The organism is Candidatus Cloacimonadota bacterium, assembly GCA_021734245.1.
Taxonomy (GTDB): domain Bacteria; phylum Cloacimonadota; class Cloacimonadia; order Cloacimonadales; family TCS61; genus B137-G9.
The window spans coordinates 1-40,851 of record JAIPJH010000016.1 but is presented as its reverse complement, the minus strand read 5'-3'; the positions used below and the strand labels follow the sequence as shown (position 1 = coordinate 40,851).

General features: G+C 37.8%; 20 protein-coding genes, 7 tRNA genes and 1 pseudogene. 12 read left to right on the top strand and 16 right to left on the bottom strand.

Features of this window, described 5'->3' with window-relative positions; all coding sequences use genetic code 11:
- The 15 genes from K9N40_04265 to K9N40_04195 form a co-directional block, all read right to left on the bottom strand.
- Positions 1-431, bottom strand: a 431-nt coding sequence (locus K9N40_04265) for a hypothetical protein (protein ID MCF7813675.1), incomplete at its 3' end; no start/stop codon positions are given.
- Positions 421-1,293, bottom strand: a complete 873-nt coding sequence (locus K9N40_04260; protein MCF7813674.1) for a hypothetical protein — start codon at positions 1,291-1,293, stop codon at positions 421-423. The genes K9N40_04265 and K9N40_04260, both read right to left, overlap by 11 nt.
- Positions 1,294-1,400: 107 nt before the next feature.
- Positions 1,401-2,507: a poly-gamma-glutamate system protein gene (gene pgsW / locus K9N40_04255; GenBank protein ID MCF7813673.1), complete on the bottom strand. Its 1,107-nt coding sequence runs from the start codon at positions 2,505-2,507 to the stop codon at positions 1,401-1,403.
- Positions 2,508-2,523: 16 nt separating this feature from the next.
- On the bottom strand, positions 2,524-2,973 hold the full coding sequence (pgsC, locus tag K9N40_04250) for a poly-gamma-glutamate biosynthesis protein PgsC (protein ID MCF7813672.1): 450 nt from the start codon (positions 2,971-2,973) through the stop codon (positions 2,524-2,526).
- A 2-nt stretch (positions 2,974-2,975) separates the two neighbouring features.
- Positions 2,976-4,136: a poly-gamma-glutamate synthase PgsB gene (gene pgsB / locus K9N40_04245; GenBank protein ID MCF7813671.1), complete on the bottom strand. Its 1,161-nt coding sequence runs from the start codon at positions 4,134-4,136 to the stop codon at positions 2,976-2,978.
- A 16-nt stretch (positions 4,137-4,152) separates the two neighbouring features.
- The gene (locus K9N40_04240; GenBank protein MCF7813670.1) at positions 4,153-4,665 is read right to left on the bottom strand and encodes a hypothetical protein; all 513 of its coding nucleotides are present in this window, start codon (positions 4,663-4,665) and stop codon (positions 4,153-4,155) included.
- Between the two features lie 23 nt (positions 4,666-4,688).
- On the bottom strand, positions 4,689-9,065 hold the full coding sequence (locus K9N40_04235; protein MCF7813669.1) for a PKD domain-containing protein: 4,377 nt from the start codon (positions 9,063-9,065) through the stop codon (positions 4,689-4,691).
- A 13-nt stretch (positions 9,066-9,078) separates the two neighbouring features.
- Positions 9,079-11,385 carry a T9SS type A sorting domain-containing protein gene (locus K9N40_04230; GenBank protein ID MCF7813668.1) on the bottom strand — a complete coding sequence of 769 codons (2,307 nt, stop codon included), beginning with the start codon at positions 11,383-11,385 and terminating at the stop codon, positions 9,079-9,081.
- Positions 11,386-11,394: 9 nt separating this feature from the next.
- Positions 11,395-14,391 (bottom strand): T9SS type A sorting domain-containing protein, encoded by a 2,997-nt coding sequence (locus K9N40_04225; GenBank protein MCF7813667.1) that lies wholly within the window; start codon positions 14,389-14,391, stop codon positions 11,395-11,397.
- Positions 14,392-14,413: 22 nt separating this feature from the next.
- The gene (locus tag K9N40_04220) at positions 14,414-19,396 is read right to left on the bottom strand and encodes a choice-of-anchor D domain-containing protein (GenBank protein MCF7813666.1); all 4,983 of its coding nucleotides are present in this window, start codon (positions 19,394-19,396) and stop codon (positions 14,414-14,416) included.
- Positions 19,397-19,424: 28 nt separating this feature from the next.
- A complete protein-coding gene (locus K9N40_04215) occupies positions 19,425-24,692 on the bottom strand; it encodes a choice-of-anchor D domain-containing protein (GenBank protein MCF7813665.1) in 5,268 nt (1,755 codons plus the stop codon).
- Positions 24,693-24,700: 8 nt separating this feature from the next.
- On the bottom strand, positions 24,701-25,711 hold the full coding sequence (locus K9N40_04210; GenBank protein ID MCF7813664.1) for a hypothetical protein: 1,011 nt from the start codon (positions 25,709-25,711) through the stop codon (positions 24,701-24,703).
- An 832-nt stretch (positions 25,712-26,543) separates the two neighbouring features.
- On the bottom strand, positions 26,544-27,884 hold the full coding sequence (locus K9N40_04205; GenBank protein ID MCF7813663.1) for a T9SS type A sorting domain-containing protein: 1,341 nt from the start codon (positions 27,882-27,884) through the stop codon (positions 26,544-26,546).
- 131 nt (positions 27,885-28,015) lie between these two features.
- Entirely contained in the window at positions 28,016-28,162 is a 147-nt protein-coding gene (locus tag K9N40_04200; protein MCF7813662.1) for a hypothetical protein, read from the bottom strand.
- 103 nt (positions 28,163-28,265) lie between these two features.
- A tRNA-Ala gene (locus K9N40_04195) sits at positions 28,266-28,341 on the bottom strand.
- A 305-nt stretch (positions 28,342-28,646) separates the two neighbouring features.
- Between K9N40_04195 and bamA the strand changes: the two genes are divergently transcribed.
- Positions 28,647-30,869, top strand: a complete 2,223-nt coding sequence (gene bamA, locus K9N40_04190; protein ID MCF7813661.1) for an outer membrane protein assembly factor BamA — start codon at positions 28,647-28,649, stop codon at positions 30,867-30,869.
- A 190-nt stretch (positions 30,870-31,059) separates the two neighbouring features.
- Here the strand turns inward: bamA and K9N40_04185 are convergent, their stop codons facing one another.
- Entirely contained in the window at positions 31,060-33,273 is a 2,214-nt protein-coding gene (locus tag K9N40_04185) for a T9SS type A sorting domain-containing protein (protein MCF7813660.1), read from the bottom strand.
- Between the two features lie 287 nt (positions 33,274-33,560).
- Between K9N40_04185 and K9N40_04180 the strand changes: the two genes are divergently transcribed.
- The 11 genes and pseudogenes from K9N40_04180 (at position 33,561) to K9N40_04130 (ending at position 40,611) form a co-directional block, all read left to right on the top strand.
- A tRNA-Pro gene (locus K9N40_04180) sits at positions 33,561-33,638 on the top strand.
- A 25-nt stretch (positions 33,639-33,663) separates the two neighbouring features.
- A tRNA-Val gene (locus K9N40_04175) sits at positions 33,664-33,739 on the top strand.
- A gap of 34 nt (positions 33,740-33,773) precedes the next feature.
- Positions 33,774-33,849 (top strand) — tRNA-Val (locus tag K9N40_04170).
- 111 nt (positions 33,850-33,960) lie between these two features.
- Positions 33,961-34,200 (top strand): annotated as a pseudogene (locus K9N40_04165) (GIY-YIG nuclease family protein).
- Positions 34,201-34,451: 251 nt separating this feature from the next.
- Positions 34,452-35,636, top strand: coding sequence for a divergent polysaccharide deacetylase family protein (locus K9N40_04160; GenBank protein MCF7813659.1), 1,185 nt, complete (start codon positions 34,452-34,454; stop codon positions 35,634-35,636).
- Positions 35,637-35,646: 10 nt separating this feature from the next.
- Entirely contained in the window at positions 35,647-38,118 is a 2,472-nt protein-coding gene (locus K9N40_04155) for a hypothetical protein (protein MCF7813658.1), read from the top strand.
- The gene (holA, locus tag K9N40_04150; GenBank protein MCF7813657.1) at positions 38,118-39,140 is read left to right on the top strand and encodes a DNA polymerase III subunit delta; all 1,023 of its coding nucleotides are present in this window, start codon (positions 38,118-38,120) and stop codon (positions 39,138-39,140) included. The genes K9N40_04155 and holA overlap by 1 nt, the downstream gene beginning before the upstream one ends.
- Entirely contained in the window at positions 39,137-40,021 is an 885-nt protein-coding gene (gene era, locus K9N40_04145; protein ID MCF7813656.1) for a GTPase Era, read from the top strand. The genes holA and era overlap by 4 nt, the downstream gene beginning before the upstream one ends.
- A 119-nt stretch (positions 40,022-40,140) precedes the next feature.
- Positions 40,141-40,215 (top strand) — tRNA-Gln (locus tag K9N40_04140).
- A gap of 204 nt (positions 40,216-40,419) precedes the next feature.
- Positions 40,420-40,505: transfer RNA gene (locus K9N40_04135), tRNA-Ser, on the top strand.
- A gap of 15 nt (positions 40,506-40,520) precedes the next feature.
- A tRNA-Ser gene (locus K9N40_04130) sits at positions 40,521-40,611 on the top strand.
- Positions 40,612-40,851 lie beyond the last annotated feature (240 nt).

Genomic DNA, 40,851 nt, shown 5'->3' with positions numbered 1-40,851 from the left:
TCAAGTTCGCTGCTGTAGCGGTTCACATAAATTTCGGGATAGTAAAAATAGCTGAGTTCAAAGTTGATTTTCCGATTCAGATATTGGGTAAATTTATAACCCAGATAACCATCATCCAGAAAGCTGTTTTTCAGGTGACTATTATATTTGAAATAAAGTTCGTTGCGCTGAGTGTGTCCGTCGATAAAATAGTTTTTAAATCCAACCTTAATAAGAGCAGAAAAGATAAGATCGTCGGTGGTTTCCAGTTCAAATTTATCGAGCTCTTCCCCACTTTCAAATCTGTTCAAATCATGATCGGAAAGTTTCAGCACATTGTTAGTGTAAGTTGTTTCCAAATCTGTATCTACATAAATATCGATTGCTGCAACAAAAAATGCAGCAACAAGACAAATCAATATCAGAAAGTTTTTCATAATTTTATTCTTCATCTACTTCTATGGATGATTTGCTGATATAAAGTCGAAAGATCATATCACGATTCACAGAACCGTTCTTGATAACAATATCATGCATTCCTGCACCAAATTTGAGAATATTAACATCGCCGGTAGAAGGAATTTTTGTCTTATCATTTTTCAGCAGCGATTTTGCTGATTTATGAGCTTCTTCGGTATATTTGGAAATCATATCGCCGTTATCGAAAACGCTAAAACGATAGTTATTGGAATTGATGAAATTGCTGTCGAAGATGTAACGACTGATCACTTTCAGCACCACAGGACCTTCCAAACTGAGTTGAATTCCTTCTTCGTCTAAAGTGTAGTAAGTGTATTCATTTTTACCAACCAGCAGCACTTCTTCATCGCCGTAAATCTGGGGAGAAAAATGTACATATTCAATTTCATGATTGGATTGATTGGCAATATCGGCATTGAACTTGAAAAGTAGTTTATATTTGGAAATATTAGTGATCTTGATCTGTTTCGTCAGGTTTTTGAGAGAAAGAGAAACTTTGTTGTAAGTGGACACCTGCTCTCCACTGATGCCTTTGGTTACAGAGCTGCTTTTGGCATTTTTACGAATGCGTTCCCGGCTGTCTCCAATTTCCAGATTATAGTCGTATTCTACTTTTTTATCAGGAAGCATCACGCGGGAAATTATATCCATCGACTCCACACCACTGGCTTTAAGGCCGATAGATTTGCCGGGTTCCACCACAAAATAAGTGTATATTTTATGATTGTTTTTATTGTAAAGAGCCAGCTCCGTGTATTCCTTATCGAATTCCAGGTTTGCTGCCTGCAGGGCGATACAAATCACTAAAAAACTGAATAATAATATTTTCTTCATGTAAACAATATATCCTCTTTCCTTATTTTCCCCATTTTAAGGGGGACGCCGGGAGTTTACTAAAATTTATTGATCTTATTTGATTTTTGAAAGAAAAACGTTTCATTTTAAATCTCAATCTCATCATGTCGTAATTTAAGTTGTTTATGATCAAAGAAAATAACCAAAAGTACTAAAATAACCAGAATTGCCAGCGCAATCGAGGCGATCGTTACATTATAAATCTCGTCTTTGAACATATTTCCGGTTCCAGGTTCCGGCAAAGGATCGGGTGCGTCGGGAAGATCATAAGTACGAGCAAAACGGGAAATATCTAATAAATGCAAAACGGGAATCTTTTTATCTGCCATCAAAAACATAGTGCCTTTCAATGGAATATTTTTCAGGTTTACATATTTGTGAAATCCTGGTTTTAGCAGTCTTCCATTGATTGAATTTCCCAAACTGGAAAGTCCGCCACCCACGTTGATATAAAGATCATAAGGTTTTCCCTGAGCAGCATCTTCAAAAAATTCCATTTTTTTGCTGATATTCTGTTCCAATGTTTCTTCATGCACCAGAGTTATATTGTTTCTTTCAATTGCTTCGATGATCTTTTCGCGACCCAGCACATTCAAACCACGCCCCAGATCGCGTCCGCCGCCCAGAGAAGCTGCATAACTTCTATATTCAAAAATATTTTTATCGTTCAGAAGTGATTCCATATCGAGCCAGGTAAAATCGGGATCGGTAGCGCCAAACATGGAAGCTCCAACCGAAGATATGATGACCAGATCCAGTTCCATTATTTTGGCAGCACTCATCACAGCAATATTCATGGCAGGAAACGAACCTGTACAACTCATGGCTACTTTATCACCTTTCTGCAGTTTTGCCTTCTTAAAAATATCGACCAGAGCAGCCGCCAGATTGGGATTCAAACTGGTCAATTTCGCTGTCAGATTTCCTCTATCCGTAACGATCAGCGATTGTTTCTCTCCGATCAATCCGGTCAGGTTGGGATCGTTCACTTCATCGATGAACACATCCTGGCTGAGGCGATGTTCTTTGATCGTGTTCATGGCTTTCTGCATCAAATTGGCAGCAGCCATTTTTTCTTCAAAATATTTTTCGCTAACGTAAACGCGGGAATTTTCTACCCAAATAAATAATAATATCGAAACTATCAGCAGAACTAATAAACTCAAACTCGATTTTGCACTGGGAACAAACATAATTCTCCTCTAATCTCTATTCTATCAGCTGTCCGCCGAAGATAAGAACCAATAATAATCTAACAATCACAGCTGCCAGGGTCATAATGGAAATCGTGCGCAGAATTCCCTGCTTTTCCATAGCATTTGCAATAAGACCGGGAATAATAAAACCGATCACATTCACCGAATAATTTGCCGAGATATTGGCAAAAACACCATAATATCGAGCAGCCCAACCAATAATAAATCCCAGAAGAACTGTCACCACCATTCTACGTCGGCCGTATATGAACATGAACTTACCAAGAATTTTTACAATAAGATAAACGAGCACACTTATGGAAAGTGTAGCCAGAATAGTGATGGGTTGATGCAGATACATCGCCACATAACCAGCCACCACGATTCCTCCTGCTGCAGCGCCAAAAGTTTCCAGGAAGAACAAACTCATTAATACGCCTAATCCAATCGCAATTTCGAACATATCTATTTTTTCCTTTCTTTGAAATAATCTACAATTATACCACCATTTCCATGGATATTTCCGATCCCTATCAAGAGTATTTCTTTATCGGGAAGCTTCTTTACGTGTTTCATCAGATCATCACCACTCACCCAGCCGCAATCTTCCATCTTTTTAGCAGGAATATTATTTTTCTGTCCATAAGCAAAAACGCTGGCAGTTTGCTGTCCGATCAAAAACAGCTTGGAATAATCTATTTTATCCAGCATTTCGATCAGCTGTTTGGAACGGAACATTCTATCCTGCCGCGTACTGAGAACGATTCCCACAGATTTGATGTTGGAATAAAGTTCGATAATGTGTTTTACCAGCACTTCCGTAGATTCAGGATCGTTCGCAGCAAACGAGTGAGAAAAATATACTGTTTTTCCGTCCACTTTTCTGTGGAAAACTTCAGTTGCTCCCACATCGGGAATGGCTTCATACATTTTTTTTAGTGCTTTTTTCCGCTCCACACCCAGATCTTCACAAACCTTGAGTGCTAAAGCCACATTTTCTTTATGTTCCACATGATTGAAATCGCGCATCTCATCATCAGAAACAGTTGAATCGTCTGTTTGAAGCAATGTTGTTTTGGTTTTATCCGCCTGTTTTTTCATAAGTGGAAACATTTTACGTTCAGCTGTGTAACCTTTTCCGTTTGGCGGTAATGTGTTGCAAAGTGATAAAGTTACATTCCTGATTCCCGGTCCCATCACATCCAGATGATCCGGTCGGGAATTGGTGATCACGCAGATGTCGCTATTGATGATCTTGTGTTCTGTAACCCATTGATATTCGGGTGTTACAGCCATGCATTCCATCACCAGGATCTCAGCTTTTCTACGAGCAGCAAAACGAATGATCTTGGGTTGTTCGGCAATATTCGCCCCGAAATGCCGAGTGATCGGCGTTTCAGAACCATTTTCAAAAATAAAAACCGGAGCTGATCCTGTGGTTTTTGCCATCACATGTTTTTCGCCCGCTCTAAGTCCAGCTGCTATCAGACGCGTTACACTGGATTTTCCGCGAGTTCCGTTCACATGAATAATCGTCGGGATCATTTTACGGTAATATTTATTTCGATAATATTCAAAAGATCCAAATGCTATCAGCAATAGCAATCCAATAATTAATCCAAGCATAAATTTCTATTCCAATCTACTCAACTATCACCACAGCATTTTCGATCTCGATCTCATCAAAATCTTCCACAAGATCACCATCTTCATCATACAAATTCAAGTTGTGAATATTCACCATCGTCTGGCCTTCGGCAACACCGACAAGTTTGAATTGGAAAAGCTCAACTTCGCCTTCTAGCTCATCCTCATCACCATTATTTATCAGCCCGATAGCTACATTAATTCTATCTATTTCACTCACGTAAGTGCTGATGTAATCGTTTCCCCAATCTTCGCCGATGATCAGCGGATTATCTGGCAATGTCAGTACCGCAGCATCGAAAACGATCTCCACCGACATGGCAAAAAGATCATCTGCGTCTTCCAGTTCCACTTCCAAAATCAGTTCTTCACCTACTGCAATCGTGGATTCTTCCGGAGAAATCTCGATGCTGAGCTCTTCATTTTCGTTATCTTCATTTTCAAAAAGGTCGCAGGAAATGATGAACATTCCCAACACTAAAAGCACTATCAGAAAAAACCTTTTCATTATTACTCCCAATTATTTGAATGCTATTTCAGTAATAACATTTTTTTCGTATCAATTATTTTATTTTCTTTGCTCAGGCGATAGAAATACAATCCACTGGAAACATTTCTTCCCGCATTGTCTTTACCATGCCAATCAACTGAATGTGTGCCGGCAGGTTTTGTATCGTTAACCAAAGTTCTCACAAGTTGTCCTTTAATGTTGAAAATAGAAATTTTCACCTTACCTGATTCTTGAATATCGTAAGCAATATTTGTGGTCGGATTGAAAGGATTAGGATAATTCTGTTTCAGCAGATTAGAAATTTCCGGTTGTACGATCGGGAAATCAAATTGTTGCGCCAGGAAGTTTTTAAGTTCCAGTTCCCGTCCTGAATTTCCTAATCCAGAATAAATCTGTGTAAAATTATCTCGATATAATTCCAGATTTCCCGGATCAGGAGGATTCATCATAGCTCCATCATGAGTCATTTCCCAATTCAGGCAAATTCCCAGAACATCAGCAATATCCACTTCTCCATCACCGTTGCAATCAGCAAAAGGAGCTAATTCAATATCCCAGTCTTCAGGATAAGCCTGAGCAGCCCAGCTGAAATTGATGTTCTGTCTTTCATCACCGTGTTCACGCCAGTAAATTCCGATCGGCAGGATATCGCTCATTTCCACGATTCCATTATTATCTGTATCTCCGGGCCAGATTGAAACTGTTTCATCCATCACGGTAATGAAATTTTCCACAAAGACTGAATCTGTTCCCACATCGTTTGTTGCAACCAGAGATACGCTGTAAAATCCTGCTGTTTCGTAGGTGTGAACTGGCTCGATATCAGTTGATGTTTCTCCATCACCAAAATACCACAGATATTCATTCACAGCACCTTCCGGTGTCGTTGTATTATCGAAGTTCACAGTAACCGGCACGATTCCGCCAAAGGAGTCGGCAGTAAATGACACAACCGGAGCTTCAGGAGCTGCCACTGTGATAAATCCTTCTTTCAATTCTGTGTTAGAACCTTCGCTGTTGGTTACCGTCAGGCTTACATCATAACTTCCGATCTCTTCATAAATATGAGTTGGATTGATCTCCGTTGAACTTTCACCATCACCGAATTCCCAGAGATATGTATTTGCCGGGAACATCAGATCGGTTTCATTTATGAATTGTACTTCCAGAGGATAAATGCCACCGGGGTTCTCTGTAGAGAAATCTGCATTGGGAACTGCAAGCGGAATATAATCTGGAGAATCTGTTGTTATTTTTATAGAATATTGCGCTTCCGGAACTGTAATACTATTTGGATATTGATTTGCATAAGAAAGCAGCAAACCACCATCCTGTTCAAAATTTTCAATTCCGATCGTAGCAAAATTATTAGTGAAATCTACATTTCCCACCATCTGATAATTAAACTGGATTTCACCATCACCTGTAGAAGTTGGATAATATTGGGGATCATAAAGCACGATCTGGAATTTTTCCGGTGTTACATTGTCATATCGATTTACACATTTATTCCATTCTACTATAAATCTATTATTTGCTGCATCGTTGTAATAGCAGATCCTCATATCTGCATGTAATTCCGGTTCAACTTCTTCTCCGATCAGGTCATCCCAGAATGGATAAATTCCACCGTAAGGGCCCAAAGCAGAAGGAATATTCCAGTTGCGGAAATATGTTTCCCAGGTTGGCTGCATCGAAATCCAGCCGTTTGTACAAACCGTTATGCTGTCTGTTACTTCGCCATAATATGGAAAATCAAAAGGCATTGGAATGGTGAAGGATCGGTCATCGCCCAATTCTTCCACTTCACCAGCACCGCCTTCCAAAGGATCGATCTCTATCCATTCATATTCCGGTGCTTCAGTATAGATAAGATCTCGACTGTCATAAGCATAATAACCGTATTCATCGGGACCGGTAGGAGCTGTGTTGATGACGATTCCAGCTTCCAGATTGAAGAAAACAGAAGTTTCCTGATCATCAGCATCAATAACATCGATACGGAAAGGAAGATTTTTTCCTACATAACAAGTTTCGCTCAGTTCCACGGTAAAGGTTACTTCTTCCGATGAATTCATCGTTAAAGAATTTATTGTCGCATTGGCTGATGTTATAACCGCATCTGAAACAAGAGAAACAAGTTCCAGGTTCAAAGAATTTACATCGAAGCTGCCAGCATTTGTAATTTCCACACTTAAATCACTGGTTTCATTTGGTTCCAATATTCCGTTATCATCCATTACTATTACTTCGCCGGCTTCCAGAGACAGGCTGCTGACAACTAATTCGAATTTAGCTGTTGATCCGGTAGAAATTGCCAGATCAAATTCGATAACTGTGTTATCGGGACAATTTGGAAGAATAGCGATCTCGAAATCACCGATCACGCTACTTCCTGACGTTATGTCACCATAATCAGCTGTATCAGAAATAATGTTAACATTCGAGTTCAAAGTACTCAAAGTTGCTGTAACACCGCTTGCAGCTTGCGAGCCAAAATTATGAAGACTAATGTTCAGATCGATATTTTGTCCGGCAACTGCAGGACCGGAAGTTGTAAATTCTTCAAATCCGATATCGATATTCTGGTTTACAACTTCAATCTCCTGGATCAAAGGATGATAGTTAGGTTTGGTTACCGTAACAGTCAGATTTCCAGTAGTTTGCATATTAAAATAAAGAAGTGCCGAACCAGCTACGATATTTTCTACTGCAAAAACTTCGTCGTCTTTTATCGCTGTAATGACTGCACCTTCCAAATCTGCAGCATTGACTTCAAGATAATTTGTTCCAAGGCTGATTTCATCTGGTAGTGAAATGTTTATCTGTTGAGGAACTTTCGTCCACACATCAATGGAAGGATCGCCTAAAATGTTATATACGTTATAATAAAATTCTACATAATCTCCCGATTCACGATTGAATGGGTAATTTGCCCAGAGTTCATATTTACCTCGCAGAACTGCTGAACCGAATGAGTGAATTTCTTCATCCAGAAGCCCCTGATAGAATCCGGCAAAAATCGCATTGTTATATTTGGTGCGAGTATGCAGATCGGAAGGACCAACAAAAACCACGCCACCAGCCGGACTGGATGGACTTCCCATCGTCAGCCAGTTTTCGCCAAAACAGGGATCGGCGTTAGCATTTGCAAAATCGCCAGTGTTACAAACAATAGAAGTAACCACCGGAAGATAATATCCGTTTGAAACTCCATTCATGTCATCCACGTGAAAACGCGGATAATGCCAACCGTTAGCATCTCCCCAGCCACGATAAGTTACAATTCCCACACCATCATTTATTGCAGAAATAATCTGAGATGTACCAGGATAAACGTTGTAATTTGGCGGCCAGTAATATAATTCTGTAATTTCATCGTAACCATAATCATACATTTTATCGCGCAGCCACATCGTCACTTTTACTGGTGTTGTCGGAGGTGGTGGACTGTCGCTGAAATTACCGGCAACCAGAAGCGCTTTTTCGAACCAGTCCGTGTTTCCCATGTATGGTGTTTTTTCGTAGTTGTAAACTTTGGAAACAATAGTTTGCAGTTCGTTATTGGAATCTACCGACATTCTGCCAACGATCATTTCAGGAAAATAATCATCACCTTCCATAAGGGTATAAGGATGATCAGTCACGTCATCTTCGGTTCCGCTGTTAATAAAAAAAGAAGGAACAGCAAAAGGTCCGTTTATATCACCGATGATAACCAGATAATCGGGTGGAAATTCTTCTGTTTGATAGATGTCTGAGATATAGTTTTTGATCTCGGCATTTGTGGTTCCAGCATCTTCTTTCAGGATAACTTCCGTATCGATACCTTTAGCATTTTTCCAGGCGGTAAAGAATTGCACAGTCTGTAAAAGATCGGAATGTGCCACGATCAGCATCTTGGATTCCTGCACTTCCAGATTTCGCAGATATGAACCATCAAAATTATCGACAATTTCCCGATAAACCGGCAGGAAAGCTTTCGAAATCTTTTGGGGAATTTCAGTTCTATTTACAGCTTGCACTTCCAGATCAATATTCTTAATTCTTGTTACAGTATCGCCTTCTTTCTTTTCCAGATCGATCTGAAGCTGATGACCGTAAAGATCTCGCATAATAAAACTTTCGGTAATTCTGGCAAAATTCTGGCCACTAATTCTTTTCGTTTCGATAAGCTTGCCATCGGCATCATAAACTTCTACTTCGCAGTTAGTAACCACAACTTCTGCGTTTTCAGAAGGAATTGCCAGAAGCTTATCTAATCTGGCTTCCTGCTGCTGTCCTCGTTCTTTCTGGTAAGAAAGCGTCACTTTGTCATTTGTACTTGTGAACTCTACATCGGAAAATATAAATGTAGAGATCATTAATATCGTAAGTAAGAAGTATGTTCTTTTCACATAACCTCCGAAGTTATTTCAATAAAACCATTTTATGTGTTTTCGAAAAATCATGAGTTTTCAATGTATAAAAATATACGCCCGATGCTACTGATCGGTTATTATCATCTTTGCCATTCCAGATACATTCCTGATTCCCTGCTACCTGAAACTCGTTGACCAACGCTCTTACTTTCTGACCTTTCAGATTAAAAATCGAAAGTTCAACCTGACTGGAATTTGCCAGATCGTATTTTATGTGTGTTTCAGGATTGAAAGGATTGGGAAAATTGGGAAATAATTCTGATCTGGCAGGAGGAATATCAGAAGATGTACCAGCTCCGTCTGATGCTAAAATCTTGATCTGATCGATCCACCAGCCCGGATCATCAACAGAATCATCGGTAGAGAGTATAAAACGAAGATAAACGTTTTCTCCTGTCAGCTCGGGAATTGGAATAATATCGTGGCTCCACTCATCGGGAAAACCGTCAAATGAAGCTATATTTATCCAACTGCTGCCGTCTAATGAATATTCAAGATGACAGAAATCATAATCATGTTCGGTATGATATTTGTGCCATAATTCGATTACAACGTCATCTGTAGCTTGAGTTAAATTTATGGGAGATAGCAAAGTAAGACTGGCAGTAGTTCCATTTTGATAAAATTCGTCCGGACTGTCGGTAACAGAATAAGTTCCAGTTGTAGAGTTTTCCGTCAAAGCCCAATCACCTTGAACGTTCCAGGCAGAAAGATTTGATTCAAAATCTTCATTGAAAATAGTTTCAGCTTCACTCATTTCGATATTCAAATCATAAACTCCAGCGGTAAGATCAACGGTGAAAACCTGCGGAACATATCCAGCCGCCATCACTGTGATCTCATGTTCTCCCACATAGTTGTCAAAACTTAAACTTCCACCTGTAAAGTCTAAAATATCCTCTTCAATATATTGTCCATTTCCAACCATGATAGTTCCATCCAAAGCAGTTCCGTTGCTTTCTACTACAGCATTTACGATAATTTGATCCAATGGAGTTAGTTGGATATTAAGAGTTGTCCACTGAGAATTGTTCACGGTAATGGTTGTAACTGATTCCTCATAGCCCTTTTTATTTATTCTCAGATTATATGTTCCCACCGAGATCGGGCGCCAGTATCGTCCATAAAGTTCATCTGTAAAGCGTGGATCGAAAAATCCAGCTTCTTTCTCATCGATGGAATATCTGGCAACAAGTGGATCACCAGTTGTTGCATCAGTCACAATTCCAGTCAGCATGGAAGCATCAGCATTATAGCCTAATGCTCTATTCATCAGATAATAAGCTCCAATTCTATTGCGTTCACAAGTATCATCGATCAGATAGAGCGGCGGATCATTGTTCGGCTGCATGTTCTGCGTTCCGCATTCGATCAGTAACTGAACCGTTCCATACGTTTTGTAGAACCAGTCGTTAGCTCCGCCTTTACGTCCCTGAGAAGAATAAGATTCATAACTGCCTGTTCCTGCTTCATTTTCTATGAGGGCGGCCACATTATCGCCGATCGATTTATTGAATTGCAGATCGGGACAGGCTTTTACATCTTCCCATTTAAAAGAATGAAAAACTTTTTCCGAAAGATTTCCGGTTCTGGATGAATGCCAGGCTATGGAATAGATAAAATGATGTTGAGCTGCAAAGTCTCTGATAGTTTGCGATTCTCCTTCGCTGAAGGGAAATGGACCTCGATAATAATCGTTCCATTCTTCTCCCTGACCTTGATAGAGCCCTTCCCCGTGAATCCAGTTGAAACTGTAATTTCTATTGGGATCTACACCATCGATATCACCACCGGAACCCGGAACAAAATCAAAAACTTCATTTCCGTTATTATCACGTTTATTTTTGCGAAAAGTTTCGTCCCAGTCATCCATTACAACCTGCAAACCTTCAGGATTATAGGTAGGAACAATCCAGATTTCCAGATTATCCAGCCACACACTGAAAGGCTGTACATTCCTGTATTGAATAATTTCCTGCAGCATGAACATGTTGATCTCAATGCCCAGAATTTCTTCCGAATGACAGGGACCCAGAAAGAGAATTTCCGGTTCATCTTCATCCACCTGAACATTATTGGAAAGTTTGACGGCATAAATTGGAAGAGAATTCTGATAGGGATAAGCTCCCAATGTGTTGCCGATCTGTTCTACTTTCACCAGATCGGGAAAAGTATCCTGATAGGCAAAAATCTCATCCATTGCCTCATCGTATGTATGATAGCGAGGATCTAATGCTACTTGCGCCGACAATAACCCTGTCAGAACGATCAGCAATAGAATTACTCTAATTTTCATGATCTCTCCTTATTTTAAAAGGATCATTTTTCTTGGTTTTGAATCAAAACCTTTTGCTTTGAGTTTATAGAAATACACACCATTCGATACAGTTTTACCAGCAAAATCTTTGCCATCCCAAACTATCGAGCTGTTGTCTATTTCTACCGATCTTATTTTCTGTCCTCGTGTATTGAAAATTTCCACTTTTGCATTCTGCAGTTGATTCGTATTGATATTAAACGAAATTGCAGTTGAGGTTTTGAAGGGATTTGGAAAATTTTGACGCATCACATTGAATTCCTGTGGAATTTCGTTATTATTCACACTTACAGGTTCATATTCTACTTTCTGTGCAAAAATGTTATATATATCAGTTTTACCACTGGAACGTGTATCTTCCCAGAATACATAGGAATACATGCCATGAGAAACAGCTTCCGGTTTATTCTGATTTTTGATGCCATCGTCGATCATGAAACCGAGTGAAGGCCATTCTAAACTACCATCATCATGAATATATTGTCCCATAAGATTTGACTCAGATTCTGTTTGATAATCTTCCCAGAAGATCATATATTCATCATTGCTCATTGTAATATATGGATTTACCTGATCATTTCCATGTACGATTATCGGAAGTCCATCAGCGGTAAATACTTCATTTCCACTTGTGTCGAACTGCTGCATGTAAACATCAAAAGCGGAGCCGGTTCGATAATCTTCCCAGGTCATCACAACTCCGTCATTGTACAGGAAGTTAGAGAGTTCCTGGTCGTTCACAACAGAAACAAGAGCTTTCCCGTTATCTTCCCATTGTGTTACGCCATCTTCAGTGATGAGCTGTCCGTAGATGTCAAAGTCACCATTTCGAGCATCTTTCCAAAGTATCAATAGTCCGTCTGGCGTCATAATACCTTTGGCTTCTTTCTGATTTTCATCTGCATCGCAGATAAGTGTTCCATTATCATCCCAACCGGCAGCCGTAGTTCCGTCTTCATTCACAAGTTTGGCATAAATGTTATAATCGGGCCACGATTCGTTTTGCCAGATGTAATATCTGCCAACAACATCTGTGATCACATCATCACCTGGACGATCGGCAATTTCCACACCTTCAGTTCCCCATTGCAGGTTTCCTGAAGCATCAAGTTTCTGTCCCATTACTCGAATTACAGGACTAATAAAATCTCCGTTATAATCTGTCCAACCCGCATAATAACTTGAATTATCCAATGAAATTTTTGCGCTGTATTGTTCATAATCTATTGAGCTGAGCTGAATTCCCATATCATTCCAAAGTGAAGTAGCATTCAAATCGACTGCCTGGGCATAAACTTTTCTTTCGTTACCTCGGTTTTCTTCCCAAACTAATGCTATAGTACTTTCATCGGTTTCTTTATAAGCATCAAAATTATCCTGATCATAGCCAGTCATCTGTGTAATAGCTACACCATCTTCCTGCAAACCGAAAGTACCATTGGAATTTACAACCTGCATATAAATTTGTGTTGCAATGCTGGCATTTCTGGTATCTTCCCAAAGTACAACGGGATTTTCCTGATTTTCCAATATAACAAAATCCAGGGCATCACCATCCAGACCGTACCAGATAAGTTCACCATCTTCATCTAATTGAATATTTCCTGAAAAATCTAAAATCTGCACATAAATTCCTGTAGAACCAGTTCGGGTATCTCCCCAAACTACAAATACAGAAGAATTGGATATTTTTACCAATGGTGAGAACTGATAACCAGCTTCATCGCAGATAACCATGCCATTAGTAGTTAATTGGGTTGAACCGGTGGAATCGAAATGCTGCAGAAATACGTCACCAAAAGGATGATTTTCTGTACGTCCATCTTCCCAGACGATCCAGGCTCCGCCGTTGCCGTCGCTGGTCAATCTTGGATTGATCTGATCGTTGAGAGCTTCAACCACAACTTCACCGCTGCTATTCCACAACAGGTTTCCATCAACATCTATTTTTTGAATAAAAATATCTTTGAACTCAGCACCCACTTCGTTTCTGCCGTCTTCCCAAACAGCAATTACGCCGGTATCGGATGAGGAAGTCAATCTCACATTTCTCTGAACGCCATTTCCCACGTAAACTTCTACATCATTTGTCCAAAGCAGATTTCCATCGAGGTTTACACGTTGAGCATAAATATCACCAAAATTATCACTTCTTTTGTCTCTCCAGCTGAAAATGAAACTACCTGTACCATCCGGACTCATTTTGGGTTTTTCCTGAATTCCAGTAGCTCCTACCAGCAGATTTCCGCCGGCATTCCACAACAAGCTGCCACCAGAATCGATTCTTTGAACGTAAATATTTGCATCATCGGCGATGCGGGTGTCCTGCCAGGCTAAGATTGCTCCGCCGGTGCCGTCTTCCCAGAAAGTATGATAATTCTGATCACCATCTTCGACTGCAATAGCATTTCCATCAGCATCCCAACCGGCAACGATATTTCCATTCGTATCAACATGTGTGCCATAAATATCTACACCACCGGGATTGCGGCTGTCCAGCCAGATAATATAAGCGCCGCCATTTGTATCTTCTACAATATTCAAGGAAATCTGGATATCATCTGCAGAACATAATTCTACAGCTTCACTGTCCCACATCAGGTTTCCGTTTGTATCCAATTTCTGAGCAAAAATATCTCCCGCATCAGAATAGCGAAAATCTACCCAGGCAATAATAACTTCACCATTGCCAACGCCGATAACAACCGGGTCTTCCTGACGGTTGATTTCACCGTTAACAAGTTTTCCATCACTTCCCCACAGCAAGTTTCCACTGCTATCTACTCTTTGAGCCCAAAGATCACGATCACCGTATCTGGTGTCGGACCAGACATACACAACGCTGCCGTCATTCATCGGCTCGGAAGCACGAGACCATTCAATATTTACTCCCTGTCTTACTGGTAACGAATTTGACCATTCAAGCTGTGCTGAAAGCACAGAGAAAGTCAAAATGATTGAAAAAATCAATAAAACTTTTTTCATTTTTTTACTCCATATCTATCTTTTATTTTATTAATATCATTTTTTTTGTTACATTTTTTGTTCCAGTTTTGAAATTATAAAAATAAATTCCACTGGAAACCTGTTTTCCACCTTCATCTTCACCATTCCAAAGAACTGTATAGATTTTTGGTTCCAATATTTCGTCAACCAGAGATTTCACTTTCTCTCCCTTCAGATTGTAAACCACCAGCGACACTTTGCCGCTTTCTGCCAGAGAAAATTGGATATTCGTAGTTGGATTGAAAGGATTTGGAAAATTCTGATCAATTTTTGTAATGGCAGGAATTATATCATTTACACCTGTTTCTGTACCTTCACCAAAAAGTTCAATTTCCAGTTCCGGGTGAACAAAATCGTTACTGAATATTGTCAGCGTTCCCAGATATAATCCTGTCTGGTCAGGTGAGAAATGAATATCAAGTTCTTCTGAACCACTTGCTCCAATCGCAAGAGAAGTTTCATCGACATAGAAAGCGTCATTATCGCTTGTAATATTGATGATCTGCAGAATTTCCGTTCCCGTATTCATTATTGATATTGTTTCTGTAGCAATATCATTAATTAGTACTTCACCAAAATCAATTTCATCATCGGAAACCTGGATATGTGGAAAAGCATCGGAAACATATAAATTCACAGGCACTGAAACTGTTGTGTTATCAGGATCGTTTGTTGTGATAATGAGATGACATGTAAAGTTGTCGGGGATCAATTCTTCAGCTGAAACATCGATATCTATATTGTGAGTCTGCCCTTGTTCTATGTAGCCATAAGTTGGAGAAATATTGCACCAATCCACTATTTTCTTTATTATTACAGCAAATTCATTTTGCACATAATCTCCGTTATAAGTTATCTGCAGAGCATCATCAGCATCAAATTCCTGAACTCCGATGGTAGCAGAATTTGTATCTCCCGTCATATTTCTGTATTGGAACACAATGTCACCATTGGAATACAGGATCACCTGGAAATCATAAGTTCCACTATAATTTCCGGCAGCATGTTCCAGATCATTGAACCAGACCACCAAACTATCGGAAGAGCTGAAATAATAAACATTTCCGCCCAGCATGGGATCAAGATTGTCCCAGAAAGGCATAATGGCAGGATTTGGTGCCCAGGGATGCGGAAGAGATAAATTATTCATTTCATCTGTATCATCACCAAAGCCTATCCAGCCATTCGGATTTATACGGAAATCGGAATAATAGGTTCCATAAAAATAGAAATCAAAACCGATCGGCATGAGATCTGTTCCTGTATTGCTGCCGCTAAAAGTTACTTCGGTTCCAATGCCTACAATGTCTCTCCAGTTGTATTGAGGTCCATTTACTTCATCGCTGTCGAACCATTCATAACCATAATTATCAGGTCCGCCATGCCCGCGACCAGTTTCATCGGAATATCCGACATAACTTTTTTCTATGGAATAGATCAGATTAGCTTCGCCAAGATTAGTTATTTCCATAACTTGAGTTTCTGAAGTTCCCGGCGATAAAAGGAAATCGAAATTATATTGATTTAAATCTAAAACCGGAGGTGCTTGAGCTCCGCCGCCTTCGGTCGTAAACTTTATTGCCATTTCGTTCTGCAAAGTTGCGGCTGCAGTCGGATATGTATTATTATAGGTATATTCCAGTCCTCGAGTACCAGTGTGATCTTCCAAACCAACAGTTGCATATTGCCCGTGCTGCATAGGATATCCGCTGTAGTTTCCTGTACTGGTATTATTAACCGTTTCGTATTGGAAGACAATCACAGCATCTCCAGAAGGAGTTGGATAGACAGAAGGATCATAAATGAGCACCTGGAAAGTTTCAGGAGAATTGGCAAAATCCGTTGTAACATTGCTCCATTCAATAATGAAAGCATGATTAAATGTATCATGATAATAGAAAACATCACCAGAATTTACCACCAGATCATCCCAGAAAGGAGCTATCATCGGAGAAGGTCCTTGCGGAGCAGGAATCTGACTGTTCATAAAAGAACCCTGAGTAGAGCCGCCGGGAGCGATCCAGCCATTTGAGCAAACCGAGAGCATATCATAATTTACGCCATAAAAATTGAAATTGAACGGCATTGTTACATCAGCTACATCACCTTCGTCTCCAAAATCGTTAAGAGGAATAGAAATTCCGTTGCCACCAGAAGCGGGATCGATCTCGATCCAATCATAGATCGGCGCTTGATCGTACGTTTCGTCTGTGCTGTCATAGGCATAATATCCATAAGAATCAGGACCTAAAGGATCGCTGGTTGTTACAGTGCCAACGTCGATCAGAAAAGAAACATTTTGTTCAAATCCATCGGTATTAGTCAAATTAATATCAAATGGAATTTGTGATCCGGCAATAGCATGCAGATCTAAAGTTATCTCAAAACGATCAGCATCGTTATCACCTTCCTGACCTGCCTGAATAGTCTCAAAATTTGCCAAGCTGTCTTCCAGGGTAATATAATTATGATCGCAAGAAAGCATTCCCTGCAAACCTGAAATCGCCACTGAGCCAGTATTGAAGAGTGTAACAATAACTTCCGCTGTATTTCCGGGATCGAGAATTCCATTGCTATCATCTATCTGATAAGCGCTTACATATAAATTTGCACCTTCCACAGCCAGAAAAATATGATCTTCCCACTGATTGGAGCTCCCATCTTCGATTGTAACATCAAATTGGATTTCGGTTCCTCCCAACACATTTTCTGCAACTTCAAAATCAAAGTCATCCGAAGCAAAATTCATGTTTCCAGCTGCAATGCTGCCATAAGTTTCTTCATCATCGGTAATTGTGATAAAATCATTATCGGAGCTGAGTGTTGCCGTAACATCACTAACGCTTTGAGTTCCGTAGTTTTTTAAGCCCACATTTAATTCTATTGTTTCGCCGGGATTGATAATGTCATTATCATTTCCAGCAGATGTACCGTTGTTATCATCATCGATAAGCCAGTTTTCCACATTAATGAATTCAGTTGCTTCAATCACATCAAAACTACCAAGATGTGGAATATAATTATGAGCTGTTACTGTAAGGTCTGCTGTGCCTGGAATAGAAGAATCAATTTGCAGAAAAACCTTTCCATCAGCATCAGTATAATCACGCTCAAAAACATCATCACCCATTAAGGCGCAAACCCAGGCATTTTCTACTGGATCGGCACTGTCATCAGTCACCGTTACTTCCAGGTAATTTTGTCCGACATTTATTTGATCTTCGTAATTTACAGTTAAAGGTTGTGGTACTCCTGTCCAAAGTTTTACAGACGGATCACCCATCAAATTAGTCCAATGCGAAAAAATATTTACTCGATTGAAAGGATTTGAAGGGAAACTATTGAAAAGATGAAGTTTACCGCGCAGCAAGGCTCCGCCGGGATTGTAGATATGATCGACAAAAACTCCGTAATAAGTACCGGCATCTACTGCATTATTAAAAGTCGTGTGGGTTCCTGATGTTGCAGTTCCAATTGCAACAAGTGCTCCTTTGGGAGAAGTCGGAGAACCTGCCCGCAGAAATGTTTCGGTTCGAGCAGTTCCATAGCTGGAAGCAAAAGAACCTGTATCACAGGTTATCAATACAGCAAAAGGCAGCATAAAACCATTATTAAGACTATTAATATTGGAATTCCCGAAGCTACTCATTCCAATGTATCCTCTATAATTAAAATAGGAAACTCCGTTATTCAGGCAGGTGGTCATTCCGCTGGAATAACCTCCATTGTAATATTCATCGCTTTCAATATTTGGTGCATTATAATCGATCGTTTCTTTGATGAATTGCTTTGTATAAATACAAGATGAGCCTGAAGTACTTGGATCACCAACCATCACAGCTTTATCGTACCAATCTGTATTTTGCAGAAAAGGATTTTTCTCATAATTTAAAATTTTTGCAATTACAGTTTGTAATTCGGTGATTGAACTTACAGATAAGCGTCCGATCATGGCATCGGCCAAAATATCGTTACCTTCCAATTGAGTGTAGGGATGATCACCTTCACCGCCATAACCGGAATATGTTTCAAAGAAAGTGGGAATACTGATCGAACCGTTGGCATCGCCAACCAGGCAGATAAATTCCGGAGGATTGCTCCAGTTATCATAAGCATCCTGAATATAATTTTTTATACTGGAGGAACCTGCTCCTGTTTCAGACGTGCTTACTGCATGAACTTCATAACCCATCTGAGTTTTCCAATCTGTGAGATATGTAAGATTATCAACAAGATTTGTAACGTTGTTTGGATAAATAAATAAAATACAGGGATCCTGAAAACCATCATCGGTATTAGCTGTAACTTCTTCGTAATTATGAACAACCGATTTATAAAGATTCTCGAAAGATCGAGAAAGTTTTTTATCACTATTTATGGGATTTGTGCAATGAGTAGAATTATCTGTCGTTATAGTTAGTTCAAGGTTTTCGATGACATTTAGAGACCTGTTTGCAGCATTATATTGGAAAGGATTTATTGTAACTTGTACTACTCTAATATCTCGAAAGATTACAGGTTTACCTATTTCTATTATATTCTGTGGAAAAACATCATTACTATTATAGAAGCTTTCATCTTTCATAAAAGAAAGATCCTGAGGTTGGCTCTCGCTGCGTAATTCCTGTATTGGATAGGCATAAATATCGTCTTCTGTTTTTTCTTCCATTTTATTTATTTCAAAAGATACATTTCCAATATCCGGAATAGCATACATTCTGGTAAATCTTGGTAGATCAGGAAAACCAACATCCAGAAATTTCCCTTCATTGAAATAAGAAATTTTCTGGTAAGTTTCACCATCCACTTCTATCTCTTCCATTTCATATCCATCCAGGTTAAATTCAATTTCCGTTTGCTCCAATCCAAGAGATCGGTGCGTAAAAATTTCACTTTTTCCAATTTCAGATACAGTTATCCATTCTGCTGAAAGAAAACTGATTCCAAATATTAATACACAAATCAATCCCAATTTAATTTTCATCTAACTTAACTCCCCGCTATTTTTTAAACTATTTTAATAATAACATTTTTTGGATTTTCTTAACCTTCCCTGCTTCAAATTTGTAGAAATAAACCCCGCTGGAAACGTGTTTTCCATTATCGTCTTTTCCCTGCCAGACCACAGAATAATTTTGTGGTTCATGGAAATCTTGAACCAGAGTTTTAACTCTTTTACCTTTTATATTATAAACAACAATTTTCACATCGCAAGCCTGGCTGATCGAATAATTTATCCGAGTAGCAGGATTGAACGGATTGGGATAATTCTGAGCAACTTGTGTTACCGTTGGAATTATATCCCCTGCGTTCACATTGATAATTCCTTCTCCAAGCAAAGTTACAATCGATAAAGTACTGAATATCGCATCATCATTCACGCTGAACCACAGAGTATCGGCATATTCAATTTCTGCTTCCGGCGTAAACGAGATATAAACTTCTGCCGCTTCATCTGGGGCAACCACAAAATTTGTCGGTGATATTGTGAAGACATTATTCAGGTTCGTGATATCTGAAACTACTAAATTCTCAAAACCGGTGTTTTCGACCATGAGCGTATCTGTAACCTCTTCATTCAAATCAACTTCACCAAAATCAAAATGAGTAGGATCGAAACCGCAAATCGGATAGATGGAATCTCCATTAAGATCGACCGTTTCTTCCCCATTGATCGGATCATTACTGAACACAGTTAAAATTCCGTCATAGGTAGAATTATCTTGAACTTCAAATGTAATTACAACATCCTGAGATTGTCCCGAATTCAAATCAAAATTGGTAATATCAACGGAATACTCAGCCAGATCTGTCGTAATATCGGAAACACTGAGAATTTGATTTCCCAGATTTGTAACCGTTAAAGTATCTTGAACAGGTTCGCCAGGATAAACCGTTCCAAAATCAAAACTATATTGTGAAAGTTCGATTTGAGGAAAATCGGCAGAGACCAGCATTTGCACTGGAATTAACGTGGATTGTGCATCTGGATCGTTGGTCGTCAATATCAAGTCACAATAAAAAGTTCCTGCTGTTAAATCTTCTGCATCGGCAATGATGTCTACTGTAGCTGTTTCATTCTGCATCACAAAACCACTCACAGGTAATGCATTCAGCCAATCGTCAACTTTCTTGATGCCGATTGCCAGTTCATTTTGCACATAATTTGTATTGTAAGAAATCAAGAGAGCATCAGTGGCATCGTCATTCTGAAGTCCAATTGTTGCTGTATCGATATCTCCCGAAACCTCTCGATATTGAAAAAGCATTTCACCATTGGCATAAATTATCATTTCAAAATCGTAAGTGCCGTTATTATTACCAACATAATGTATTACATCATCAAACCAGACAACTAAACTATCGGATGTGCTATAATAATAAACATCTCCGCCTTCCAGGGGATTAAGGTCATCCCAGAAACCCATAATAGCAGGTCTTGGTGCATCGATATCGGGAAGTGATGTGTTCGTCCATTCTGTGTTATCATCACCAAATCCGATCCAGCCATTTGGATTGATACGGAATTGAGAATAGATAGTTCCGTAAAAATCGAAATCAAACCCGATCGGCATCAGATCGGTTCCTTCATCATTGTGTGGGAATGTAACAGCTGTTCCCAACCCAGAAATATCGCGCCAATTATATTCAGGTCCACCAGGTTCATTGCTGTCGTACCAGACATAACCGTAATTATCAGGTCCGCCTTGATTGCGTGAATTATCAAATATATTTTGATATACTTTGGAAAAACTGTAGATAAGATTTGCTTCTCCGATATTTGTAATATCCAAAGATTGAGTTGAAGTATTGCCAGGCTGTACAATAAAATCAAAACTTGTTTGACTTAATTGCAAAATTGGAGGTGACATTGCTCCTCCACCAACAGTCGTGAATTTAATCGACATTTCGTTTTGCAACGTCATCGCTGCCGTAGGATAACTGTTGTTGTAAGTGTAACCAAGTCCTACAAAACTTGTCTGGTCTTCCAAACCTACAGTGGCATATTGACCGTGTTGCACCCCGCCGCTGTAACTTCCAACGCTGGAATTACTTATCGTGTGATATTGCATAATAATTTCCGCATCTCCAGACTGAGTTGGATAATAATCGGGATCAAAAATCATTACCTGGAAAGTTTCTTCTGAATTATTCCAATCGGATTGCATTCGTGACCATTCTACGATAAAAATGTGCATCGATGTATCGTAATAATAGAAAACATCCCCATTACCATTTTTCAAGTCATCCCAGAAGACAGCTATCATAGGATTTGGCCCATGAGGAGCGGGAATATTCGTATTCATAAAGGAAGCTTGTTCCGAACCACCTGGAGCAATCCAGCCATTGCTGCAAACAGAGATTAAATCGTAATTGTAACCATAAAAATTAAACTCGAAGGGCATTGCCACATCTGTTACATCTCCAGTATCGCCGTTATCATTCAAATTCAAATTCGTTCCTGAACCACCATAATTTGGATCGATCTCGATCCAGCTGTAAACCGGAGCCAGATCGTAAGAAGAATCGCCACTATCATAAGCAAAATAACCATAAGCATCTGGTCCTAATGGATCGCTTACAGTTACAGTTCCTAAATCAACTATCAGGTTTATGGTTTGTTCAAAACCATTGGAGTCTGTAAGAAATAGATTAAAAGTAACTTGAGATCCATTAATAGCATCATCACTGGCAGATATCTCAAACCTATCAAAATCATTATCGCCTTCACTTCCCGGCTGAATAGTTTCAAATGTTCCCAAACTATCAATGAAACTGATACCTGGATCATCACAGAAAATTTCTCCCTGAAGTCCAGTTGCAGCAATGCTGCCAGTATTGAATAAAGTTACGATCAAATCTACAGTTTCACCAGGTTCCCAGATTCCATTCGTATCATCGATCGTATAATCACTTACATAAAGATTTATGCCATCCACCGGCAGGAAAAGATGATCGATCCAGCTGTTGCCGCTGTTATCTTCAATTACCAGATCAAGTTGAATTTCAGTTCCACCTAAAGTATTTTCAGCAACGTTAAAATCAAAATCGTCTGCGCTGCTTTGTGTAGATCCAGCAGCAATATTTCCAAAATCTTCCTGAGCATCAGTTATCGTGATATTGGTATTCGGAGAAGAAATGGTTCCGGTAACAGAATTAGCAGTTCCTGAACCAAAATTATGCAGATCCACACCAAGTTCTATATCCTCACCAGGATTTATCAAACCATCATTATTTCCACCGGATGTTCCAGTATTATCATCATCAATATTATAATCATCTACGTTCACAAAAACAGTAGAATTGACTACATCAATTTCATCCTGATGTGGAATAAAATTATGAGCTGTAATCGTTAAAGTAAAAGAAGTATTATCAAATTCATTTTCCAGATAAATGTAACCATCTTCAGAAGTAAGTCCATTCACAGAAATATTGCCATCATCAGAAAGAGCACAAACCCAGGCATTTTCGACCGGCAGTCCAAATTCATCCTCTACAAGAACTTCTATAAAGTTCGTTCCCACGTTTAATTCGTCATTGTAAGTAGCAGTAATATTCTGAGGAACTCCAGTCCACAAATGAACACTCGGATCTCCCATCATTGTATTCCAGTGAGAAAATATATTTACTTTATTGGAAGGATTATTCGGAAAACTATTGTAAAGATGAAGTTTTCCCTTTAGCAAGGCTCCGCCAGGATTGTAGATTTTATCGGCAAAAAGTCCGTAATACGTTCCCAGATCCACGCAATTATTGAAAGTGGTATGAGTTCCCCAGGTGGCAGTTCCTACCGCAGCAATTGCACCTTTTTGATTGGTGGGAGTTCCAGCTCGAATAAACACCTCCGAACGGGCGGTTTCTAAGGCAAAACTTCCAGTTCCACATGTCATTATTACTGCAAATGGCAACATAAAGTTATTGGAAAGATTGTTGATTTCGCTATTGCCAAAGCCACTCATTCCCAGATAGCCTCGATAATTGAAATATGAGACACCTGTATTCAACCAAGTTGTCATCTGACTACTGAAACTGCCTCCATACACTTCTTCACAATCAATGTTTGGTGCATAATAACTCATCATTTCCACAATAGATTGTTTGGTAAAAATACAGGAAGGACCCGAAGAACTTGGATCTCCCACCATCAATGCTTTATCATACCAACCGGTATTTGCCATGAAAGGAGTTTTCTCATATCCAAGGATTTTTGAAACAATCGTTTGCAGTTCATTAATGCTTTCAAAAGACATTCTTCCAAGAATTACATCTGCCAGAATATCATTTCCTTCCAGCTGACTGTAAGGATGATCTCCCTCGCCATTATAACCAGACCAGTTTTCGAAATAGGTTGGAATCGAATATTGTCCGATCGCATCACCCAGAATTGCTACGAATTCGGGTGGATTCGTCCAGTTATCATAAGCATTTTGGATATAGTTTTTTATTGAACTGGTACCTGTTCCTGTTGCACTTGTGCTGGCGATATGAACTTCATAACCCATCTCTTTTTTCCAGTTGCTCAGATATTCCAAAGTAGAAAGAACAGAATTGTCATTTAGATAAATAAATAGAATGCAGGGTTGTTGATAGTCATCATCTCGATTTGAAGTTATCAAATCATAGTTTTGAATTGTTGATGAATAGATTGGTTCAAAAGTTCTGGAAAGCTGTTTTTGATTTCTTTTTTCATTTATTCCAGTTTCTGTTGGATCGCAGGAAACTGTTACATCGACATTATTATAAATTATTATCTCATTAGTAGAAGAATTGTACTGGAAGGCATTAATTGTAACAGGGACTAAACGGATATCTCTAAGAATAACAGGTTCGCCAATTTCGGCAATTCGGGTTGGAAATGTCTGCTCGCCAAGGTAAAATTGCTCATCTATAAAAAATGAATCTCGCTCTTTATCTTCTGCCATTTCCTGGCTGGGGTATGGCTTAAAATTGTTTAGAACTGTTTTTTGAAAAGAGTTTATTTCCAGTTCGATCTTTCCATAATTGGGAACTGCATAAAGTCGAGTGAACTGGGGAAATTCAGGCTTTCCTAATTCCATCGTTTTTCCTTCATCAAAATAGGATATTTTAGTAAATTCTTCTCCGGTAATGACAACTTTTTCTGTAGTATAACCATCTAAATTGAAATTAATATTTGTCAAAAATAGATCGTTGGAAGTATGATCAAAAAGTTCTGTTCTGTCTGAATCCAGATCAATCCATTCTGCTGATAGAATTGAAAAAGATACTATTAGTAATACATAAATAATATATTTCATTGATCCCCTTAATATTCGATTATTATTATTCCGGTTCTGGTTGAAGCTATAATATGATCGCCTTCAAAATTTGCCTTGTATGTGTAGCCGATATCACTTTCACGTAGATTTCCCAGAAGCACTGGTTCGGTATCATCTAAAACATCAAACAAAAGCACTCCACCTGTATGAGATGACAAAACCATTTTATTATTTTTTACATCAACTGTATAAATATTTTCACCCACATTTTCCTGATGAATCTCAATTGGATCAGCAGGATCAGTGATATCTAACAGCAGATAACCTTCTTCCCAGAGCGCAATGTAGGCAAGATTGTCAACAAGCTTTACATCTACTGCTTCACCAATTGTATCATAAGTTAAAATAAGTTCATCTGTATTTCTATCGATTATGTGAACCCCAAACTGAGAACCTGCAACAACAAAAAGATCTTGATTGAAATCAAAACCTTGTACTGAACTTCCACCCGTTGTATTTGGTAAATCTATAGTCGCCTCATTTGTCCATGTGTTATTATAAGTGGCAATATTTAAGGAATTATCATTTGTCCAAAAAATCTCCAGATCATTATTTTGATTCTCAGTTAACAAAATCTTTTGTACATCGGAAGTTTGAGAAATATTTTGTGTTTTCCATTCAGGTATGAAAGGATCAGAAATATCATATATATTCAATGCAGCTGGGTTACCATATCTTTCGTAAACAATAAGAATATCATCATCTACAGAACCTGCAATTTTACGAACATTCTCAAACGGATTTGGAAAATCGTCGAACAGTGTATCCACATGGCAATACATACTACCGGAAACCAAATTATGAATAGAAAAGCCACGTTGGTCTTCTGCTGCAAAAAGCAATTCATCCGAAACATCAAAATCGTAGGCATATCCACCAGTTTCCAGAATATTGAATATCTTCAAAACATTATTTTCTTTTGCAGGATCGTTTGGTTTTGCACAACTAAAAGTCAGAGTAGCTATAATTATAATTAATAATAAATTCTTAAACTTCATAATACATCCTTATTATTATTTTTCTAAAATTGGTGCATTTTTTATTCCATATTAGTATGCAAAATTTATTATCGCTAATGTAACCAGATAAAGAAAGAACCTTCTGCACTTTTTTGTGTCGCAGAAGGTTTTTACAAAAAGATTATTAGTTATTATTTTACATATTCATACTACTATTAGTTTACCTTGTGAACTCGAGTTCGGAAATCTTTGGCCTGGACTTCAGCTGCAAGCTGGAGTTCAGAACATATTTATCAAATTTTTTATCCAATCGAATTAATAATGAATAGCCCCGTGCTTCAGCGCTGGGAATAAAGAAAATTTTTAAATTTGACTATCACCGTGGCAGAGCCAAGGTGTATTTCGCTAAATTTATTTCAGTAAACTTAAAATCGAATTTTCATTATTTACCCCTCTCCGGTAACTGCCCGATCTCCCCTCAAACAGGGGAGAAAAATTGGAAAACCCCGATGCAGAGCAGCGAGGAATTCTTTAGATTGAAATAGTAAAGAAGAAAAAGGGCTTTAGCCCAAGATGAAGGGTTAAAACCAGAATTGTCTCTATCTTCCCATCCACGTCTGAAAAGACGTGGCAACTCAAGTCCGGAAAACTCTAACCTTCTCAATGGTTGAGCTGTGCGAAACCTTGTGAATGGTTAACAGCTTCAACATCTTTCCGAAACCTTCTATCAGACATCATTCCAATTGGTTTCTGAAAGTTGATGCATGAAACCTTTCCGACAGCTATCTTAAGAATCTGTGAGAGAAGTTGTCGGAAAGAGATGAACAACCATTGCGGAGGTCTTTCGACCATCCGCAAGATTATGATTTTATTATTTCAACATCAGCATTTTATTCGTTTTAAAATATTTATCTGTTTTCAGTTGATAAAAATAAATTCCTGAAGCCTGACTGGCTGCATCCCAATTATAAGAATGATAACCAGCTTCATATTCCTGTGAGAGAATTTTCTGCCCTTTGGAATTGTAAATTGTAAGTGTTCCCGTTTCTCCTTCTTCAATGCCGAATTCGATTGTGGTAGTTGGATTGAACGGGTTGGGAAAATTCTGATTTACAAAGCTTTTTGCCGGTGCATCTGGAATAAGGTTTGAATTACTCAGATCAATGGAAACTGGACCATGAATTTCCAGTTCTCCGCTATAGCTGACACTTTCCAGCCAGTAATAATGCATTCCCATTTGTTGTGTCGGTAATTCATCGATGTAAATGTAATTGGTTGGTGTTGTGATTGTTCCCATACCTGGAATGATTGTCTCATTAAGTTTTAGTGAATTGTTTTCCAAACCGTTCTCATTTTCACTGCGATAGATGTTCCAGCCCATATTTTCCAGTTCACTTTCTGTTGTCCAGTTCAAGGTTGGAAAGCCGTTTTCAATGGTTCCAGTGAATGATGAAAGTGTGACGGGGAGTGGAGAATCTGAAGTTACCCAGGTAGGATCTGAACTATCACCATTTTCTGTTGCTCCCAAAGTACCATCATTATTACCCTTACTATCATAAGCTATTTGACCGGAACCTGTGTTAAATTTGTAATAGGCAACAAGATTGTTCTCATTAGTAGGATCAGATAATTCCTGATTCATATTATCTTCAATTTCTGTCTGCCCTCTAACAATTTTCCAAATACGAACTTCATCTATTTTGCCATTAAAATAACCTTCCCAGTCAGCATATCCTGTTCTTCCAAAATAAAGTGGATTGGTTCCGTAATCAAGTGCATAGCTGCCTGTACTGGTACCTTGCCAAATCCCATTTAAATACAATTTAACAGCTGTACCATCGGCTGTTAGAGCAACATGATTCCACTCCTGTAAATTTATTACCGAGCTGGTAACACTCCTTTGTTGCCCTGTACTAGAGCTAACAATACCTACGAAATGATTATTCTTATCATAATATATGCAGTATCCTTCAAATTGTCCGGTTCTGGTATTCTGCTTAAAAATAACATATTGAGCATTACTCTCTGTATATGTATTCGTGTTTGAGTTTATATACACCCAGGCTTCAACTGTTACCGAGACAGGTTTGTGCGCAGAATTATCGGCAATGGAAACATAATCATTGTCGCCATCAAATTGCAAGCAGTTATTAGTTGAATACATTGAAAAAACCAAAATTAAAAACAAAAATACAAAACAAATTTTATTCATAGAAATCCTCCCACAATTTTATTAAAATAAAAAAAGTGATCTTTAATGAATTTTGTCAATTTTTTTCAATAAAAAAAACTTTCCAAGTTAATGCAAACTGGAAGGTTGAAAGTATAATGGTTTTCTTCTTTTTACTTTAGCATGATCATCTTATTCGTTTTGTAATAACTCGGTGTTCTAAGCAGATAGAAATAAACTCCTGATGACTGTTTAGTTGCATCCCAAGTGAATGTGTGGAAACCTGCTTCATATTTCTGTGAAAGTACTTTTTGTCCCATAATGTTATAAATGGTAAAACTCAATTTTCTCCTTCCTTTTCGTATTGTGTCACTTGGTTCCCATAAAATAAAGTTTTGAAAAGAAGAAGATGAATTGGATATATGGTGGAGCATAGCGGGCTCGAACCGCTGACCTCTACACTGCCAGTGTAGCGCTCTCCCAGCTGAGCTAATGCCCCACAAATTTAATTCACTTTTGAATTGATTCCGAAATTTTATATTAAGAATTTATCGTCAAGAATTTTGACTTTTCCTGTGGCAAACCTAAGAGCATTTTGCCAAATTTATTTCAGTAAACTTAAAATCGAATTATCTATACTTACCCCTCTGCCTTTGGCATCTTCCCTCAATCAGGGGAGAAAATTTGGATAACCGCGATACAGCATCGAGGAATTCTATTGATTAAAATTAATTCACAAAAAAACTTTACGTAGAAAACTTCATTTTATAAATGGTGCATCTTAGCTAATAGATTGGAGGTTGAATGAAGAAACAGGCTGTAATACTGTTGCTTATGTTGCTTTTGGGATCTTTACTATCTGCCCAGAATCAATTGATCTTAGATATAGAAGTTTTTGGGAATGAAAATATAGAAACCGATCTGATTACTTCCATCATTACTTTAGAGATCGGTGATCTTCTGGATATTGAACAAGTAGGAAAATCTATCAACAATCTTTACCAACTAGGTGTTTTTCAGGATGTTCGAATCGAATATGAAACATTACTACAAGGCATCACGTTACAGATCTATGTTTCAGAATTTCCGGTTGTGAATAAAATAATTTTTGAGAACAATGATAAATTGAGCGATAAAAAACTACTTGATGCAATTGATTTGCGAGAAGGAAGTTATTGGGCTCCATTCCTGCAGAAAGAAATAGAAAATACGATCCTGAACGAATATAAAACCAAAGGCTATCACCTGGCAGAAGTCAATTTCCAATCCAAAGAAAAGGATAATAACACAGTCAATGTCATCATAAATACAAATGAAAATGACAAGGTTACCATTAAAGCCATAAAAATACATGGAAATAAACTTATCAGAGCCAAAAAACTACTCGGCAAAATGAAGACCAAAAAAGCCAGTCTTTTCAGGTCGGGAAAATTTGAGCAGGAGAAGTTTGATGAAGACCTGATAAATTTAGTAAAATATTATAATAAAAAAGGCTTCATCGACGCTAGAATAATTTCCTGGGAACGCAATATTGTAAACGATCGATTTGTGATCGATATTTATCTCTTTGAAGGCAAACAATATACTTTTGGTGATGTTTTTGTGGAAGGAAATGAACGCTTTACTGACGAAATGATAACCGGTAATTTCCGTTTCAAGGAAGATGAGATATTTAATCTGGAAAAATTTAATGAACAACTTGGTGCGGTTACATCTCTGTATTATGAAGATGGTTATATTTACGCAAATTTCGATCAGGAACTGGAAAAAATCGACAATAAAATAAATATTCGACTTAATATCCAGGAAAACACCAGAGCAAAAGTAAGAAAGATCCACATAAAAGGTAATCGCAAAACCAAGGAAAAAATTATTAGAAGACAACTTGTAATTTCGCCTGGAGATTATTTCCAGCAATCCAAAGTTATGCGTTCCCAACAAAATATTTATAACATGGGATTTTTCGAGCCGGATATGTATCTTGATAATCCCAAAATTATCAACCAGAATGGTGATATCGACCTTACTATCAATTTGAATGATAAGGTTTCGGGAACTGCAAATGGCGGAGTTGCTTTGAACAGTCAGGATGGTTTGGTAGGTCAATTAGCTGTTTCTCACAACAATCTTTTAGGAAATTCCTGGCAGGCTGGCGTTAAATGGGAATTCGGTGGATCTACACAAAACTTCAGTTTAAACTTTACCAATCCTTATTTTAGAGACACAAATACTTTAGTAGGTTTCGATATATATCTTACAACCAAAGAATGGGATACTTACGAAGTTAGAACTTCTGGTGGTGCAGTCAAATTGGGACGGCCACTTTACTTCTTGAATTACTCCAAATTAGTAGCTGGTTATTCTTTCTATTCCAAGAAATATGATATTTTGAAAGGAGAAGAAGATAACGCTTCCGAAACTCTGATCGAACTTGATGAAGCTGGCTGGCAAAATACCAGTGCTATTTCCTTAACATTTTCCCGCGATAGCAGAGACAATATCTTCTTCCCCACGGCAGGTTCAAATTTCACCATTTATTCCGAAGTTGCCGGAGGACCATTGCAGGGCGATTTCAACTATTTTAAACAGATCATGCAGGTAAGTTGGTATACAAAAACCATCTGGAAGCTGGCTCTGCGTACAAAATGGCGATTCGGTTATGTAACTGGATATAATGGAACCGACACTCCACCAGATGAAAGATTTTATCTGGGAGGAACAGGACCAGATGGAGTTCGTGGATATTCAGACCGCTCAATCGGCCCGCGTGACGGCGGTTTGCGCGAAGTGATCTTTTCTGCAGAATATGGTGCTCCCATCGCAGGAGACCAAATTGTTGGATTGATTTTTATGGATTCCGGGAACAGCTTCAATAAATTGGAAGAATTCGATTTCTGGACAATGAAAACCGGTGCTGGTGTGGGAATTCGCGTTCGCAGCCCATTTGGTCTTATCGGATTTGATTATGCTCACAACTTTGAAAATGGTAAATGGGAACCGCATTTCCAATTTGGCACGACATTTTAAAATTAACCTTACTAAGGTTTTAGAACTTCATACTTGATCGACCTTCGTAATGGTTAAGAAAAATTAAAACCTGCCGGTTTTTTTATTAACTTCGGAATGTGCGAAGCTCTTCCGAATGTTGATTATTATCTTGAAAAGAATCTAAACAACATTACGATGATCCCGAAAGACGCCCGGTTCAATCGGAAGTTTATCTCAGCAGCAGCATCTTCTTCGATTCTTCAAATTCTCCAGCTTTTAATTTGTATAAATAAACTCCGCTGGAAACAGGCTCTCCCTTCTGGTCTGTGCCATCCCAGACGATCGAGACTGAGTGACTTTGAGATGGGGTGACGGGGAGAGTTTTCACTTTCTGCCCTTTCAGATTATAGATCGTAATCTCTGCATTTTCGATTTGTCTGAAGTCTGAAATCTGAAATCTGATTTCTGTGGATGGATTGAAGGGATTGGGAGTATTTTGGTATAATGCTGTTTCAAAATTGATCACATCATCTGGTGATTCAGAATTAGTAATTGAAAATGGCTGACTCAAATAATACTCAGGTGGAGATAATCCCATTAATCTAATCCGATAGTTTGAATTTACAGGAATATTTTCAGGAATAGTCCATAAAAAATTGTCATCTCCCGGATCATCTGTAACGCATTGAATGAATTCATCTTGGCCATGTACTAAATCAATTTTGGCAACCAAGGAACTTCCATAATAATACCAGTCAATCTCCATTTCATCACCTATCGCATAAATATCATTTGACGTAGGATGTGAAATCCCAATATAATTATCCTGCTCATCAGGAATAAACCAGATTTGAGAAGCGTTTATTATGCCACCATTGTTTTGGCCTGGAACACAATAAGCATTTGCATCATAAAACATTGCATTTAAACTGTAAGTTGCATTCCCCAAACTTACAAACTCCGTTGATGGATAGAAAAATTCTGGAATAATATCTGCTAACTCGGGAATTACAATTGAGTTTAAATACTGTGCATCAAAAAATAAATTACCATCTTCCAATGTTGCTGTTATCATCTCCGGTTTATCCTGCCACAAAGTAGCACTTGTATTCTCAGCAAAATGAGCTTTTGTTCCATCATTCCAGAATACAGTAAGAGTAAAGTTATCTTCATTTTCTACAACTCGCATATTGTTAAGATCTTCAGGATACGGAAGAATATTATCGTGATAAAAAACAGGCCAGGAAGGTATCCAATCAACCTTTCCTTCCATATCATAAGAATCGACCTGACCATCTTCATCAATATCCCAGGGAATTGCAGGATTGTTGTCATTTGGTTCATCACCTTCCAATAATAGATCGAAGAAACTAAACTCTCCTGAAGTGGGAACAAATTTAACTAATTTGGGATACAAAAGACATTCTCCTAAAGGGAAAATATCTGGTTCTGCTGCCAAACCGAATGATATGGGATAATATATATTATCATCTTGATCAGAAATTGCATTAGAATTTGAACTGAACATGGGTTTGAAATACAATTCATAAGGATTTCCCTGATCATCTGGAAAACGAGGAGTACCATCCAGATTCAAAGGATTATCAACTGGAAATTTAAACTCATCAGTATATGTCCAATATGTAGGATATCCATATACACTCGTATAAGCAAAAACATTAGACTCATTGTCGTAGCCGATTATTGTTAGTAGATCTTCTGATACTTCAAACGTGAAATCCAGATTAGAATGAGTCAGGCTGATATTATCGTAAATCGGAAAATAAGTCCAGTTCAGTTCAGATTGCATATTTAAATCATTCACATCAAAATCGGCATACATTAACATCGCAAAATAATAAATTCCATAAGGTTCGGGTGTTCTATGGTTTTTTAATAAAACATATACTCTTCTTTTACCCGGATCTGGAGAAGGACCAATTTTAATAATAGGATCTTTAAAATTATCATCAGGATTTGGTGTCCATGTATTTTCATCGAAGATATAGAAAGGAGTTTTCCATAATCCAGGACATCCCAAATGATACAGATCGTAAGAGCAGACAATTCCATTCTCTCTATTCCAGACAACTATCGGATCACCAGTCACAGAATCTATTGCCAATGCAGGTTTGGTTTCATCAAAGTCATCCACTCCAATTGCAGCAACACTTGCTAAGGTATAATCACAATCTTGATATCCATAATAGACTCTACAGGTAGAAGCGGCAGTTTCTTTTGCCTGGAAAACATAATAAGTGCCACCTCCAACATCATCTGGTTGCGTACTTACAGCATCTCCTGCAGAAGTGAAAGTAAGGTCATAATAATTACTCATTATTGCTACTGGAGGATATTCCAAAACAGGTTCGACAGTTTGGTATGGATTTGCAACTAAAATTAAGGAAATAAATATTAGAACTAACAGAATAAAATATTTCATACTTCCCCCAATAATTTTGGAAAAAACTAAATGTGAGAAGATGATAGAATCAATTTCATGTCAAGTATTTCGCTTGATCTCCTCACCCCTAACATTATTTTAATGCATAAATTATGCCATTTTTTGATAATGTGATTCATTGCCCTTATATCGGCTATCTAGGCATGTTTTGATAAAAAACTAATAATAAAAGTGTTGAATTGTGATTACGTTTTATGGTATTTTTCGAACAGACAATAAAAATTCTTGACGCAGTAGAACCGAAATTTTTTGTTGCGTTTCTTGTTCGGGGCGTAGCGCAGTCCGGTTAGCGCACTGGTTTTGGGAACCAGGAGTCGGAGGTTCGAATCCTCTCGCCCCGACCAGTTTATAAGTGAGTTACAAAAAAATGGGCGTGTAGCTCAGTTGGGAGAGCGCCTGCCTTACAAGCAGGTGGTCGGGGGTTCAAGTCCCTCCGCGCCCACCATTTTTTACACTTCAATTTTGAAAATTATAGATGTGGGCGTGTAGCTCAGTTGGGAGAGCGCCTGCCTTACAAGCAGGTGGTCGGGGGTTCAAGTCCCTCCGCGCCCACCAGTCTTCGTTTTGAGTAAAAACGAAAAACGAAGACGTCACGGCGTAGAAACGAAAGTTATGAAGCCGGACATCAATTGTTGGAAACTCAAAACTTCGCCCAGGCAGGCCAGTATGTATTATGTTTACATTTTAAGAAGTATAAAAGACGGTTCGAAACATTACACAGGGTTCACCAAAGATCTGAAAAATAGAATAGAGAAACACAACAAAGGTGATGTTCCATATACTAAAGATTTAAGACCTTGGAAAATAGTTACTTATATTGCATTTTAATCTGAGGAAAAAGCAAGAAGTTTTGAAACTTATCTGAAGTCACACTCTGGAAGAGCTTTTACCAGTAAACATTTTTGAGTAAAACGAAAAACGAAGACGTCACGATGATAATACAAACATTTCAAGACAAAAATAATATTCTTTGAATTTTAAAATAATCTAATTTTATTCAAAATAAAGAAAATTCTTAAATTTGACTAACACCATGGCAGAGCATCGAGGAATTCTTTCGATTAAACTGATGATTGTAAACTAATTTTTCTTTTTAACAAAATTCTTGACTGCATGAGCTTAAAAAAACATCAATCCTTTCATAATAAAGGATAGAAATGGCGAAACGTAAGTATAAGAAAAGAAAGAAAAAAAGTAAAAAAAAGCAGTTAAATAAAGCATACATCTTCATTGGTGCTCTGCTTGTTTTTATTTTGATAGTAATTTTTCTTAACATAGAAAAAATTGCTTCCATCAGCAAAGGATTGCACAATTCCAAACTGAAAGTAAAACAGATTGCTCAGGAAAGAACAGTTTTAGATGCTATCATGCATTCCAAGCGACTGATGGGAGTTAGCGATAAGAATTTTAAGCATTATGTTGGAGAAGATGTAATTTACATAAAACTGGGAATCGATAAACGAGAAATGGATCTGAATTATGCCAACATGATCCTTTCCGGCCAGATTGAAATGGAAAATGGTGAAATGATCTCCGGTGAAGAAAAAGATAATGGCAATAGACAAGTTTTAAAAATCCGAGATAATGATGATCAACAGATCTATCAAGTAACTCTTTTTTACAAGAAAAGCACGATCAAAAAAAATCCCAAAACTCAACTTGCGATTGTTGTCGATGATTTCGGAATCCGCAATAATACACTTCTTGATAAATTCTGTGCGTTGAACAAAAATATTACTTTTGCCATTTTACCCGATCAAAGATATTCTGAACTGGTAATGAACAAAGCCACAGAATCTGGTCATGAGACGTTGATCCACATTCCAATGGAACCAATCAGTTACCCTCAGAATAATCCGGGAAGTAATGCTATTTTTGTTCATTTAAGCGAACGGGAAATAAAGAAAAGAATGGAAAAATTCGTTAAGCAATTCCCGCTTTGTCTTGGAGCTAACAATCACATGGGATCGCTTGCTACAACTGATGAAAACGTGATGAGAACTGTACTTTCTGTATTAAAGAAACATAACCTTTTCTTTATCGACAGCAGAACTTCTACATCTTCCATGGCTTATGATCTGGCCAAAGAAATGATCATTCCAGCTTTTGAATCCAGTTTATTTTTAGACACACCCGATATAAGTATGAAGACGATGAATAGTAAAATAAAAATCTTAAAATCCATGTCAAAAACTCATGATAAAATTTTAGTTATCACACATTGTGCCACACAGGAAAGGTACGATTTCTTGAAGCTCTTTATCGAAAAAATATCACAGCAGGATTTTGAATTAATTCCAGTCTCTGAAATATTCAATAAAAAACTTCCCGACATTCTTTAATGGAGAAGAAATGAATGTAATATCAAAATTACAACAGAAATTTAAAAGTTACAATATAATGCGAGACATGCGCGTCGGTAGATATGATGCAGGCAATGTGTTGAACTTCGAAGTGGAAATGCTGGATCTCAATCAAAAAAATACGATCACTATCGAAATCGAAAAGTTTGTTGGTGGTGGTTTTGCCGGCCAGGTTTACAAAGTAAAGCTTTTAAATTTAGATAAAGAATCTTCCATTCTGAAAATTGGTAATTCTTATGCTATAAAAATTCTAATTCCACCATCGGGATTCTCCAAATTCTTCCGCGATGCTGTTTACTGGATCGGATTTCAAGGGCCATTTCAGTTGCAGGTAAATCCGGCAGCGTCTCGTGCTGGTGCTTTCTGGCAGAAGTTCATTCGCAGAGCAGCGAAGATTCAATTTGGCACTGAAGAATCGGTTGTTGATATTTATGGAACCTTTGTGGATGATACTCTGGGAAGTTGCGGCGAGATCAGTGAATGGATCGAAGGACGAACCTGGCAGCTGGAAGTAGACCCACACATGGATTACTTAAGTAGATGGAATAAGCATAAAAAAGTAAATAAGGAAAAACTCGGATCTCTTGAATATCGCAAGAAAAAAATATTTATGCACGATTTTGTGAAAATGCTGAATGAAATGGGAGCTTATGAATTTGCCCGACAATATGAATGGAGTACCTGCAAAAGCCAGCCAAATTGTTTGAAAAGGATGAACACAAAACCAGCGGAAGGTTTAACGGCAGTAGATTTTAGAGCAGGTTTGGCTTTACTTCCGTTTTTGCCAATGAGTCCCGGTGATTTTAAATTGATCTTCAAAGGAATTTTTCGAGGAAGTCTGGTTCAATTTGATCGTGGCAGCTTAAAAAAACTTAAAAAATTCATTGAGCAGCATCCTGAACATTTCAAAGACATGAAATGGCAATATGAAGAACTTGTGAAAATGGAAAAGATCTACCGCAATTCGCTTCTGGATATTACGCATAATCATCTCAAATTATTATTCAGCCCCACGCTTTGGAAAACAATTCTTACCAGTTCTATAAAAGGTTGGAAGATCAAGAAATTGATCACTGAAAATGCAGCAGAAAAACTGCAGAAATTCAAGTTTTTTGCCTTCCTGCTCTACATCATTGGTTTTATTCCTTTTTTGGGAAAATATTTCATTAAACTTTTTGCCAACAAACCCTGGAGATCTCATTATCTTAAAATGATCTTCAACTGGAAATATCTATATAAGTCTCTGAAAGCTACTTCTGCTGAAAAAACTATTAAATGGTATCGAGCCGGCAGGATGACCGATGAGAAAGCTATAAAAATCTCTGATAATTTATTTTTATTTTTTATCCATTTGATTTTATCAATTTTACCATCAGGATTGCACAAATTCCTCTCGAACAAAGAATATTTCAAAGAAAGATTGTGGTATATTTTTGTCCGGCCTATCAAACTTTATTTTGATCCTGAGTTGCGCGAAAACTGGTTGCGTTCCATGCTGAAAGAAGGACGCAAAAAACACATTTTATCAGAAGAAGATTCAAATAAAATTGAATCTCAACTTAATGAACCTTTCATACAAAAATACTTGAAAAGTCTCGCTGTTCATGTTTGCACACTTCCTATCACGCAAGTGGTTTCTGTTCTTATTGCTGTAATTTATGTTCTCACACATCCCGAAATGCCGAAAACGCAATCCTGGGGAATCGGTTTGGGAATCATTGCTCTTTTCCAGGTTATCCCAATTTCTCCCGGTTCTCTAACCAGAGGTTTGTATGTTTTGTATCTGGTAATAAAAGAAAGAGATTTCAAAAATTATAATATTGCTGTATTTCTGGGGTTTTTCAAATATATCGGATATCTGGCTTTCCCCATTCAAATGACTTATAAATATCCCGCTTTAGCACGTTTCATGGCTGTACACTGGGCTACCGATGCTGTGCATATTGTTCCTGTTTTTGGCGAAGGAGGAGCCTTATTGGAACATTGGGTTTTCAGGTTATTTTACAATTGGCCGCTTACGATTCGCAGAAAAATGAATGAGAGAAAAGAAATTCGCTCAAAACAGAAAGACAAAATATGGCCAATCCCATTAATAATAATTATTTTCAGCATTTTATTTGGATTTATCGATTATTTTTCTTTGCATTTGAACGGAGAACTGCTGGCAATAAAATCTCTTTGGTATGCAGGAATGATCTTTCCAATTATGCTGGGAAGTTTTGTGATGCTTACTACAGGCGGTTTAATATTATGGAAGCGTATTGTTGCAAGTGTGATAAGCGCAATTTGCGTTAGCATATTATACACAATTATTTCCTGGCAGCTGGGATTTGCTGGAAACCTTTTTGCTGAATTTATTTGGAGATTCTTTATTTTCTCGGTATTTTCAGTTATTGGAAGTATTTTAACAGAGATTTCTCTGGATTCACCTTATTTAAAAATGGAGATCAAACGAAATTAATGGCGAAAAAAAGAATTATTCCTCATTATGAATTCCTGAGGGAATTTAAGCATCAAAAACCAGCACCTGTTTATTATGTTGTTGGCACCGAAGCATATCTGAAAGATAAAGTATACCACGCTATCAAAGCACGGTTTTGTGATGACGATTCCGACGATTTTGACTTTACTCTTCTTTACGGAGATTCAGATGAATCTGTTCAGGCTTTGGAAAACTTGGAAATGAGTCCGTTCTTAGCCGAAACAAGATTAGTTGTTATAAAAAACTTTGATCAGATGAATGCAAATGGAAAAAATCAAATTGCAAAATATTGTGAAAAACCTTCTAAAACTTCTATTTTAGTTTTAATTGCCGATAAGAGTGATGGACGTTCCAACGCTAATAAAATAATTGAAAAAGAAGCTGTCACTATTTCATGTCGTCGCCCCTACTCTTCCGATGATATTGTTCGCTGGCTGAGAACTGAATTACGAGTAAAAAATATCAAAATGGACAATCAAGCTATCAATAGATTTGCAGGCAGCATCGAACCAGATTATCTTATTGCCAGCAATGAATTGGAAAAATTAATAATATATACTAAAAACAGAGGAACTATAAACAGTGATGAGGTGGAAGAAGTTATCGGAAAATCAAAAACCAACAAGATATTTGATCTTCAGGATGCTATCGGTAAAAGAAACCTTAAAAATGCTGCCAGAATTCTGGATAACATGTTAATGAATAATGAGCCGGCTGTTTATATCATCACTATGTTATCTCGCTTTTTTGTACAAATTTGGAAAGTTCTTGCTTTAAGGCGCAGAAGCATTAGCGATTCAGAAATTTCCGGACGCTATTTGAATGATGTATTCTACAAATATAGAAATGATTACCTAAATTATGCTGATAGTTATACTTTGTCAGAAACTAAAAAGTCTCTATCTTTACTTTTGCAGGCAGACATCGATGCAAAATCTTTAAATATCAATGAAGACATTCTACTTTATATGCTTCTCTTCAAAATCTGTGCTACAAAATGAATAAGAATTTTAAAGCCGGTTTTGTAGCAATTGTAGGAAAACCAAATGTAGGAAAATCAACTTTGATGAATCTGGTTATGGGAGAAAAGATATCGATCATATCTCCCAAACCACAAACTACCAGGCATCAGATAAAGGGGATTTTTACCGATGATGAAAGGCAGATCGTTTTTCTGGATACTCCGGGATTTTTGAAAGCACGTTATGAACTCCATAATAGAATGCTGGAATATCTGCAAAATGCTATCAGAGATGCTGATGTAATTCTTTTCATAACAGACGCTCATCACTTTCCTACCGATTATGATGAACAGCTCCTTGCTTTTATTTCTAAATTCAAAAAATCTAAAATCGCTCTTCTAAATAAAATTGATCTTGTTGATGAGACGACGAAAGATCATAAAATCGATGAATTAGAAGAATATAAATTTGATAAAATCATAGCCTGTTGTCTCACTGATAAACCAGATATTGATTCTCTTTTGGGGGAAATTACAAATTATCTTCCTTATTCACCACCATTTTATTCGGCAGATGAAATATCGGACCTGCCAATGCGTTTCTTCGTTCAAGAGATCATCAGAGAGCAGATATTCCTGAATTTTCGGGATGAACTTCCTTACGCGACTTCTGTTTCTGTGGAAGAATACAAAGACCTGCCAAATAAAGTAGAGATAAAAGCAAACCTGTGGTTGGAACGCAAAAGTCAGAAACCCATCATTATCGGCAAAAATGGTGAAATGATCAAGCGGATCAGAATGGCTTCTGAGAAAGAAATCTATAACATTTTAAAGAAGAGAGTTAAGCTTACTCTTTGGGTAAAGATCAAGCCAAACTGGCGTAAGAAAAAAAATGCTCTCAAAGAGTTTGGTTACAGATAATATTTTCAAAATTCAATCTATAAAATCCATTGCACTTTTTTAAAATTTTATTGACATCAAAATCTATCAAAAATAACTGGCATCTAAATTAAATAAAATAAGTGTTAAATAGTTTTGAATGGGCCGTCGTCAAGCGGTAAGACACATGGTTTTGGTCCATGCATTCGGGGGTTCGAATCCTCCCGGCCCAACCATAATAAAGTCATCGAATAATCGGTGACTTTTTTTTATTTTGTCAACAAGATTATCGATGGCTTTTTTTTATTTATTTTCCTTTTTCAAATCAGTATTTTTTTGTTTCTTTCTTCTCTAAAATATACATTCGAAAAGCAGCAAGAACATCGCAAAATATGTATTGACACTAAAGACGGAAGAAAATTATTTGTATTTTCCTTTTAGGAGGATTAGTTCTAATTGGTAAGACAGCGGTCTTGAAAACCGCCGGGCTTTGCCCTTGGGGGTTCGAGTCCCTCATCCTCCGCCAGGAATTTATAGCTGTGGAGAGGTGACCGAGCTGGCTTAAGGTGTGCGCCTGCTAAGCGTATGTAGGGGTAACTCTACCGAGGGTTCGAATCCCTCCCTCTCCGCCAGTTTAAATAAATTGAAAGCCATTCGATTTCGAGTGGCTTTCTTATATTCATTACAAATTTATAACAAATTTAACTGTTTAAATATATTTTTGTAATTTATTTATCCCTCTGTGCCAAGATGACACTGGACACTTTTCTACACTAATTTAGTGTTGAAAAAGGAAGGTGAAAAATGAAGAAATCGAAGAAGAGAATTATTGAATTTGGCGAATTGGAAGGAGTCCGTAGGACGACTGGAAA

What these genes read in the sequence shown, in the direction of transcription:
- K9N40_04260 (MCF7813674.1), bottom strand. Translation starts at nt 1,293, where the DNA reads ATGAAGAAAATATTATTATTCAGTTTTTTAGTGATTTGTATCGCCCTG.
- pgsW (MCF7813673.1), bottom strand. Translation starts at nt 2,507, where the DNA reads ATGTTTGTTCCCAGTGCAAAATCGAGTTTGAGTTTATTAGTTCTGCTG.
- pgsC (MCF7813672.1), bottom strand. Translation starts at nt 2,973, where the DNA reads ATGTTCGAAATTGCGATTGGATTAGGCGTATTAATGAGTTTGTTCTTC.
- pgsB (MCF7813671.1), bottom strand. Translation starts at nt 4,136, where the DNA reads ATGCTTGGATTAATTATTGGATTGCTATTGCTGATAGCATTTGGATCT.
- K9N40_04240 (MCF7813670.1), bottom strand. Translation starts at nt 4,665, where the DNA reads ATGAAAAGGTTTTTTCTGATAGTGCTTTTAGTGTTGGGAATGTTCATC.
- K9N40_04230 (MCF7813668.1), bottom strand. Translation starts at nt 11,385, where the DNA reads ATGAAAATTAGAGTAATTCTATTGCTGATCGTTCTGACAGGGTTATTG.
- K9N40_04225 (MCF7813667.1), bottom strand. Translation starts at nt 14,391, where the DNA reads ATGAAAAAAGTTTTATTGATTTTTTCAATCATTTTGACTTTCTCTGTG.
- K9N40_04220 (MCF7813666.1), bottom strand. Translation starts at nt 19,396, where the DNA reads ATGAAAATTAAATTGGGATTGATTTGTGTATTAATATTTGGAATCAGT.
- K9N40_04215 (MCF7813665.1), bottom strand. Translation starts at nt 24,692, where the DNA reads ATGAAATATATTATTTATGTATTACTAATAGTATCTTTTTCAATTCTA.
- K9N40_04210 (MCF7813664.1), bottom strand. Translation starts at nt 25,711, where the DNA reads ATGAAGTTTAAGAATTTATTATTAATTATAATTATAGCTACTCTGACT.
- K9N40_04205 (MCF7813663.1), bottom strand. Translation starts at nt 27,884, where the DNA reads ATGAATAAAATTTGTTTTGTATTTTTGTTTTTAATTTTGGTTTTTTCA.
- K9N40_04200 (MCF7813662.1), bottom strand. Translation starts at nt 28,162, where the DNA reads ATGGGACAAAAAGTACTTTCACAGAAATATGAAGCAGGTTTCCACACA.
- bamA (MCF7813661.1), top strand. Translation starts at nt 28,647, where the DNA reads ATGAAGAAACAGGCTGTAATACTGTTGCTTATGTTGCTTTTGGGATCT.
- K9N40_04185 (MCF7813660.1), bottom strand. Translation starts at nt 33,273, where the DNA reads ATGAAATATTTTATTCTGTTAGTTCTAATATTTATTTCCTTAATTTTA.
- K9N40_04160 (MCF7813659.1), top strand. Translation starts at nt 34,452, where the DNA reads ATGGCGAAACGTAAGTATAAGAAAAGAAAGAAAAAAAGTAAAAAAAAG.
- K9N40_04155 (MCF7813658.1), top strand. Translation starts at nt 35,647, where the DNA reads ATGAATGTAATATCAAAATTACAACAGAAATTTAAAAGTTACAATATA.
- holA (MCF7813657.1), top strand. Translation starts at nt 38,118, where the DNA reads ATGGCGAAAAAAAGAATTATTCCTCATTATGAATTCCTGAGGGAATTT.
- era (MCF7813656.1), top strand. Translation starts at nt 39,137, where the DNA reads ATGAATAAGAATTTTAAAGCCGGTTTTGTAGCAATTGTAGGAAAACCA.